The following is a 45439-nucleotide window of genomic DNA, read 5'->3' as shown; positions in this document are numbered from 1 at the left end:
CGTTGTCGCTGCGAGTGGTCGGCGGTTCATCGCTCACCTCCCACGTGCCACGCCAGCAGTTTACCCGTCAGCGGCTCCAGATGAACGGCCACCGCCGCGCCGGCCTCCGTGGCGCCGTGCGTCACCCAGACCACATGGTCACCGACGTCCTCAAGCGCGGCCGTATCAATCCGGGCGCCGGTTACGCCGTGCAGCCGGAGCAGACGCCGCGCCTCCGTCTTGACCGCCTCGTCCTGTCCGCCGCCGAACCGCGCCTGCGCGGCGGCCAGCCGTGTCGCGACCCCCTCGCGCGACGTCCCGATCACGGCACGACTCCGCTCCAGCCCCGTCCACGCCCCGCGACACACCACGTGCCGCACCCGTCCCGCCCCATCCAGCGTCACCGTCGCCGTCAGTTGCGCGGGCCGCGGCGCCGTGCGCGCCACCAGGTCCGCCACCGCCGGGCCCCGTTCCGCAAACTCCATCACCACCCCGTCCGGCGTCGGCACCGCCCGGAGTTCCAGCCCCGACGCGCGCAGTTCGGGATAACTCAGCGAAAGTAGTTCATGCACGGCCTGCAGCGCCGACGACGGGGGCGCAGGCGCGACCTCCTGGGCGCGTACGCCCGTCACGCCGAGCAGCGACGCGAGGATCAGGACGGTCCACGTCTGTCGTGCAGGCATCCGACCTCCGACGGTCCGACCCTGACCCAGGACGAGGCGCAGGCCCGTGAGCGTCAGGCCAACCAGCGCGGCCACCAGCCACCACGGCCACGCGGGCCGGTCGGGCCAGAGCGGACGCGCGCCTCCCGTCGGCCGGGCGCCGCCGCTCGGCCCCAACGCCGCCGACAGCCCGCCGCTCACCGTGACCCAGACCGTGCTGGCCCCCGTGAAGGCGCCGGTGATCGTGTCGTGCGGAAAGACGACCAGCATATACGTGCCCGGCGACAACCCCGTCGCGGTGAGTCCCCAGCCGCTGTTGGTGAACTGACTGCCAAAGTAGGCCCCAATGTCCGGCCGCACGCCGCCGGTGGGCGCCGCCCCGAGGAAGGTCGGGGTGCCGCCACCATTGAGATACGCATAAACGTGCAGCACATCCACCCCCACGCCGCTCGGTGCGTTCCGGTCGATCGCCCAGCCGGCGATCGTGAATGTCGCCCCAACCTGCGCGTTGTTGCCAGGGATGTCAATGGACATCGCTGGGTTGGTGGTCGGGATCTGAATGTCGACGGTCTGGGCCAGATTGAACGTGCCCGTGAAGGTACTGTGCGCGAAGACCACGATCTGATAGGTGTTGGGCGCCAAGCCCGTGGCCACCCGCGTGAAGCTCGAATACCGGAAGCGCGTCTCCCCAAATGCCGCCGCAATGTCAGGGCGGTCGCCGCCATACGTCGCCGCCCCGAGGAAGATCGGCGGCGTGCCCGAGCCCGGATTCGGATACGCCCAGACGTGCACCGTGTCCACGCCGGTTCCCGTCGCCGCGGCCTGGTCGATCGCCCAGCCGGCAATCGTGAGCGGCTGGACGTGCGCGCCGGCACTGGGGATGTCGACCCACATGTGGGGCACGCCGACCACCGGCTGGAACGTCGCTGTGCAGCTCCGCGCCGCACGCAGGTGGAACTGGAAGCCGCTCGGGCGCGCTATTTCGAACTGTACGATCTGGCGCCAGTCGGCTACTGCACCCTCAGCGAACAGGGGCTGATCCTGGAAGCCAACCTCATGGCCGCCACGCTGTTGGGCATGACCCGGAACGCGCTACAGAAGAAGCCGTTCAGCCGGTTTATCTTCAAAGCGGACCAGGACCTCTACTACCTGCACCACAAACAGATCCTCGAGGCTGATGAGCCACAGGCGTACGACCTGCGGATGGTGAAGATGGACGGAACCGCATTCTGGGTGCATCTGACGGCGACCAGCGCGCGGGATGCCAGCGGCGTGCGCGTGGGCCGGGTCGTGCTGAGCGACATCACCGCGCGCAAACGGGAGGAAGACGAAAAGGCCTAACTCGAGCGACAGTTCCGATTGTCGTCGTGGTTGACGTGGTCGCGTGGGACATCCTCCCTGCGGCAGAAGGGCGGCCCATATGATGCGTTGATGCGTCTTATTGGCGTGCTATGATGCCTGCATGGAACGGACCACCCTCACCCTTGAGCCCGATCTGGCCCGGGCATTGCGGCAACGGGCGCACGACAGCACCCGCTCGTTCAAGGACGTCGTCAACGAGACCCTTCGCGCCGGGCTGTCCGTCGCTCGACAGCCGCGCCGGCGTCGCTATCGCCTGAAGGCGCAGCACCTCGGAGGTGTACGTCCCGGCATCGACCTCGACAAGGCCCTGCAGCTCGCCGCTGCGCTCGAAGACGCCGAGATCGCCCGAAAGCTGGAGCTGCGCAAGTGATCCTGATCGATGCGAATCTCCTGATCTACGCCATTGATGCGGACTCGCATCACCACGGCGTGGCGAAGGCCTGGTTGGAAGAGACGCTGTCGGGCACCGATCGGGTGGGGCTCGCGTGGATCGTGCTGCTGGCGTTTCTCCGCATCACCACGCGGGAGGGCATTTTGGCCCGCACGCTGACGCTGGCAGCCGCGATCGGGTATGTGGACTCGTGGCTGGCGCAGCCGAACGTCGAACTGGTGACGCCTGGCCCGCACTTCTGGCCGCTGTTCCGCGGGCTGATCCTGGCCTCGGGCACCGCGGGCAACCTCACCTCGGACGCGCATCTGGCCGCGATGGCGATCGAACGTGGCGCGACCGTGTGCTCCACCGACAACGACTACGGACGCTTCCCTGGACTGCTGTACACCAATCCACTCACCGGGCCGTGAACGTTCCGGACGCGGCCGCAGGCGGCCCACGTCATGGGCGTTGTCCGCAGCCGTCGTGCCTGTTTCACGCTTCCCGCAAGCTCCCGGACGGTCAATAAGTCGCTTACGATGTAAGCTTCGTGATATCCTGTGCACGGTCACTCTGACGTGGGGAGGAACGTGATGGCAGCGGCGACGCTCACCGAAAAGGGTCAAGTCATCATTCCGGCTGAGATCCGGGCGCGCTACGAATTGACGCCCGGTACCCAGGTGGAGTTTGTCGATGAAGGCGGCGCCATCCGGCTGGTGATCCGGCGGCGGGTGGTCCCCTCCGAACCGGCGGCCGGGTTCGGCATGGTCAAGGTCGAGCCGAGAGCTCCCGGTCGCGAACCGCGCCGGCTGTCAACGTTCGATCCGGCTGTCCTGCTCGGCAGTAGTCGGAGCAAGGCATGATCGCCGTCGACACGAACGTCCTCGCTCGCTTCTACTGCGACGATCCAGACGACCCCGAGGCGGCGCGCCAGCGGCCGCTGGCGCGTCGCGTGATGCTCGAATCCCCGGCGGTGTTCGTGCCTCTGACGGTCGTGCTCGAGTTCGAGTGGGTGATGCGCGGGTTCTACCAGACCGGTTCATCGTCCTTCTGCCGAGTGGTCGAGCATCTGCTGGGCATGCCGCACGTCACGGTTGAACGCTGGGAAGCCGTGAAAGACGCGTTGGATCTGCACCGCCGCGGGCTCGACTTCGCCGATGCGCTGCACTGGACCTGTAGTGGCGCCTGCACACGCTTCGTGAGCTTCGACGACCGCAGGTTCGTACGCCGTGCCCGCCGCCTGGGCCTGACTCCGGAGGTGGCATTGCCCCGCGAGCGATAGTCTCAATTCGCACAGCACTAATGATATAGTTTGTTCATCATATGTAGGCTGCTCAGATGACAAACACTGAACGAACTATCATACGAGGAACTCTGGGGCGGGAAGAAGCACGATTCCTGACACAGGCCGGCCGTTTGCCAAGCTTCTCACTAGCGGATGGCCGCAGGCTGCTCGACGCGCATCGCGTGGATCAGGTTCGGCAATTCGTCGATCGCCTCCAGCGTAAAGGCTGGGTCCAGCGGATCAAGCCCGGTCGGTTCGCGGCCATTCCGTTGTCGTCTTCATCCAGGAATCCTCAGATCCACGAGTTCCTTGTCGCGATGGAATTGGTGACTCCTGCCGCCATCGCGTACTTCTCTGCGATGAGCCACCACGGCTTTACCGACCAGCTGCCTCGCACCGTGTTTGTCGCGACCGATCACCGGACCGCTCGGCCGGAACGGCGAGCACTCGGCTTCACGTTCCGAGTCGTCTCGCTCCGGAAGCCACGATTCTTCGGCCTCGTGAAGGCGTGGATCGACGAGCGGCCCTTCTTCGTCACCGATCGGGAGAAGACGATTGTCGACGCACTCGACTTGCCCAGAAATGTTGGCGGGCTCGGCATTGTGACCGAGGCTCTGCGAACGTCGTGGCATCAACTCGACGAGGCGCGCCTGCGGGAGTACGTCACACGGATTGGCAATTCGGCGGTGGCCAAACGGCTCGGGTTCCTGATGGAGACGCTGGGCGTCGGCGACGTGGAGGCGCTGCGGGAGACGGCGACACTCGCGACGGGGTACCCGTGTCTCGACCCGACGCTTCCGCCGAAGGGCATCCACAATCGACGGTGGGGACTCCTTGTCAACGTCAGGATGAACCGGTGATCACGACGGCCGAATTGCACGCGGCCGCCCAGCGTGAGGGACTGCGCTTCGACCAGGTCGAGAAGGACTACGTCATTCTATGCGTGCTGTCTGGGCTTGGAAAGGCAGGGCTTCTGAACGCGGGGTGGACGTTCAAGGGGGGAACCTGCCTGCGCCACTGCTACTACGCGGGCTACCGGTTTTCAGAGGATATCGACTTTTCGTGTCGGCCCGACGGCGATAGTCATCTCGCGGGCGCGGTGGCGCTCCTCGAAAGGACCGCCGGGCTCGTACACGATGCGACTGGCGTCGCCATTGACGTGCGGACGGCGGTGCATTCGTCCGGGCAGGAACAACTGGAGATTCCCCTCCACTATTCGCGCGGGACCGTACGCAGGCAGGCCCTGCCAGCGGTCCGGGTTCATCTCACATTCGATGAGCCGGTGCTGACGCCGCCAGAGATTCGCGCGGTGGAATCGCCGTATCCCGAGATCGATCCGTTCCGCATCATCGTGTACAGTTTGCAGGAAATCGTCGCCGAGAAACTCCGTTCGCTGCTGCAACAGCAGGACAAGTGGCCCCGCCCTCGCGACCTCTACGACCTGTGGTTCATCCTCTGTCACCGATCGGAACCCGTCGCCGGCAGGGAGTTGCGCGCTCTGTTCGAGCGGAAATGCCAGGTCAGACACATCGAGCCCGACCGGTCTCGGTTGACGTCAGAAACGCTCAGGGAGTGGAATCGTGAGGCGTGGAGCAACCAGCTCTCGCCGATGATGAGCGCCGCGCCCGACTACGAACGTGTGTGGGCGGACTGGGGCCGAGCCTGCGCGACACTGTTTTGAATGGCCTGGCCGGACACGGACGGGATTCCTGTCACAATGTCTGGAACCCCATGATTTCATTTTCGAACATCAGCAAGCAGTACGGCCGCCAGATTCTCTTTGTTGAGGCCTCGTTTCAGATCAACCCCGGCGAAAAGGTCGGCCTGGTCGGCCCGAACGGCTCCGGCAAGACGACGCTCTTTCGGATGATTGTCGGCGAAGAGGCGCCCGATGAGGGCGATCTAACGGTGCCGAAGCGGATGACGATCGGCTACTTCCGGCAGGACGTCGAGGAGATGGCCGGTCGATCCGTGCTTGACGAAACCATCGCGGGCAGCGGCCGCGCCGGCGATCTCCACCACGAACTCGAGGCGTTGCAGCACGCGATGGGCGATGCGGCGCAGGCGGACCGGATGGAAGACATCCTGTCGCGCTTCGGCGAAGTCCAGGAAGAGTACGACCACCTGGGGGGCTACGCGCTCGAGGCGCAGGCACGCGAGGTGCTTCATGGCCTGGGCTTCGAGGACGACCGCATCGACGGTGACGTCGCGGCGCTCTCCGGCGGATGGAAAATGCGCGTGGCGATGGCGCGGGTGCTGCTCGGGAACCCGGACATCCTGCTGATGGACGAGCCGACCAACCACCTGGACATCGAATCGATCATCTGGCTCGAAGCGTTCCTGAAGTCCAGGGCCGGCGCGCTGCTGATGACGTCGCACGACAGGGAATTCATGAACCGCATCGTCACGAAGATCGCGGAGATTGACGATGGGGAGATCACCGTCTACTCGGGCAACTACGACTTCTACGAGCGCGAGCGGGCCATCCGCGACGCGAACCGGGAGGCCGCGTACGCGCGCCAGCAGTCGATGCTGGCCAAGGAGCGCCGCTTCATCGAGCGGTTCTCGACGCATGCGGCCAAGGCGGCGCAGGTACAGAGCCGGGTGAAGGCCCTTGACAAGATCGAGAAGATTACGCTGCCCAAGAAGCGGAAAGTCGTGCGCTTCGACTTCCGCACACCGCCCCGCTCCGGGGAACAGGTCGTCACGCTGGAAGACGTGTCGAAGGCGTATGGCCGTCACGTGATCTACGACGGCCTCAACATGACGATTCGACGCGGTGAGCGGTGGTCGGTGATGGGCCGCAACGGCGCCGGCAAGACCACGCTCCTGAAGATGGTCGCCGGCGTGCTCGACGCGGACTCCGGCGCCGTCCGCCTGGGTGCCAGCCTGAAGATGGGCTATTTTGCGCAGGCCGCGCTCGACATCCTCGATCCGGACCTGACGATCGACGAGCAGCTGCAGAAGGACTTTCCGCAGGAGTCGATCGGCGCGCTGCGGAACCTGGCTGGCGCGTTCCAGTTCTCCGGCGATGACATCGACAAGCGGATCCGGTCGCTGTCGGGCGGGGAGAAGACCCGGCTCGTCATGGCCCGCATGCTGCTCAATCCCCCGAATTTCCTGGTCCTCGACGAGCCTACCAACCACCTGGACCTGGCGACCAAGGAGATGCTGGTAGAGGCGCTCAAGGACTTCGACGGCACGATGCTCTTCGTCTCGCACGACCGCACGTTCTTGCGGGGCCTGAGCAACCGCGTGCTCGAACTGGGCGGCGAGAGCGGTCACGACACGCACCCGCATCTCTACCCGGGTTCGTACGTCGAGTACGTGGAGCGGACGGGCCACGAAGCACCCGGCGTGCACGGGTAGAAAGAATTCCCGCGCGGCGTGCCAGACCGGGGAATAGAATGCCCGCCTGGATGATTTGACGGGGGATGAGATGAATCTACGACGGAGCGTGTGGATCCTCGCGTGTGCCCTGAGCGTCGAACTCGTGCCGGGAGCGGCCGGCGCGCAAGGGACCGCCGCCGACTATCAGCGGGCCAACGGCCTTCGCGAGCGGTACCAGGACGTCGCCGCGGGCATGCCTGATTCGGCCACCTGGATCGGCCGAACGTCCCGCTTCTGGTATCGACGGTCGGCGAAGGGGGGCTACGAGTTCGTTCTGGTCGATGCCGACACGCAGCAGAAGCGCCCGGCGTTCGACCACGAGAAGCTGGCGGCTTCGCTGTCGAAGCTGGCCGGCCGGCCGTACACGGCGCAGACACTCCCCTTCACCAGCCTCTCGTTCCGGGATGGCGAGAACGCCATCGAAGTACGTTTCGACGGATCGACGTGGACATGCAAGCTCGCCGACTATGCCTGCGCGAAAACTGATTTGACGGGCGCCTTCGAACGCCGCCAGCCTTCGCCGCCGTGCACACCGCCGCAGGCGGACGACAAGCCTCGTGTATCTCCAGACGGCAAGTGGGAGGCCTTTACCAGCAACTACAACGTTGTGATCCGGGCGCCTGGCGCAAAGACGTGGACGCTTCTCAGTACCGATGGCTCCGAAGGCAACTGCTACGAACCCGACACGATACAGTGGGCGCCGGACTCGAAGAAACTGGTCGCCATTCGGGTGATGCCGGGGTACCGCCGGATGGTGCACTACGTGGAGTCGTCGCCCGAAGACCAGCTTCAGCCGAAGCACTCATCGCGGTTCTACGCGAAGCCAGGTGACGTGCTCGATCTTGATCAGCCCGTGCTGTTCCACGTCGATCCGAAGACACAACTGATCGTCGACAACGCGCTCTTTCTCAACCCCTACGACCTCACGCGGCCGCAATGGCGGAAGGACAGCTCCGCGTTCTCGTTTGAATTCAACCAGCGTGGACATCAAGTGTACCGGGTGATCGAGGTCGACGCTGAAACGGCGAAGGCGCGCTCCGTCATCACCGAGGAGAGCCAGACGTTCTTCTGCTATTCGGGTAAGAAGTACCGCCGCGACATCGGGGACGCGGGGCACGAGATCATCTGGATGTCCGAACGGGACGGCTGGAACCATTTGTATCTGTACGACGGCATCACCGGCGCCGTGAAGAACCAGATCACGAAAGGGCCGTGGGTCGTGCGGGGCGTCTCGCGCGTCGACGAGGAGAAGCGGCAGATCTACTTCAGCGCCAGCGGTATGTATCCTGGCAAGGATCCGTACTTCGTCCATTTCTACCGAATCAACTTTGACGGCAGCGGCCTGACGGCGCTGACCGAGGCCGATGCCAATCACTCGGTGAGCTTCTCGGGCGACGCGACGTTCTACGTGGACCACTACTCGCGCGTCGATCTTCCGCCGGTGTCTGAGCTTCATCGGACCGCTGACGCATCGCTGGTCGCGGTCATCGACCGAGGTGACGCGACGGCGCTGGTGAAGGCCGGCTGGCGAGCCCCAGAGGTGTTCACGGGCGTCGCGCGCGATGGCAAGACGGATATCTGGGGCGTCATCTACCGGCCAACCACCTTCGATCCAAAGAAGAAGTATCCCGTCATCGAGAACATCTACGCCGGGCCGCAGGGCTCGTTCGTTCCCAAGTCGTTCGCCGCGTTCAACGCCATGCAGGCTCAGGCCGAGCTCGGCTTCATCGTCGTTCAGATCGACGGCATGGGCACATCGAACCGGTCAAAGGCGTTTCACGACGTGGCCTGGAAGAACCTCGGGGATGCGGGCTTCCCTGATCGCATCCTCTGGCACAAGGCCGTCGCCGCGAAGTACGCTTCGTACGACATCACCCGGGTGGGCATTTACGGCTCGTCGGCTGGCGGGCAGAACTCACTCGGGGCGCTGCTCTTCCATCCAGAGTTCTATAAAGCGGCGGTGTCGGCTGCCGGGTGCCACGACAATCGAATGGACAAGATCTGGTGGAACGAACAGTGGATGGGTTGGCCAATCGGCCCGGAGTACGGCGCCTCCTCGAACGTGGATAACGCGTACCGACTCCAGGGCGATGTCCTGCTGGTTGTCGGCGAAATGGACACCAACGTCGATCCATCGTCTACCATGCAGGTGGTCAATCAGCTTATCAAGCACAACAAGCCGTTCGATCTGCTCGTCATCCCCGGCGCGGGCCACGGGCCTGGAGGCGCCTACGGCGAGCACAAGCGCTACGATTTCTTCGTGCAGCATCTGCTGGGCGTCGTTCCGCCCGCGTGGCCGCTGACCGAGGCACCGAAGGCGCCGGCGAGCGGGAGAAGGGATTAGGGGCAATGCCATTTGCTTTTATCTGTGATGCCGTCCGGACGCCGATCGGCTCTTACGGGGGCGCCCTCGCGCAGATCCGCACTGACGATCTGGCGGCGATTCCGATTCGCGCGTTGATTCAGCGGCATCCCGACCTGGATGTCGCGCGGATCGACGATGTGATCCTCGGGTGCGCGAACCAGGCCGGGGAGGACAACCGCAATGTGGCGCGGATGGCGTTGCTGCTGGCGGGACTGCCGGCCGGCGTCCCAGGCGCGACGGTCAACAGGCTGTGCGGATCGGGCATGGACGCCATCGGAGTCGCGGCCAGGGCCATCATCGCGGGTGAACAAGACCTGATCGTCGCAGGTGGGGTGGAATCAATGTCGCGTGCGCCCTTTGCGATGGCCAAGGCCACGACGCCTTTCAGCCGGAAGGCCGAGATCTTCGACACCACGATTGGCTGGCGATTCGTCAACGAGTTGATGCACAAGCAGTACGGCACCGAGTCGATGCCCGAGACGGCCGAAAACGTGGCTGCCGAGTTTCACATTTCGCGCGAGGACCAGGACCGGTTCGCGGCGTGGAGCCAGTCCAAGACGGCCGCCGCGCAGGAAAAGGGACTCTTTCGCGACGAACTCACGCCGGTGGTCGTCGCGCGTCACAAACAGGATCCGCTGACGGTCGATCGGGATGAGCATCCCCGCCCGGGCACGACGTTCGAGAAGCTGAGTAAGCTCCCCGCGCTCTTCCGCAAGGATGGCGCCGTCACCGCGGGCAACTCGTCCGGTATCAACGACGGCGCATGCGCGATGCTTGTGGCCTCAGAGAGCGCGGCGCGGGCTCAGGGTCTTACGCCTCGAGCTCGCGTCATCGGGACTGCCACCGCCGGTGTGGCCCCGCGCCTGATGGGCATCGGGCCCGTCCCCGCTACCAGAACGCTTCTCACAAGAACGGGGCTGACGCTGGCACAGATGGACGTGATCGAGCTCAACGAGGCGTTCGCCGCCCAGGCGTTGGCGGTGACGCGCGAACTCGGGCTCGCAGACGAAGACGCGCGCGTCAATCCCAACGGAGGGGCGATTGCCATCGGTCATCCGCTTGGCATGAGCGGGGCGCGACTGGTCACGACGGCCCTGTACCAGCTGCAGCGCACCGGCGGCCGCTATGCACTGTGCAGCATGTGCATCGGCGTCGGCCAGGGCATCGCGATGATCATCGAGCGGGTGTGAGGGGTTGCTGGTGGCCGAGACGCGCCGGCGGGACAGCGGTTCCTCCGCGTCCCCTACTCCGCCAGCCGCTCCACCTTCGCCCCGAGCGCCTTCAGGTGTTCCACGACCGACGAGTAGCCGCGCTCGACGGTTTCAAGGGGTCTGACGCGGCTCTCACCATCAGCTGCCAGCGCGGCCGCGATCAACGCCATGCCAGAACGCAGATCACGCCCGTCGAGCTGTCGACCTCGCAGCCGGGTCGGTCCGGTGACGATGATGCGATGGGGATCGCAGAGGAAGAAGTCGGCTCCCATCCCGCTCAATTGCTCGAGCGCGAAGAGGCGCAATTCGTACATCCAATCGTGGATGAGCGTCCGTCCCTTCGCCTGGGTGGCCAGGACGGCAAGGAGGCTGACAAAGTCGCTGGGAAAGCCCGGCCAGAGTCCTGTCGTCAGCCGGCCAAGGCCGACCGGGGTCGATGGCAGGATGTGCAGCACGTCGCTGTCGAGCCGGCACTGCACCTGCATCCGCTCCAGCACGGACGTGACGGGCTCAAGATCGTCTGGCGTGGCCCCGGTAATCTCGGCTGCCCCGCCTGTGACAGCTGTCACCACGGCCCAACTCCCGGCCTCGAGGTAGTCGCCGCTGAGCTGATGCGCAGCGCCTCCAAGCCGCATACCGCCCTCGACGCTGATCGTTGACGTGCCGGCTCCATCGATGCCAGCGCCCAATTTCTGAAGGAAGCGGCACAACTCGACCACGTGCGGTTCGCAGGCCGCGTGCCGCAGTTGGGTGCGACCCGGGGCCGCCGCCGCCGCGAGCAGGGCCGTTTCGGTACCCGTCACCGAGGCTTCTTCGAGATACAGCGAGGCCGGTTTCAGACCGTTCGGCGCCTCGAGCGCATTCCCCGGAACGTCCACCACGTGCGCGCCCATCGCTGTCAGGGCCTGCAGGTGCGTGGACAACGTGCGGCGACTGGGGAAATCGCCGCCCGGATCCGCCAGTCGAGCCGAACCGCGCCGGGCCAGCAACGGCCCGAGCAGCAGCACAGATCCGCGGAGCCGCCCCACCAGATCCGCACCGGGCGCATCCTTGCTGACATTCCGGCACCGCACCCGCAGAGTCGACGTGCCGATACCGTTGACCTCGGCGCCGAGGTCAACGAGGAGGGCCGCCATGACCTCGACGTCGCGAATGCGGGGCATGTTGGTGAGCAGGCACTCCTGCTCGGTCAGCAGGCATGCCGCCAGCAGCGGCAACGCGGCGTTCTTGTTGCCCTCGACCGTGACCCGACCTTCGAGACGATGACCCCCTTCAACAAGCAACGTGGACACGGCGTGCACCTTCCTGACTACGCATCTTGCATGCGGTCATGCTGTCGAGCGGCTCGCAACGAGCCGTCACTGAAAATCGCCCAGATACCGAATCTCTTCCCGCAGTTGGACGCCGAACCGCGCAAAGACGGCGCGGCGGCACATCTCGATTAGCTGCCGAACATCGGCGGCAGTCGCTCCACGTTGATTGACGATGAAGTTCGCGTGCACTGGAGAGACGCAGGCGCCGCCAACCGTCCTGCCCTTGAGTCCCGCTCGATCGATCAGGGCTCCAGCCGACCACGGCATCTCTCCGGGAATGTCGTCGCGCGCCGGATCCGGGTTCTGGAACACGCATCCGGCGCTCCTCATGTGGAGCGGCTGCGTCTGCTTCCGGTGCAGGAGTGACTGCCGGGCCGCCGTGCGAAGAGCGGACGGATCGCGGTCGGGCACAACGCGAACCGCAGCTCCGAGCAGAATCTCGCCGGAGGTCTGAAGGCGACTGGTGCCGTACCCGAACATCATGTCGCCCGGTGCCACATCCGTCACCGACCCACCGAGTCCCAGCACCGACACCGAGCACACCGATTCGCTGATCACGCGGCCCGCATAGTGGGCATTTCCCCAGATGGCGCCCCCGATCGTGCCGGGCAGGCCGGCCCACGACTCGAGGCCGCCGAGGCCGCGGGCGATCGTCCATCTGACCAAGCCATTGCTCGTCACGCCGGCATCGGCCGACACGCGGCCGTCTCCAACCCGTTCGATTCGCGCAGTCCTTACGCGAATGACCAGTCCTCGAATTCCCCGGTCGGCAACCAGGATATTCGAGCCGCCCCCGACCAGCGTCACGGGCACCCCGTCTTCGCGAGCGATCGTCACGGCCAACAGGAGTTCCTCTGTCGTCTGCGCGTCGAACAGATAATCTGCCGGCCCGCCGATGCCGAAGCTGGTCAGCGCCGCGAGCATGACGTTGGCACGCACCCGGTCGGCACCTGTCGCTACGCGCAATCGATCGAGGCTTATGGTCATGGGCAAAGAGACATTTGGCCACGATTCCGCGCAAGGCGTCAACGCGCGATCGGGTTGACACCTTTCCGGATGCCCGACCACAATACGTGAATGGCTGTACAGAGAATTGCGAAGGAAGAACTCAAACAGGAAATCGAAGCGGCCGACGAGTCGGCCCGGCCCCTGCTGGTCGACGCGCGCCTGAAGTACCCGTTCGAGCACAGCACGGTGCGGCTGCCTGGCGCGGTTCGGTTCGCGCCTTCCGGCGACCGGCCGCCTGCGCTGCCGAACAATCGGAGTCTGGTGGTGTACGATTCCGACCCCGGCGAGGTCACGGCTGTCAGCGTCGCGGCGATCCTCATCAAAGCGGGGCATCGGGTCCGCGTGCTGACAGGCGGACTGGCCGAGTGGACGGGAGCCAATCTCCCGACGGAGTCGAAAGCGGCCATCCGTCCGGCACCGCCACCCGCGCCGACTCGTGCGCCAGCGGCTCCACCCGCCCCGGCGGCGAAGTCATAGCAAGGACGGACGCCATTCCGGTGCGCGCCAGACTCCTCCCCTTCCTGCTCGCCGCGACGGCGCTGGCCCCGGGGCCACAGGTCGGACCATCGGCCGACGGACTCGCCGCGGCGTTGCAGACCAAATACGCCGCGGTGACGGACTTCTCGGCGGACTTCGTCCACACCTACCGCGGGGGCCTGCTGAAGAAGGAGGCGGTCGAACGTGGGACGGTGCTTATCAAGAAGCCCGGCCGCATGCGCTGGACGTATGTCAGTCCCGAACGCAAGGTGTTCGTGGCTGATGGGCGCCGCATCTACTCGTACATTCCCGAGGACCGGCAGGTCATCATCAGCGACGTTCCATCGGCGGATGATGCGACGACGCCGGCGCTCTTCCTTACCGGCAAAGGACACTTGACACGCGATTTCGTGGTCTCGATTCCCGCTGTCGCCGACCCGACGCCCAACACGCACACGCTGAAGTTCACGCCACGGCGACAGGAGGCGGAGTACGACTGGATGATCCTCGTGGTCGATCGAGCCACGCTTCAGATCCGGACGCTGATCACCGTCGACTCGCAGGGCGGTCAGTCGACGTTCGTCTTTTCGAACATCCGTCAGAACGCCGGGATTCCCGACTCGCGGTTCCAGTTCACCGTCCCACGCGGCGTCGACGTCATCAACCGGACTCCCTGACGGCGGCCGATCGTCCTGGTGACCACCGTGACTCGCACGATGTAGGGGCACGGCATGCCGTGCCCCTACGTCAGCGCCGCCAGCAGCTTCGCGTGGATGCCGCCGAATCCCCCGTTCGACATGATGACCACGAGGTCGCCTGGGCGGGACTCGTGTGCGAGCGCGCTGACAATTCCGTCGACGGTCGGAATGCAGCGCGCCTGTTGCCCGGCCGAATGGAGATCGGCGATGAGTGCGTCGGTCGATAGCCGCTCTTCCGGTGGCAGACTCGATCGATACACACCGGCTATGATCGTCTCGTCTGCCGATCCGAACGATTGAGCGAATTCCCGTTGAAACACGCTCCGACACGAGGACGCCGATCGCGGCTCGAACACCGCCCAGATCCGGCTCGAGGGATGGGCCGCTCGCACGCCGTCAAGCGTCTCGCGTACCGCCGTCGGGTGGTGCGCGAAATCGTCGTACACCGTCACCCCTCGCGCCGATCCTACGACCTCCAGGCGTCGGCGGACTCCCTTGAACGTTGCCAGCCCCTCGCGCATGACTTCGGGATCGACGCCCACCTCGGCGGCCACCGCCATGGCTGCGAGGGCGTTTCTCACGTTGTACCAGCCGACCAGCGGCACCTCGAACGTCCCGACGCCGACACCATGGTGCTGCACGCGGAAACTGGTTCCGCCGTCGACCGGTTTCACGTCGTACCCGTGCCAGTCCGCGGACTCGCTGAGCCCGACCGTCTCGACGCGCGACCGGGCCAGGCTCTTCAGCGCCATCGCGTCGGCACTGTCGGCACCCAGCACGAGCAAACCCCGCCGCGGCACCAGGTTGACCAGGCGCCTGAAGGCCAGTCTGACGGCGTCGAGGTCGCTGTAAATGTCAGCATGATCGAACTCGATGTTGCCGATGATGGCGATGTCGGGGAGGTACTTGAGGAACTTCGCCGTCTTGTCGAAGAACGCGCTGTCGTACTCGTCGCCCTCGACGACGAATTCCCGTCCGCTGCCGAGCCGGTAGCTTGATCCGTCCGGCGCCAGGTTGCCGACGACGCCGCCCACCAGGACGCTCGGGTCACGACCGGCATGGATGAGCAGCCAGCCGGCCAGTGCGGTCGTGGTCGTCTTGCCGTGCGTGCCGGCCACCACAATCGGCCGCGCCCCCCAGAGAAAGTGCTCGCGCACCGCCTCGGGGAGCGAGCAATACCTGATCTTGCGGTCGAGCACTTCTTCGAGTTCGGGATTGCCCCTCGAAATGACGTTGCCGACGACGACCATGTCGAGATCACCGGTAATGTGTTCCGGTTTGTATCCAGCGAGGATTGGAATTCCCTCCCGCTCCAGAAACGTGGCCGCGAGTGTGGCCATGGCAGTGCCGCAGATCCCAACCAGATGTATTCGCCTCATCGCGGCAACACCGCAGCATCTGTAATGATCAACGCCGGTCGCGCCCCGCCCAGCACTCTGGCGTGCACACCCAGCGGGAGCGTGAGGGCCGGGCGAAGCGTATGGCCGGACGCCAGCCCGACGAGCACGGGACCCGCAACATCCCGCACGCACCTGGCGATCGCGTCTCTCGCCACGAGCGACCCATCCGGCTCGTCGCAACCCGCCATCTCACCGAAGACGAGAGCCGCCGCCCGCGACAACACCCCGGCCTGGCTCAACTGGGTCAGCAGGCGATCGACTCGATACGGACGCTCGTTCACGTCTTCAAGAAAGAGCACACATCGGTCGGGAGGATCAAAGGCGAAGGGCGTGCCGAGCGTGGCCGCCAGTTGCGTGAGATTGCCTCCCACCAGGACGCCTTCGGCTTCTCCGGCCCGCATCGAGTCGAGGCCGGGCGATGTGAGTTCGCCGAGCGGTTCCGCCTCGCATATCGTCCGCAGAAACGACGGCAGGTCGTACCCCTCCGCGCCTCGCGCGAACCGGCCAGTCACGGTCGGACCGTGCACGGCCGTCATTCCGCAATGCGTCGTGAGGTAGCTCAGCAGTGCCGAAATATCGCTGTAACCGACGAGCACCTTGGGAGAACCTCGCAGCATGTCGCGGGAGAGGAACGGCAGAATCTGAACGCTGCCGTACCCCCCGCGTGCCGTCAGGACCGCCCGCACGCTGGGGTCGGTCCACGCGTCGATAAAGGCACGGGCCCGCGTCTCGGCGCTCCCGGCCAGGTAGGCGTCACGCTCAAACACCCGGTCATCGTAGACAGGCTCGAAGCCAATCCGTCGCACCTCGGCGAGTCCGTCCTCGAACTCCTCGCGCGAAAAGGGACTGGCGGGCGCCAGGACGGCAACACGGTCGCCGCGCTTGAGCGCTGGTGGTTTGATCGTCTTCATGCAAACGCTCTCATCTCGCTGGCAAGGCGCTGATGCGCTTCGCATCCGACGACCTCGCGCCAACCCGCGCTTGGCCTGCGGGCCTCATCGCCCTGTCGCGCAAATGTCGCCTTCAACCGCGCGTGCCTCGCCACAGAGGCTTCCACCTGCCCATGCGGGAGCGTCCCGTCTTCGAGGGCGTGAACCAGGGCTTCGAGCGCGGCGGCCTGCTGTTCCGGATTCGGATCACACAGCAGGATCCCGTCGTGGCCGGCCGCCACCGCCTTGACCGCGGCGACCGTTGCTGAGAATCTCGCGGAGCAGGCCTTCATCCCCAGGTCGTCCGTGAGAATCAGGTTTTCAAAACCGAGCCGGGTTCGGAGTTCCGTCGTCACCACCCGTCTCGACAGGCTCGCTGGAACGTCCTCGTCAAACGCCGGCACCAGCAGGTGCGCGACCATGATCGCAGCGACTCCGGCGCTGATGGCCGCGCGGAACGGTACGAAGTCGATCTGTTCGAATCGGTCCGGCGGATGGTCGACGACTGGCAGGTCGTGGTGCGAATCGACCGACGTATCGCCATGACCGGGGAAGTGTTTGGCGCAGCCAGCCACACCTTCCCCCTGCAGCGCCTCGATGATCGCGACGCCGAGTGTGGCCACCACGTCGGGGACGCCCGAAAGCGCCCGATCCCCTATGGCGGGGTTTCTCTCTCGCGTGAGCACATCGACGACGGGAGCGAAATCGAGCGAGACGCCGACCGCGCGCATCTCTCGCGCCAGCGCCTGGCCGAAGCGCCGCGCCAGATCGGCGCTGCCGGATCGCCCGAGCGTGGCCATTGGCGGCCACTCGGTGAACGGCCGCCTCATCCGAGCGACGCGGCCCCCCTCCTGATCGACCGCCACCCACAGAGGCGTGTCCGGCACCAGCCGCGCGGCGTCAAACGCGAGTTCGGCCACCTGTTCCGGGCCCTCGACGTTTCTCGCGAACAGGACAACGCCACCGATGGCGAATTCGCGCGCAAGCGATCGCAACTCGACCGGGATGGTGGTGCCCGCGAAACCAAGGAACGCGAGCTGCCCAATCTGGCGACGGAGTCCTGAAGGCGACATCGAATCCCATTATAATGGCCGCGTGCGTCTCACATCCTCCGCTCCGACGCGAATTGACCTGGCCGGCGGCACGATCGACATCTGGCCGTTGTATCTATTTCACCCCGGCGCGGTGACGCTGAATGCCGCGATCAGCCTGCGGGCGCAGGCGATGGTTGAGGCGAGAGACGACGGGCGCGTCGCGATCCACTCGACCGACACGGGCCGCGTCACGAACGTGGCGCGCTGGTCTGAACTTGGCAAACCAGGCGAACTCGATCTGCTGGGCCGGCTGCTCCACTTCTTCCAGGCCGACAACCTCACGTTGACTACCACCGCCAAGTCGCCGGCCGGCGCCGGCATCGCCGGATCGTCGGCGCTGAATGTGGCCGTCTGCGGCCTGATGGCCCGGTGGAAGGGTGTGACCTACGAGCCCGAGGCACTGCTCAGCATCGCGCAGAACATCGAGGCCCAGGCCATCGCATGTCCAACCGGCGCTCAGGATTACCGGCCCGCCATGTATGGCGGCGTTGCCGCCGTGGAGCTTGGTGTCGAAGGTGTGCACCGGGTCGGGTTGAGCGTGGATCCGGCCGAGCTGGAACGCCGCATCGTGCTCGCGTACACGGGTGCGCCGCGCAACTCTGGCACCAACAACTGGGAGATGACCAAACGGCATCTGGACGGCGATCGCGAGGTGATCGACTGCTTCGATCGCATCCGCGACACCGCAGTGCGGATGCGGGCGGCACTCGAGCGCGAGGACTGGCCCGAGGTCGGGCGGGCCATCGCGCAGGAATGGGACAACCGCAAGCGCCTCGCGCCGGGCGTGACCACTCCCCAGATTGACGACCTGATGGCCGCAGCTGGGCGGGCGGGCGCGGCCGCCGCGAAGGTCTGCGGCGCCGGCGGAGGCGGATGCCTGTTCTGCTTCGCGGAGCCCGACGCCACCGACCGCGTGCGAGCCGCTCTCTCGGCAGGCGGCGCGCGGATCCTCGACTACCACATTGAAACGGATGGGCTGCTGATCCAGTGACCCGATCGCCGGGTCTGGCCGCTTCCGCCTAACGCTTTCTCGACTGGCCGGCTTGCATCATCTTCCTTGCCAGCGCCTTCACCGGTTCCGCGATATTGCGATCGGCGGCCAGCGCCTTCACATCCTTCTCGAGTAGCCGGTTGACCATTCCCATCGACAGGGCAATCGGCGTCTTTGGATTGGACGTCAGCGCTCGGACGATCACGTAGTTCTTTATCCACGCGCGCGTCGTGCCGATCACCCGCAGGACGTCCTCCGACATGCTGGCCATCCTGGCGTAGGTCTCCACTTCCTGCTCGGTGAGGCGGGGGCTGGCGAGCACGGCAATCGACACGAGCTTGTTGGAATCGCGGATGAGCAGCGATCGCGCCTCCCGGTTGCCGCGCATCGCGGCCTTCATCTTCTCCGTGACCGACATCGCGGACAGCCGCTGTATCGTCGAGAGCCGTTGTGCGCCCTCGCCGGTTGCGGCTTCATTTCGCTCGTCGAGAACGGGGTCTTCCTGCGGTTCGTCCCGAGCCTCAACCGCAAACAGTTCAGGCTCTTCTCGCTCATCGAGAGCCGCGTCTTTCTCCAGCTCGTACCGATCCTCAGCCGCAAATAGCTCAGGATCTTCGACGCCGCTTGCTGACTCATCCGGAACGATGCCGCGCCCGGCAAAGAAGTCCAGCAGGTCGTCGGGCATGTCCGGGTTGGTGAGAAACCTGGCCAGCATTGAGAGCGGGATGCGGCTGAGGGTTGTCTCGGCCGCGTGGCGAATGGCTGGGTCCGTGTCGCGCACGAGCCACGCCAGCAGCGCCAGTTGCTCCAGTGGCCGAGGCGCCAGCACTCCCTGCGCGGCCAGCATGCGGATGTCGGCGGCCACCTCGCCTCGCCGCACGCAATCGAGCAGAGGCGTCTGATAGAGCGCGTCCATCTCGCTGCGGCTAGAGAAAGCTGGCAAGCGTGTCGGGCGTAATCGTGGCGGTCACGACCTGGCCCGGCATGCCGAGGGGACGGGCCGGCCTGCCATTGATGGTCAGCGACAAGCTACCCGCATTGCCGGCTTTGAGGGTCACGCTGGCGTAGGCCTCGTAGAAGAGGCGTTCGCCGGCGCGCAGGATCCGTCCGAAGACGACGTCCTGGTCGACCTTCACCCACAGCCAGCACTCGTCCCGCGCGGCAATCGCAAGTTGAATAGGCGCGGCCGTCTTGTCAGCGCGTGGTGGCAGATCTGCCACGGGCAACGGGCTGACTGGCATCGACGCGGACGGGGCGGGCGTCGACGCGGGCTGGGCAGGTGTCGACGCTGTCGGCGTCGAGGCCGCCGGCCCGCGGCAGGCGCGCCACTCCACCACAGCAACCACTGCGAGGACGACGAGAACCGCGAGGACGACCAACTGAAGCACTGTGGTCGCCACGCGGCGGCCACTCGCAAACGCCTCGATGTCCTCAGCCTCTCGAGTAGAGGGCAGCCGCTCCTTGCCTGACTCGTCAGGAAATTCGGTGATCAGCCGCTCGATGGCCATGTCGGGATCGAGTCCGACTTCGCGGGCGTACGACCGCACGAACGCGCGCGAGAAGATGCCCCCAGGCAGCTTCGACACGTCGTTGCGCTCCATCGCCTCGAGTACGCGAGCCGAGATCTTCGTCACGCCGGCGATCTGCTGAAGCGACATGCCGCGTCGCTCCCGCGCCTGCCGGAACATCGTGCCGAAGTCGACGGGAGATTCCTCTGGCATGATTTGATCCCGAAAGTCCCTGCAGCAATTGCGGGGCGCCTTGGCGGCCCCCACTGGTAGGAAACGATATCACCGGTGTCAAACGACGGGGTGACCGGGCCCTGCCCCACGTCTGATCAAACCCACTACTTCGGCGCACGCGGCTCCCAGATTGATCAGGCCGAGCCCTGAAATGGCTCCTCGAACGTAGTCGTTGCCGGCGACGACGGCGACGGCCGGCCACGCCAGAATGAAGTAGTTGTGCTCCCAGAGCGCAGACCACGGCGCGAGCGTCAGGAGGACGCCGACGTCCAGAAAATACGCAATCACGATCACGCGAGAGACGACGCGCATGCCGGTCCTTTCGACTCGAGTCGTGTGACGCACCAGAGAGTGCGTTCGCCGCGGCGATTTGCGCCCCCGGCGTCGCGCCGCTGTCCACGGCCCACGTGAGCTTCGGGGAATGCGATGCTGGCGATCAGATTACCAGGCGGGCCGCCAGCGCCTGAAGCCGCGCTGCCACGTTCCGATAGCCTGGTTCGATCGCACTCAATTCCAGAAACACCGCCTGCGCACGCACGGGCTCTCCCGCCCGTTCGAGGGCGACACCCAGTTCATAGAGCAGCGACCGTTCCGCGCGGTCCGATGGTGCCGGAGACTCTGCGGCGCGCTCGAACCACGTGATCGCTTCGTCGACATGGCCGCGATCGGTCGCGATCCGCGCCAGCATCACCGTCGCTCGGAACCGCACGATCGGATCACGGCCGGCGCGACGCAGGCAGGCAATGGCCTGGTCGAACCGTCCCTGCCTGTAGTGTACGCTGGCTTCGTCGTACGCGCGCGTCGCGTCGGCTTCCGCCTGCCCGCGACCCGACTGTTCGCGCATCCGGCGAAACAGATCGTCAAGGTCGCCGGCCGCCGAGTCGGCCTCCTCGCGGGACGGCGTGGCCTGGCGCGCGGCGTCCTCGCCGCCTTTCCCGCCGGCGGCGTCCACGCCAGCCGATGCGTTGATCAGCGCGGTCCCGTTCATGTCCGCACCAGTCAGCGCGTCAAGCAGGTCGGCCAGCTCGATCTCAATCACGTCGTCGTCGGGCGAAGGCTCGCGCTTGGCGTCTGGCGCGAGGGGCGGTGCGGCCAGCGGATCTTCTTCCTCGATGTCGGCGCCGCAAGGGACCGGAGCATCGAGCGCGTCGAGCGGGCCGCCAGATTCAGTCGGGATCGGCTCGGCCACCGATGGGACGCCGTCGGACTCAGCGGGTGTCACCGGGATCGGCTCGCCCATCCCCGCCAGAGCCTCCTGCACCTGCTCGACGTGGCGAGCGACGTCGGGCCGAAGCCCGGCCAGCCGCCTGGCAACCGGGAGCGCGTCGGCGAAGCGCTGTCGCGCCAGGTACGCTTCCGTGAGCTCCCCTTCGATCCGGTACAGGGTGTCTTCGTAGCTCCCGTCCCGGCACAACTGCGCGAATCGCTCCAACGCCGGCACGTGACCTGGTTCGGCCGCCACGAACCGCTCGACCATCTTCAGAGCCACGTCGAACTCGCCGCGCCCGACGAGGTGCTCCAGCGCGCAGTCGATCGCGACAAAGGCGACGTCGGGCTGGTCGGCGGTCAGCGACGCACCGAGTGCCGCGACGTGGTCGACACTGGCGGGGTCGTGCTCCAGCACGTGCCTCAGCATGTCCGCAGCAGCGGGCAACATCCCGGATCGCAGATCTGTTTCGGCCAACGCCAATTCGACTCGGGAATCCCCGGACTGGAGACCGGGCGTCAGCAGGTCGCGCGCCGAAAGGTACTGCTGGCGCGCCATCAGCATCCTGGCCAACTGGAGCCTCGTGTCCAGATGGTCTGGCTCGGCATCGAGCACCTGCTCGAGCACGCGCATCCCGTCCTCGTCGCGGCCAGCCTTGATCATGGCGTGCGCGACGACCCGTCGCTCGGTCACCGACTGCGCGGATGCCATCGCTTCGTCCAGCTCGCCCTGCCGGACCAGGCCGCTGGTCACGCGTTTCTGCAGGGCCGCGTTGCCTGGATCCAGCCGCATGGCTTCGCGCCAGGCTCGCAGCGCTTCGGCGTCGCGCCCCTGCTCAACCAGCGTGTCGCCGGCCTGCCGCAGTTGGTCGGCGGCCCCTGACGGGTCGCCGATCTCGGCGAACATCCGCGAGGCGTCCAACCGGCCCACCACGTCTCCCGGATCGAGCGCCGCCAGCCGACCCGCGATACCCGCAGCGCCTGCGCGGTCGCCTGCGCTCAAGCGGCGCTGGAACAGCGTATGGAGCACGTGGCGTGCATCCGCGAACAGGCCCTGCTGGGAGGCCATCTCGGCCGTGCGCAGGAGCGCCTCCTCGTCATCGGGTGTGATCTTGACGATCTTCTTGTAGAGCGCCGCGGCCTTCGACAGGAATCCTTCGGCCGCCAGCCGATCGGCAATCCGGCTGTACTGCGCGACCGCCCGGTCGGTGCGGCCGGCCCTGATGTACAGGTCGCCCAGCAGATTGGCGGTGGCCCAGTCCTTTGGATGCGCCTCGACCACCGCGGCATATGCCTCGATCGCCGCGTCGAGCCGCCCCTGACGCAGCAGTTTCTCGGCCCTTCTGAGCGTGTCGTCGCGGTCCATCTAGTGGGACTGGTCCATGGTGGCGGGGTCCATGTTATCAAACAGACTGCGCGGACGGAATGAGCGCCGATGGGTGGATGAATATCCGTGGCGCGCGACGGCCGCCAGGTGCTGCGGCGTCGCGTAGCCTTTGTGCCGATCGTATCCGTACCGCGGGTCCGCGGCGTGCAGGTCGTTCATGAGGCCATCGCGATAGACCTTCGCGATGATGGAGGCCGCGGCAATCGAGGCCACCAGCCGGTCGCCGTGAATGACGCCGCGCTGGGCCATCTCCAGACCGGGCACGCGGAAGCCGTCCACCAGGACGACGTCGGGCTGCGGCACGAGCCCCGCGATGGCACGCCTCATCGCCTCAAACGAGGCGCGCCGAATATTCAGGCGATCGATGTCGGCAGGCCCCACTTCGCCAAGCGCCCAACCGATCGCGTCCCGCTTGACGCGGACGGCCAGCCGTTCGCGCTCGGCAGGGGGCACCAGCTTCGAATCGGCCAGATCGGCAATGTGCCGGGCGGGATCGAGCAGAACCGCGGCCGCGACGACCGGGCCTGCCAGACAGCCGCGCCCGACCTCATCGACTCCGGCCACGTGCACGAAGCCGACCCGCCTCAGCGCGTTCTCGAGAGTCCGTCTGGCCCGAGTCCGCCGCATCACCTGCTCCTGCCGATGACGATCTCAGGACGACCGCTTGGCCTCTTTCATCCGGGCAGCCTTGCCCTTCAACTGGCGGAGGAAGTACAGCTTCGACCGCCTGACCTTAGCGGAGCGGACGACGTCGACTCGGTCGATGATCGGGGAGTGGATCGGGAAGATCCGCTCGACGCCCTGGCTGAACGACACCTTGCGCACCGTGAAGGTCGCACGTGTGCCGCCGCGATGTTGCCCAATCACGAGCCCCTCGAAGATCTGGATACGTTCCTTGTCGCCTTCACGCACCTTGACGTGCACGCGCACCGTATCGCCGGTCCGCAGCTTCGGCCGCTCCACCAGCTGCTTCTGTTCCACCGTTTCAATCGCGCCCATACTCGGCTCCTCTCTCTTCCATCAACGCGCGCAGCATCTCGCGCTCTTCGCTGTCCAACTCGGCGCCCGCCAGCAGCTCTGGCCGCGACACCAGCGTCCGTCGCAGCGCCTCGCGCTTGCGCCAACGCTTGATCTCGGCATGATGACCCGACATCAGCACGTCGGGCACCGCCATCCCTCGACACTCCGCCGGCCGCGTAAACACGGGAAAATCCAGCAGTCCCCGCGTAAACGAATCGGCCTCGACAGACTCCTCGTCGCCCACCGCACCCGGCAGCAGCCGCACCACCGCATCGACGATCACCAGGGCGGGCAGTTCGCCACCCGAGAGCACGTAATCGCCGATCGACAACTCCTCGGTGGCCAGGCCCTCGCGCACCCGATCGTCGACGCCCTCGTACCTCCCGCACAACAGCACCACGTGGCGCATCCCCGCCAGCCTCGCCGCCTCGGCCTGGGTGAACGTCTTCCCCTGGGGCGAGGTCAGAATCACCGCGTCGGGTTCGCCGCCCTGCGCCCGGATGGCGTCGACGGCGGCAAACAACGGTTCGGGCTTGAACACCATCCCCGGACCGCCGCCGTACGGCACATCGTCCACGCTCCGATGCCGATCAGTCGTGTGATCGCGCAGATCGTGCACCCGCACATCGACCAGGCCCCGCTCGATCGCGCGTCCAACGATCCCCGCACCGAGCGGCCCGTCGCACAGGCGCGGGAAGATCGTGACGAGGTCGAATCTCACGTCCGGCCGCCCCGCCGCGCCCGCCGGTGCCCGCGGACCCGGTTGAGGTCCAGCAGTCCCTCGGGCGGCGCAATCACGATCCGTCTGGCCTCAGGATCGATCTGCCTGCAGATCGCATCGACCAGCGGAACCAGTTGCTCCCCCGCCGGTCCCTCCACGGTCAGCCGGCTCGCGCCACCCGCGCCATCGACCCGAGTCACCGTGCCAACCTCGTTTCCCTCGACCGTCTCGACGCGGCATCCCACCAGATCGTGATGGTAGAAACACCCCGGTGGAAGCGCCACCATGTCGCCTGGCTCGATTCGCAATTCGTGTCCGACAAGCGTCTCCACCGCTTCGATCGAGTCGATTCCCTCGAACCCGACAATCGGACGTCCCTTGTAGAACCTCGCCGAACGAACCGTCAACGTCCGGACACCGCCGCCATCCTCCACCAGCACGTGCCCGCCCCGCCGAAACCGCTCCTCCGGGAAGTCGGTTTCAGAGAACAGGACCACCTCGCCGCGGAGGCCATGGGGACGGGCCACACGGGCGACGACGACCAGGCTGTCCCATCCGGCGGCAGCCATCCCGGCCTACCGGCGACCGTGCGGGTCGCGAAACTCCACCGAGACGCGCTGCGCGTCGCGATCGGCCGTCGCGGTCACGAGCGTGCGGATGGCGGTCGCGGTCCGGCCCTGCCGGCCGATGACGCGCCCCATGTCGCCGTCGGCCACGAACACCTCGACGACGGCGGTGCCCCGCTGGTCGGTTTCGGTGACACGCACCTGGTCAGGCTCATCGACGAGCGCCTTGAGCAGGACTTCGGCGACGTCGCGCGCGTGGCTCACAGCGCGGTCGGCGCGGCCGCGGCCTTCGCCTCGACCGGCGGCTCCTGGTACTTCTTCATCAGGCTCTTGACCGTGCTGCTTGGCTGCGCGCCGACGGTCAGCCAGTGCGTCAGCCGCTCACGATCCACCTTGAGCGTGGCGGGCTTGGTCTTGGGGTTGTAGAACCCCAGGGTCTCCACCACCCGGCCGTCGCGGGGCGAACGCGCCTCAGTGACGACCACGCGGAACGTCGGTCGTTTGTTCGAGCCAATTCTGGTCATACGAATCGCTAACATGTCTCTCCTTCACCCGGAGCCGGATCGGCCCCTCTCAGTTCACGCTCTCAGGCTTCGTCCCTTGAGCATCGCCATGGTCTGTCGCATCCGCTTGCGGTTGCCGGTGCCCCCGCCCATTCCGCCGACCGCCTTCAACATCTTCCGCATCTGGGTAAACTGGCGAAGCAGCCGGTTGACGTCCTCCACGCTGGTCCCGCTCCCCCGACTGATGCGCCGACGCCGGCTGCCGTCAATTACCTTGTAGTTCCGGCGCTCGCCTGTCGTCATCGATCCGATGATCGCCTCGACGCGATTCATTTCCTTCTCGTCGGGCTGTGCGGCCCCGAGTTGCTTCAGGTTGCCCAGGCCGGGGATCATCCCGAGCACCTGCTCGAGCGGGCCCATCTTCTTGAGCATCCGCAACTGAGCCCGGAAGTCCTCGAGCGTAAAGTCCTCGCCGCGCACCTGCTGTTCCATGCGCGCGGCATCGTCGTGGTCGATCACCGATTCGACCCGTTCGATCAGCGACAGCACATCGCCCATCCCGAGCAGCCGCGACACGAGCCGCTCGGCCTGGAACAATTCGAGATCGTCGAGCCGCTCACCCAGACCGACGAACGCGATCGGCACACCCACCACGGCCACCACCGACAGCGCCGCGCCTCCGCGAGCGTCACCGTCGAGCTTGGTCAGCACGACCCCGCTCACGCCGATCTGCCGGTTGAACTCGCCGGCGCTCTTAATCGCGTCCTGCCCGGTCATCGCGTCGGCGACATAGAGCGCGTCGGTTGGTCCGACCGCGTCCCGGATCGCCGTCAACTCCCCCATCAGCTCGTCGTCGATATGCAGCCGACCCGCAGTGTCGACGATCACGACATCAAACCCGAGATTCCGCGCCTCGGTCAGCGAGTCGGCCGCGCGCCTCACGGGATCGATTTCCCCGGCTGGGTCGTACACTCTCAACTCGGCCTGACGACCCAGCACATTCAACTGCTGGATGGCGGCCGGACGACGAACGTCGGTCGACACCAGCAACGGGTGGCGACCCTGCCTGGTCAGCCAGCGGCCCAGCTTGGCCGCCGTGGTCGTCTTGCCCGATCCCTGCAGCCCCAGCAGCAGGATGACTCTCGGCGATCCGCCCTGATCGGGGCCCAGCCCGCCTGGCCTGTCGCCAAAGAGCGCGACCAGTTCGTCGCGCACGATCTTGACGACCTGCTGTGACGGCGTGAGGCTGCGGAGCACGTCCTGCCCCACGGCCCGTACGCGGACGCGGTCGACGAAGGCCTTGACCACCTTGAAATTGACGTCGGCTTCGAGCAGTGCGATGCGGATTTCGCGCAGCGCCGTTTCGACAATGGATTCTGACAGCCGCGCTTCACCGCGCAGCGTGCGGAATACATCCTGGAGTCGATGGCTGAGAGCGTCGAGCATGCGTACAGTCGATTCGCGTGACGTCAGGTCCGACAACCCGGGCGCCGACATGGCACCCGCAGGATCGCGTAACATCCTGTGGCGCAAACCCTTATCGTAGCGTCAGTTGTCAGAAACTGTCAACGCGTCGTCGGGGGCCCGACCCCCTGTCAGACCGACGTCAGACGGTGACCCAGCTTCTCCTTCTTCGTCTTGAGATAGCGACGGGTCGAATCGGAGGCGGGGATTTCGAGCGGCAGCGTCTCGGACACCGAGAGGCCGTACCCTTCGAGTCCGACGAATTTCCGCGGATTGTTGGTCAGCAGGCGCATCGAGGTCACGCCCAGATCGCGCAAGATCTGCGCGCCGATGCCGTAGTCGCGCTGGTCAGGCATGAACCCGAGCCGTTCGTTCGCCTCGACCGTGTCAAGACCCTGGTCTTGCAGCGCGTATGCCTTGATTTTGTTGGCGAGGCCAATCCCGCGCCCTTCCTGATTCAGATACAGGAACACGCCCCGCTTTTCGGTGGAAATGCGCCGAAGGGCCTTCTCGAGCTGCTCGCCGCAGTCGCAGCGCGCGGAATGGAACACGTCACCGGTGAGGCAGCGGGAGTGCACGCGCACGAGCACGTCATGGCCATCGCCAAGGTCTCCCAGCACCAGGGCGACGTGCGTTTCCTTGTCGAGCACACTCTCGTACGCAAACACCCGGAACTGACCGTAGCGGGTCGGCAGGTCGGCATCGGCCACCTTCCTGACCAAGCGTTCGGTCCGCATGCGGTACTTGATCAGATCGGCGATCGTAATCATCAGCAGCCCGTGCCGCCGGGCGAACCGGGTCAGCTGCGTCACTCGCGCCATCGATCCGTCGGCGTTCATGATCTCGCAGATGACACCGGCCGGGTAGAGCCCGGCGATGCGAGCCAGATCGCCCGCCGCCTCGGTCTGCCCCGCGCGTACCAGGACGCCGCCGTCGCGCGCCCGAAGCGGAAACATGTGGCCCGGCCGCGCCAGGTCCGCGGGCACCGTCGACGGGTCGATCGCGGCCATCACGGTGTTCGCCCGGTCAGCGGCGGAAATCCCCGTACTTGTCCGGTGACGCGCCTCGATGGTGACGCAAAAGGCCGTATTGAACAGGGCCGTGTTCTGCGTGACCATCAACGGAATCTCGAGTTCGTCGAGACGTTGCCCGGTCATGGACATGCAGATCAGTCCGCGCCCGTGCGTCGCCATGAAGTTGATCAGATCGGGCGTGACGGCCGACGCGGCAATCGTCAAGTCGCCTTCGTTTTCGCGGTCCTTGTCATCGACCACGATGATCATCTGGCCGGCGCGGATGGCGGCAACCGCCTCTTCAATCGGCGCGAACGGACCGAGCGGCGCCCGGCGCCCTGGTCGCTGTCGATTGGCCCGCCCCGGTTGTGTCTTCATAACGGCATCGGCGGCAGCGCCACGGCGTCTGACCAGGCGCCTGACAGTTGGGCCACCCGAACGACATACTTGCCGATCACGTCGACCTCGAGATTCACGCGGTCGCCCGGGTGAAGCGCTCGAAGGTTCGTGTGTTCCCACGTGAATGGAATGATCTGCACCGTGAAGTCGTGCTCCTCCAAGCTGGCCACCGTCAGGCTGATGCCGTCAACCGCCACGGACCCTTTCGGAATGAAGTACGGACTGAACGCGGCATCGAAAGCGACCCGAATCCAGAAGAACTCGCCATCGGGCGTCACCTCCGTCAGCACGCCGGTCGCATCCACGTGGCCCAGGACGAAATGTCCGCCCATGTGGCCGTCCGGGCGCATGGGCCGCGCCAGATTGACGAGCGTGCCCGGCCTGCAGGCGCCGAGCGTCGTCACGCGCGCGGTCTCCGGACCGATCTCGGTCGACACGCGGCGTCCGAATCGGCTGGTCACCGTCAGGCACACCCCATTGACGGCGACACTGTCGCCCGCTTTGAGGTCGGCCGCGAGATCGGAATCGACGACGAGCCGAAATCCGCTCTCGATCGGCTCGAGCGCGGCGACCACGCCGACCTGTTCAATCAAACCTGTGAACATCGCCCTCCATGATGACATCAGCGCCGCACGGTCGCACGCGGAGATTGAATAACGATGAGATCGAGAGCCGCGACCAGCCCACCCATGGTAGTCCGGACGGCCCCAGCGCGCTAGGGGTCACCACGACCCGCACGGCATCGACCACGTCGTCGGCGAGGGCGGCTTCGTGCAGTGTTGTTCCCCCCTCAACGAGCAGGGACTGGACGCTGAACGGCAGCAGAGCGGCGACGGCTGCCCCGATCGAGGCCGTCTGCACGCGAACCAGTGTGGCGCCCGCGCGTTCCAGATCCCGCACTCGCGATGATCGGGCGTCGGCCATCGCAGTGGTGGTGACGATCAAGACGGGTCCTGACGACAGCGTGCCGAACAGCCGCGCCGTCACGGGCGTCCGGAGCCGCCGGTCGAAGACGACCCGCGTCAGCGGCCGGCCACGATACACGTCGCGGGCCGTCAGCAGCGGATCGTCCGCCAGCACGGTTCCAGAACCAACGCCGACTGCGTCCACTTCCGCTCGCAGCAGCTGGCTGCGGCGGTCGGCGGCCGCACCCGTCATGTGCGTGCGCGCGCCCGGGCCGGAAGCCACCCGGCCATCCAGGCTCGTGGCGATCTTCGCCGTCACAAACGGGCGCTGCCGCAGCATTGCGCAGAAGAACGGCTGATTCAGCCGCACGGCCTGATCGCGGCCGACGCCGGTGTGCACCTGTACGCCGCGCTCCTGCAGCCGTCGTCTTCCGCCGCCAGCCACCTGCGGATTCGGATCGTCGACCGCGATGACGACGCGCGCGATCCCGGCCTCGAGAATCGCATCGACGCACGGGGGCGTCCTGCCGGTGTGGCAACACGGCTCCAGCGTGCAGTAGAGCGTCGCTCCCCGCGCGGCCTTTCCCGCCGCGCGGAGCGCGTGCACTTCTGCGTGCGGCTCGCCCGCCCGAGCGTGGCATCCAGCCCCGACCACCACCCCATCATGGGACACGACGACCGCGCCAACCAGCGGATTCGGCGTCGTGCACCCCCGGGCACGTGCGGCCAGTGTCAGGGCGCGGTCCATGTACTCCGCGTCGCGTGGCCTCACGGCTACCAACTCTCGCTGAACAACGCGTCGACGTACTCCCGTGCCGAAAACGGCACCAGGTCGCCGATGCCTTCGCCGACGCCAATGTACCGAATGGGCAGCTTCAGGTCGTGCGCGATGCCGACCGCGACGCCGCCTCGCGCCGTTCCGTCGAGCTTGGCCAGCACGATGCCGCTGACGCCGGCGGCGGCCATGAACTCGCGGGCCTGTACGAGCCCGTTCTGGCCCACCGTCGCGTCGAGGACGAGCAGCACCTCGTGGGGGGCTCCCTCGACCTCGCGCGCAGCAATACGACGGATCTTTTCCAACTCCTGCATGAGGTTGGCCCTGGTGTGGAGCCTCCCGGCCGTATCGACAATGATCGGATTCCGGTGCCTCGCCTTGCCGGCCGCGAGCGCGTCGAACACGACCGAGGCCGGGTCCGCCCCCTCCCTGGCCCGCACGACATCGACGCCGGCGCGGGCCGCCCAGATTTCCAGCTGCTCGACCGCCGCCGCGCGAAACGTATCGGCTGCGCACACCAGAGGATCGGCGCCTTGCGTCTTGTACAGGCTGGCCAGTTTGGCGACCGTCGTCGTCTTGCCCGTACCGTTCACGCCCACCATCAGGATGACCGTCGGCGTCCCGGATCTGGCGGCAGCGGCATCGGCGCCGGAAAGAATGGCAAGCAGTTCGTTCTTGACCAGGGTCTGGAGTGATTCGCCGTGTCGAGCGCGGGCGGTGACGGCGCCGACGATCCGCGCGGCCGCGGCCGCGCCGACATCGGCCCCGATCAGGACCTCCTCGAGCGCTTCGGCTGTCTCGGCATCCACCGGCGCAAAGCGTCGCTCGGGAGCATCTGCCCGGGTGGCGATTTCGTCGAAACGTCCGAGAAGCTGTTGCGCCGTGCGGCGCAGGCCGTCACGGACGCGGCTGAGAAATCCCATCCGCGCATTCTATCATTCGGTTTCGACCTCGATTCGCTGCGGACGGAGCATCAGACCGGCGACCGCGTGGTCCGGCGTCGTGCGCCCGGCCAGCAGTTCGGCCATCTGCGCAGTGATCGGCAGCTCGACGCCGCAGCGAGCGCCAAGCGCCAGAGCCGCTTCGGTGGTCTTCACGCCTTCGGCCACCATCTTCATGCCCGCCAGGATTTCGGCGAGGCGACGCCCCTTCGCCAGTTCCATCCCGACGTGCCGATTGCGGCTGTAGGAGCCCATGCACGTCAGGACCAGATCGCCCAGCCCGGACAATCCAGCCAGCGTCTCACGCCGCCCCCCCTGAGCAATCGCCAGACGAGAGATCTCCGCCAGACCGCGTGTCATCAGCGCGGCGCTGGCATTGTGACCAAGACCCTGGCCCTCGACCACTCCGGCGGCAATCGCGATGACGTTCTTGAGGGCCCCGCCGATCTCGACGCCTGGAACATCCGGCGTCGTGTAGATCCGGAAGAACTTCCCTCGGAACTCCCGCTGCACACGCTCCGCCGCCTGCATGTCCGCACTCGCCACCGACACTGCCGTGGGCAACTCGCGCGCGACCTCGAGGGCGAAGCTGGGTCCCGAGAGCACGACAACCGGGTGGCCGACCGGCAGCTCCTGCTCGACCACCTGGGACATGCGAAGCAGCGTGCCGATTTCGAGGCCTTTCACTACGCTGACGATCACGGCGTCGGGCCTGAGCAGGCCCTTCGCGTCGACCAGGACGGCACGCAGCGCGTGTGACGGCACGGCGGCCACGACGACGCCGACCCCGTGAACCGCCTCCGCAAGCGAAAGCGTGGCGTCGATACCCGGGGGCAACGAGATGTCGGGCAGATACACCGCGTTCGAGCGTCGGACTGTCACCGCCTCCACGACATCAGGCTCAATCGACCACAGGCGAACCTGGTGCCCGATCCGTGCCAGATGGACCGCAAGCGCAGTGCCCCAACTTCCCGCTCCGAGAATGGCGACATCCGTCATGATCGGTCTCCCGACTTCGCGTCCTGCCCTTCGGCCTGACGTTCGACGCCGCCGACCAGCCGGCTGAGATTGCTACGGTGATTGAACAGCACAAGGCACCCTGCAAAGAAGGCCGCGCGCACCACCTGGACCGGCGCGCCAACGGCGTACGCGACAGGCCCGAGACAGACCGCGGCGGTCATCGATCCCAGAGAGATCGTCCGGGTGAGGCCCGCGACGATGCCAAACACTGCCGCCGCCAGCGCGGTCGCCACGGGAGCGAGCACGGCAAACGCCCCGCATGTGGCTGCGACGCCTTTTCCGCCGCGAAAGCCCAGCCACACCGGATAGATATGACCGGCAACGGCCGCCACGCCCGCAACGGCCGAGAGGCTCTGGCCAGCACCGAGGCGCTGCGCCGCCACGACGGCGGTCGCCCCCTTCGCGATGTCGAACAGCACCGTCAGCAGACCTGCCCCCGACCCAGCGACGCGGAACGCGTTGGTCGCTCCGACGTTGCCGCTGCCGACGAGCCGGAGATCACGATAGCCTTTGCGCTTCGCAAACAGGAACGCGAACGGCACCGACCCGATCAGGTAGGCAAGCGCGACGAACAGGACGGTCTCCGGCATCTGCATCTTGAGAGTTAATCACTCCGGGAGTGATGATGTCGACGTGATCACTCCGGGAGTGATTGGAGACCGGGCGTGACGACGAAGCCCGCGACGCTGTCGGCGCCGATCAACACCCGGCGGATCAGATCGAGCGCCATCTGGGCGGCGAATTGCTTCACGCGCATCCTGTCCCCTGGGAACCGGAACGCCCGCACGATGCGGGCATCCGGCGTCACGACTGCGATCACTACCGTCCCCACCGGTTTGCGATCGCTGCCTCCGGTCGGACCGGCAATCCCGGTGACGCCGACGCCGACCTCGACACGGGCCCTCTCGCCGATGCCATCCGCCATAGCCAGGGCCACTTCTTCGCTGACCGCGCCGTGCGCCTGAATCAGGGCTGCCGGCACCCCGAGCCACGAGGTCTTCGCGTCGTTGTTGTAGCACACGGCGTTCACGAGCACATAGTCTGAGCTGCCGGGCACGTCGGTCAGTCGCGAGGAGATCAGTCCTCCCGTACAGGATTCTGCTACCGCGATCCGCCAGCCCCTCTGGCGCAGCGCCTCGCCGACCACCTGTTCGAGCGTCCTGTTATCGGCGCTGAAGACATCGGCACCCGCGATCGCCGCGATCTGCCCGGCGGCCTCGTCGAGCCTCTCGCGGCCGATGGCTTCCGTGGCGGCGCGCACCGACAGGTGCAGTTCGATTTGCGCCTGCGCGGTCAGCACCGTGGTCTCGATGGGCAGCGCCTCGCTCGCCCAGCGGGAGTATGTCGGGAAGACCAGTTCCTCGACCTCCGACTCGGTGCGGCCGCACATCTTCAGAACCTTCCGGCACAGCTTCCAGCCGCCGGTCCGCGGCGCGAGCCGCTCCTCGGCCACCCGCGCGAACATCGGCTCGAGCTCAGCGGGAGGTCCCGGCAGCAGAATCAGGATTCGTCCATCGCGTTCGATCCAGAGTCCCGGGGCCGTCCCGTTCGCATTGGGCAGCACCTCTGCCCCGACGGGCACGAGGGCCTGCCGTTGATTGATCTCAGGCATGCGCGCGCCGCGCGCCGCGAAGCGCTGGCGGATACGATCGAGCACCGCCTCGTCTTCGACCAGCGTCATGTCCAGCAGTCGGGCTGCCGCATCGCGCGTCAGGTCGTCGTCTGTCGGCCCGAGTCCGCCGCACATCACGACGAGGCCGACCCGATCCAGAGCCCCGCGCAGCGCAGCGGCCACGTCGTCGATCCGGTCACCGACCACCGTCTTGGCGCGCACCTCGATGCCCAGCTGGTTGAGACGTTCGGTGATGAAGAGGGAGTTCGTATCGAGGCGCGGGGGCACCAGCAATTCGGATCCGACGGCAATGATCTCCGCCCATCGGCGATCCGTCGTACGCGCGGCTCGTGTCATCGCATCCACTGGGGAAGCCACCAGACGAGGACCTGCACGACCAGGTTTGCGTACACTCCGGCCATCGCATCGTCGGCCATGATGCCGAGGCCGCCTCCAAGATGCTCGAACCGGCCGGCAGGCCACGGCTTGATGATGTCGAACACCCGGAACACCAGAAACGCGGCCAGCACCACCGGCCAGGACATCGGCAGCCACAGCAGGCTGACGAGCGTGCCGAGCACTTCGTCGATCACGACCAGACCGGGATCCTCGACGCCCAGGTGGCGCTCGACGAGCGTCGCACTCCACACGCCGATCGCAAACAGACTGAAGGCGACCGCGAGGTCGAGCCAGGGGAATCCGAGCAGCCGCAGCGGTACGATCAGGAACAACGCTGCGGCTGACCCGGCCGTACCCGGCGCGATCGGCGCGTACCCGGCATATCCGAACGTGGCCACAGTCAGGGCGATGCGGGAACCAAGGGTGTGTGGCTTCATGCGATCAGGTCAGCCGCGTCACGACGAAGCCGTGTGCTGAATCACGCGCGTCCCCGCGAGCCGATCGTGCAGGGTGCGAAAATCGCCGAACACGGCCGGCAGGAATCCGAGACCGGCGGGGCCAATTGAGAGCAGCATCGCGATGGTGCGCCAGACCGCCCGCTGCAGATCCATGGCCTCCCGTCTGACGGGAACGACGCGAATGTCGACCGCCATCTTCCCGGGAGTCTGACCGAGTGTCCCGGTAAACAGGACGAGATAGCCGCCGTTGAGCAGGGCGAAGAACGCCAGGAGTGGCACCAGCGGCAGCACGGCGAGTTCCGACGGCGTCAATCCGCACAACCGGAGCGTGAATGACAGCACCACGGCGTCGATGACGCCCACCAGCGACGCGTCAATGGCCGCGGCCGCGAGGCGTCGCCGCGGCGACGCGAGAGGGGCGACGGCGTCGGCCCCTCCAGTGGTGACCGAGTCTGGCGCCGGGGACACATCTCGGGTCTGTGCCTGGGACGCGGGCGCGGGCGCTTCAAGATCCAATTCCAGTGGAACGGGCCTGCGGCCTTCGGTTCGCACGCGCACGCGGGACGGCGTGGGTGTGGATCGCCTCACGGCGAGCGGCGCGCGAGGAGGGGGAAGGAAACCCTCGCCAAAGAGCGGCAAATCCATCGGCGTGCCTTCGGGAAGCGACGCCAGCCGGCGATCGACGCCCGAAGCAGGCGGAGTGCCCTCTGGTGTCTTTCGGAACCGCGCTCCTCGCGTCAGGTGGGCATCCGGCACAGCCGACGCCACCGTGTCCTGGTTGATCAGGGAAAATTCGTAGCCACAGTTCCTGCAGCGCTCACCGCTGTCGAATCCGATGTAGCCGCACTTGGGACACTTCATTCCCGGCGCTCGCTCGTGGACCCTGGCGGTTCCGCGGTCACCGCGGCGTCTGTTCCCTGGCCAGGCGACTGCGGCAGTCCGAGCAACACCCGTTGGACCGTGGCACGCAGGCGGTCGGCCTCACCCGAGAGCGGATCGGCGTCCGCAATCAGATCGAGTTCTGCCAGCGCGGCCTTCAACTGACCGGACCCGAACATCGATCGGGCCCGTGAAAGGGCCAGTTCGGCCGCCCGCGGCACCGGCAGCGGTTCTGGCGGCCGGGCCACTGGGCTCAGGCCGGCAGGACGGGAGAGCTCCAGATCCAGAAAAGGCTTGAGCGGGTCCTTCGAGGTGGCAAACAGGATGATCGCCGCCGCCGCCAGAGCCAGCCCGATGATTGGCAGAGCCCTCACCGGGCGCCGCGATACGGTCAGCAACTCTGTGGCAGAGGCCGCCGTGCCCGAGGCCCGCAGGCGTTTCGTGCGCGATTCACGCACCTGCGCGGCCCGCTCGGCCGAGAGACGCTCGATCCGGTCGAGGTACGCCTGCGCTGTCTCGTGTGCGTCACCGTGATCGACCGCCGAACTGAGCAACTCCCGGGCGACGCCCTCGTCGCCTCGGCTGAGCGCTTCCACGCCTTCCTGCACGAGCTGTTCCGATTTTCGCTGGCGCTCGGCGATCGCGCCGCGGGCACGCTCGATATACGCCCGGGCCCTCGCGTGACTCCGATCGAGAAACAGCACTCGTTCCCAGACGTTGATGGCGTCCTGATATCGCCCGGCGAAATAGTGATCGAGGCCGGCGAGCAGCAACTCGTCGATCCGGGCATCGCGATCAGCGATGGCGTCAGGGCCACCGGGGAGCGCGGTTGATGTGGATCGCGGATCGGTCATGGGTGCACGAACATCGGTGTCGTGATTATACGACAAGCGGGATGCTCCGATTCCCGCCTCCGCCCGTCCATTCCGGGCGGAGCCCTTACGCGCCCTCTCCATCGCGATCACCCAGCCTGGCTGGCGCGATCCCGAGTCCGCGCATCTTGCGGTAGAGATTGCTGCGTTCGACGCGGAGCACGTCGGCGGTGCGCGAGATGTTTCCCTGCTGCGACGCCAGCGTCTTCAGGATGTAGTCGCGCTCGAACTCGTCCCGCGCTTCGTGGAGCGCCCGCAGCGGCGCGGCGGCGTCGCCAGGGGAACCCGCAGACGTCGGGCCGAGAAACGTGAGGTGCTCGGCCGTGATGACCTCGCCCGGCACCATGATCATCAGCCGCTCGACCACGTTCCGGAGTTCGCGGATATTGCCGGGCCAGGCGTAGTGCGCCAGCACCGTCAGCGCGCCTTCATCGAGCGTCTTGGGGCGCCGCCCGTACTCGCGTGCAAACAAACGCGTGAAGTGGGTAGCCAGCAGCGGGATGTCCTCGCGCCGATCCCGGAGCGGCGGCACGAAGATGGGGATGACGTGGAGCCGGAAGTAGAGATCCTCGCGGAAGCGGCCGTTCTTGATCTCGGCGAGCAGGTCCTTGTTGGTGGCCGCCAGCACGCGGGTGTCCACCTTGATCCGGGTGGTGCTGCCGACTGGTTCGATCACCTGTTCCTGCAGCACGCGGAGCACCTTGGCCTGGATCTTCACGCTCATGTCGGCGATCTCGTCGAGGAAGATCGTGCCGCCGTCGGCGGTTTCGAACTTGCCGCGCCGGTCCGCGACCGCGCCGGTAAACGATCCCCGCATGTGGCCGAACAGCTCCGACTCGATCAGTTCTTCCGGGATCGCGGCACAGTTCACTTCGACGAACGGACCGCCGCGGCGACGGCTCAACCCGTGAATCGACCGCGCCACCAACTCCTTGCCCGTGCCGTTGTCGCCGAAGATGAGCACGCGCCCGTTGGTCGGCGCCGCCATCGCCACCTGCTCGCGCAGTTGCGTCATCGCGTAGCTCTCGCCGACCATGGCCAGCTCTTCGTCGACCCTGGCGCGGAGCGCGCGGTTCTCGGTCTCGAGGTGCCGCTGTCTGAGCGCGTTGGCCACAACGAGCACGGTCTTCTCGAGCGAGAGCGGCTTCTCGATGAAATCGAACGCCCCCATCTTGATCGCGCGGACGGCCGACTCGATGTTGCCATGCCCGGAGATCATGACGACGGCGGCATCGACCTGCCGGTCCCGGAGGCGTTCAAGTGTCGTCAGCCCGTCGATCCCCGGCAACCAGATATCCAGCAGGATGACGTCGAAGCTGGCCCGAAGCAGCCGGTCCAGACAGCCTTCGCCGCTGTCCACGGTCTCCACGTCGTAGCCCTCGTCCCGCAGCACGCCGGTGAGCGCGGTGCGGACGCCCGGTTCGTCGTCGACGACCAGCAGGCGAGCCTTCATGCGGCTCCCGTCCCGATCACGCCTTCGGGTTCACACGGCAACTCGATGGTGAAGCGCGTGCCCCGAGGCTGATTCTCCCCCACCTCAATGGTGCCCCCGTGCTCGGCGACGATGCGACGCACGATGGCAAGCCCGAGCCCGCTGCCCCGCTTCTTGGTCGAGTAGTACGGCATGAACAGCTTCTCCCGATCCGCCGGCGCGATGCCCGGACCATCGTCGGCCAGCACGATTCGCACGAGGTGGGTCCCCGGATCGTGATGCGTTTCGATGACGACGTGCCCCTGCTGATTGATCGCCTCGATGGCATTGTCGATCAGGTTGATGATCACCCGACGAATCTGGTCCGGGTCAAGCCTGACGCGCGGCAGATCGACGGCGAACAGCGTGTCGAGGCGCACGTGCTCGAACAACCCGTCATAGAGGATCAGAATGCGGCGCAGCAAGTCGTGCACGTCGGTGGACTCCCGACGTGGAGCCGGCATCCGCGCAAATTGCGAGAACTCGTCGACCAGAGCCTTGAGCGACTCGACTTCGCCGACGATCGTGGTGGTGCACTCGTCGACGAGGGCCTTGACGTGATCGGGCGCGGTGGAAAATTGCCGCTGCAGACGCTGCGCGCAGAGTTGGATCGGCGTCAGCGGGTTCTTGATCTCGTGCGCGAGTCGGCGCGCCACTTCCCGCCACGCCGCCACCTTCTGAGCGCGGATGAGCGGCGTGATGTCGTCCACCACCAGAACGCGGCCATCCGATCCGCTGTCGTCACCGTGCAACCGGGTGGAGGCGACGGCGAGCACCGTCTCCCTGCCGTCGCGCGTCAGCGAGAGTTCCTGGGCTGGAGGGTCCTTGACACCGACGCCACGGGGCTGCGCGAACACGGCGAGCGGCTGCAGGTCGGGATCGTTGAACGCGACGGCGGCCGCCTGACCGACCACCGAGGCCCCTAGGCCCAGCAGTCGACACGCCGCCGGATTGATGGTCGTGATGAATCCGGTCTCGTCGACGGTCACCACGCCGGTGGCCACCCGTTCGAGGATGGCTTCCGTAAAGCACCGCCGTTCCTCGACCTCCGTGTGCTTCTGCTGGAGATCGACCGTGGAGCGCTCCAGCCGGCGCCGGTTGATGGCCAGTTCGTCGGCCATGCTGTTGAACGCGTCGACCAGCGAGCCGAACTCGTCGGCGGTCTCCCGCTCCACGTGGTGTTCGAAATGACCCGCGCCGATCTCTCGGGCCGCCGCGGCGAGGGCCTGGACGGGCCGCGTGATCCGCTTGGCCAGGTAGAGTCCCATCCACGTCGCCCCGACCAGAATCATCAAAGTGACCAGAAGAAAGAACGAGAGGTACACGCCGGTCAGAGGCTGCTTGAGCACGCGCAACTGGCTGTAGGACTCGTACGCCTTGGTCATCCGGCGCGCCCGGACCGCCATGTCGCCGGTCAAGTGAACGCTGGCAACGACCACGCCGGAGATCGTGCCGTCTGGCTTGCGCACGGGCGAGGCGGCGCGGATCAGTTCACCTCCGCTCTCGAGCGGCTCACGCAGCCACACGTCGGGCGGGTCCGATGTGGCGCGCACCGCCAGCCGGTCCGACGACACCCGCGTCGCTCCAATCGGCATCGTGGGCGAGGCGACGTCGACCACCGCCACCACCGTGCCAGCTGGCTCGGTCGCACGCGGCAGCCGATAGACCTCGATCAGGCCCGCGCGCTGCTCGTTGACCACCGGGGCCACCACATCGCGCACCGGCCGCACGTCGGGCTGGGCAAGATCAAGAGTGGCCAGAGAGCGGGCGACGCGGGCGGCCTCATCGCTCACCTGTCGCTGGCGTTCATGGTAGTAGTCGCTGGCGATCCGCTGCGCCGACGAGAGCGTCTCGTCCATCTGCGCCGTGAACCAGCGGTCCACGTTGTTCCGGATGAGTTCGCTGCCCACCAGCAGCACGAGCACGGCCGGAACGAGCGTCATCGCCAGCAGGACGGTGACCAGCTTCGCGCGGAATCTGGCGAACGGCAGCGCGCGGCGGCGTTCGACCAGCAGCTTGATCACGCTGCGGGCGAGCACGAACCCGAGCGCCACCAGCATGGTGAGGTCCACCACGGACAGCGCATAGAGGACGAATTCGCTGAGGAAGTCCGGGGCGAGGCGACTCGACCGGTTGGCCAGCGTCATCGTGCCGGCCAGCAGCGCGATCAGGCCTGCGATGCCCAGCAGCACCAGCCACGGGTTATCACGCATCGGGCGCCGCCGTCCAGGCTGCGCCGGCGGCGGCACCGGCGGCACCGTCAGGCGAAGCGACGTGTGAGACCGGCGGGCCTCGGCCATGCAGTCTCTCGGCTCCTCAGGGGTCAAGGAATGTACGTGAACCGCGCGGTTCCGGTTGCGGTGCTCGTTTCCCACGGCCAGACGAACCACGTCACACGGGGTCGTGTGCGGACCCGGAGGCGAACCACGTACTCCACGTTGGCCTCGAGCTCCGCGCTGCTGAACAGCGGCAGTCTGGCGAACGCGGTCATGAACTTTTTGACCGCGTTCTGATCGTCGGTGACCAGCGTGTCCTCGTTGCGGCCATCGATGGTGCGGGTCAGCTGGTAGCGGCCCGTAAGCGTGTCGTGCTGCACCGAGGCGACCACCGTGGCGGAGGCCAGCGTCCGACTGAACCACCAGAGCGGACGCCGAAGATCGACGTCATACGTAATCGAGGTCGTGAGTCCGGCATGAATGGCCTCGCCGAGTTCGTCCAGGGTGCCGGCCGCAAAAGTGCACGATACGTAGACGCGGCCGTCGCGTGCGACGACCGACACCTCGCTGCTGCGCGGGGCATCAGCCGGCTCCAGCACGAGCAGAGCCAGCACGAAGGCAAGCAGCCGTACGGGTGTCATTCCTTGGCGCTGACCAGATCCTTGAGTTCGGCCATGAACTCACCGATGTCGCGGAAGTCGCGGTAGACCGAGGCGAATCGGACGTAGGCGACCTTGTCGAGCTGCTTGAGTTCCAGCATCAGCAACGTCCCGATTTCGTCGGTCGAGATTTCCTTTTCCGGGCGGTCCTGCAGCGTGGCCTCGACGCGGTCGGCAATCGCCTCGAGCGCCGACACCGTGACCGGTCGCTTCTCGCACGCTTTGAGCAGGCCGGCAATCAGCTTCTGACGCTCGAACCGCTCGCGCCGCCCATCCTTCTTGATCACCATGTACGGCACTTCGTCGACGCGCTCGTAGCTGGTAAACCGGCGCCCGCACTCCAGGCACTCGCGGCGGCGGCGGATCACGTCGCCTTCGCGGCTCTCGCGCGAATCCACGACCTTGTCACCCATGTGGCCGCAGTACGCGCACTTCACGGGACCTCCTCGGCGGCACGCTCGGCGGCGATGCCGCTGGCCCCGCTCAGGCTGAGGCCCTCCCGCGCCATCAGGATCGCGCCGGCAATCGTCACCGGCACAAACGACATCGCGTGCAGCACGATGGCCGCCCCGACCGCGCGATCGTTGGGCGTCGCAAAAAAAGCGGTCGCGCCAATGCGAAACGCCTCGTGGAAGCCGCCGACCGCTCCCGGTGTCGGCACCGCCACACCAACGACGAGAATGGTCATCATGAGAAACGCGCCTGGGTACGACATCTCGATGTGGAACGCCCGGCTGGTTGCCCAGATGCCAAGCGCGATCGACAGCCACAGCGGAAACGACAGCACCAGAGCCACGGCCATCCGGCCCGGTTGACGGACGACCGCCAGGCCCTCGACGAAGGCCCGGACAAAACCCGCCACCGCTCGGGCCAGGCGCGCCGGCAGGATCCGTTCGATCTTGAGCGCCCACCGTTCGAGACGATCCGGGTGCCCCGCGACCACCATCATGACCACCAAGCCCACCAACGTCGCCGCGAACGCAGCCAGGCCACCCACCTTCAGAGTCGAGTAGACCGCGGGGGCGGTCGGACGCAATCCGGACGAGAAGAAGACGACGAACGTCGCGAACAGGAACAAGACGGCCACCATGTCGAGCATCCGCTCGATCACGATCGAGGCGAACGTCGCCGTCGGGCTGAAGCCCTCGTGCTTGGCAAGCAGATAGGGGCGGATCACTTCCCCGGCTCGCGCCGGCAACAGCGTCGACGCGGCAAATCCAATCACGGTGGTCTTCAGGCACTCGGCAAAGTGCGGCCGGCCGAGCGGGAGGAGCAGATACTGCCATCGGAACGCACGCAGGACGTAGGTCGATCCGGTGGCCAGCAGCGCGAGCAGGAGCAAGTCGACCCGCCCGTGCTGGACTTCGCCCCACACCGAAGACAGGTTAGCGTGTCGAAGAAACCACACCAGCAGAGCCAGGGCCAGCCCTACAACGAACACGGTACGGAGATGGGCGCGCATCCGCCCCGCATTCTACTACAAGCACGGCGGCAAGCCTCTGGTCCGCAGTAAGTTACGCCTCTCTTGCGCCCGGCGGAAGACGCCGGTAACATGACGCGTGGTTAGTCACTCCCGGAGTAATTAGCGACAACTCAATCGCTCCCGGAGTAATTAGCGGGGAGTCAATTACTCCGGGAGTAATTAGCTCTGCGGTTTGCCAGTCCGGCGAGGTCCACCGATGTCCACCGTCATGATTGAGTCCGCGCTCGAAGGCCTGACCCCATTTCGCCGCGGCAAGGTGCGGGACCTGTATGAACTGGGTGATGACCTCCTGATTGTGGTCACGGATCGAATTTCGGCGTTTGACTATGTCCTCGGGTCTGGCATCCCCGACAAAGGCAAGGTCCTCAACCAGCTCTCGGCCTTCTGGTTCAACCTGATGACCGATATCGTCCCCAATCACGTCATCACGACGGACCCGCTGCGGTTCCCTGAGCCGGCGCGCCGCCACGCCGACGTACTGCGCGGGCGATCGATGCTGGTGAGGCGCACCAGGCCTCTGCCGATTGAGTGTGTGGTCCGCGGGTATCTCTCGGGGTCGGGCTTGAAGGAATACGAAAAGACGGGGGCCGTGTGCGGCATTTCCCTGCCCAAGGGCCTGCTGGCATCCAGCCGGCTGCCGGCCCCGATGTTCACGCCGTCGACGAAGGCGGACAGCGGGCACGACATCAACATCACAGAAGCGGAGACGATCGCGCTGATCGGTCGCGAGCATTTCACGCAAGTGCGCGATCTGTCGCTGCGGGTCTACAGCCGCGGCGCGCAGCACGCCGAGACATGCGGGATCCTGATCGCGGATACGAAGTTCGAATTTGGCACGATCAACACTCCCGACGGCCGCGAACACCTGATTCTGATTGACGAGGTCCTGACGCCCGATTCGTCCCGGTTCTGGCCGTTGAACGCGTACCGGCCCGGGGGCCCCCAGCCAAGCTACGACAAGCAGTTCGTCCGGGACTACCTCGAGGCGATCGGCTGGAACAAACAGCCGCCGGCGCCAGCCCTCCCGGCCGACGTCGTCTCGAACACGCGCGCGAAGTACGTCGAAGCCTACCAGCGGCTCTCGGGGCGGGAACTGGAGTAGCAGTTTCTCTGTGCGTCATCTTGCCGGATGAAGCAAATCCCCGTTACCCCGGCGGAAGCCGGATCTCATATCGAGATCGTCATGCCGGCGGAAGCCGGCATCCAGAGAGGTGCACGGCTGTCCGCCTCCGCGCGAAGCGCTACGGCGAGACCTCGACCGTAGCTCAAGGAGCGAAGTCGGGGATTCCGGCATTCCGCCTTCGCCGCGACCTCCGCGTCAAGGATACGGCGGGACAAGTCGCCGGAATGATGAACACCCACCTTCATCCCTGTCCCGTCTAGCACTCAATAAATGTGAGTGCCAATCCTGCTGATTTGACAGGTCCCGGGGTTCCAGCGATAATTAGCAGTCCATGAGTCTGAGTGCCAGCGCGCAGAGGACCTGCGCGCAGGACATGGATCATTCTCGCAGGAGGAGTTGAAACATTATGAAGGTCAAGCCACTTCACGACCGCATCATCGTCAAGCGCATCGAGGAAGGCGAACAGGTTGTCGGCGGAATCATCATTCCCGACAGCGCCAAGGAAAAGCCCCAGCAGGGCAAAGTGATTGCCGTCGGCGCCGGCAAGATCGACGACAAGGGCAAGCGGACGCCTCTCGACGTCAAGGACGGCGACCGGATCCTGTTCGGCAAGTACTCGGGACAGGAAATCAAGCTGGATGGCGAGGAGTTCCTCATCATGCGTGAGGATGAGGTTCTCGGGGTGATTGAGTAGGCGACGGCTGAGCGAGCATTATCAACCGGGTCGCTTCGCCCCTCGCCGCAACGGCGAGTCGAAGCACTAAGGAGTTTTAGAATGGCGAAACAGATTCAGTACGGAGAACAGTCGCGCCAGGCCATCCTGCGCGGCGTGAACAAGCTGGCGGATGCCGTCAAGGTGACGCTTGGTCCCAAGGGTCGTAACGTCGTGCTCGACAAGAAGTTCGGATCGCCGCTCATTACCAAGGACGGCGTGACGGTGGCGAAGGAAATCGAGCTGCCTGATCCGCTCGAGAACATGGGTGCGCAGATGGTGCGCGAGGTCGCGAGCAAGACGTCGGATGTGGCCGGTGACGGCACGACGACGGCCACGGTGCTCGCGCAGGCGTTCTACCGCGAAGGCGCGAAGATGGTGGCGGCCGGCGCGAACCCGATGGACCTCAAGCGGGGCATCGAGCGAGCGGTCGAGACGATCATCGCCGACCTCAAGAAACGGTCGAAGCCCGTCAAGGGCCACATGATCGCGCAGGTCGGGACCATTTCGGCGAACAACGACGAGACCATCGGCAAGATCATCGCCGAGGCCATGGAGAAGGTCGGCAAAGACGGCGTCATCACCGTCGAAGAGGCGAAGACGCTCGAAACCTCGCTCGAGGTCGTCGAAGGCATGCAGTTCGACCGCGGGTACCTGTCGCCCTATTTCGTGACCGATCCGGAGCGCATGGAAGTCGTGCTCGAGAATCCGATGATTCTCATCCACGAGAAAAAGATCAGCTCGATGAAGGACCTGCTGCCGATCCTGGAACAGGTGGCGCGGCTGGGCCATCCGCTGCTCATCATCGCCGAGGACATCGAGGGTGAGGCGCTTGCCACGCTGGTGGTCAACAAGCTGCGCGGCACCCTGCACGTGGCCGCGGTCAAGGCGCCCGGCTTCGGCGATCGCCGCAAGGCCATGCTCGAGGACATCGCGATCCTCACCGGCGGCAAGGCTGTCACCGAGGATCTCGGCATCAAGCTCGAGAACGTGAAGCTCGAGGACATGGGCAAGGCGAAGAAGGTCACGATCGACAAGGACAACACGACCATTGTCGAGGGCGGTGGCGAGTCGTCCAAGATCCAGGGACGCGTCAAGCAGATCCGCGCTCAGGTCGAGGAGACCACGTCTGACTACGACCGCGAGAAGCTGCAGGAACGGCTGGCCAAGCTGGTTGGCGGCGTCGCGGTGATCAAGGTCGGCGCGGCCACCGAGACCGAGATGAAGGAAAAGAAGGCCCGCGTCGAGGACGCCCTGAACGCAACCCGCGCCGCTGTTGAAGAAGGTATTGTTCCCGGTGGTGGCGTCGCCTACAGCCGCGCCCTGCCCGCCCTGGACAAGCTGAAGCTGGAAGGGGAT

Annotated in this window: 48 protein-coding genes; 16 read left to right on the top strand and 32 right to left on the bottom strand. The window is 66.2% G+C overall.

Going from position 1 to position 45439, the window contains the following annotated elements; all coding sequences use genetic code 11:
* Nucleotides 1–26 precede the first annotated feature (26 nt).
* A complete protein-coding gene (locus NTV05_05000; protein MCX6543755.1) occupies nt 27–1544 on the bottom strand; it encodes a hypothetical protein in 1518 nt (505 codons plus the stop codon).
* Here NTV05_05000 and NTV05_04995 point away from each other — a divergent pair.
* The 10 genes from NTV05_04995 (at nt 1536) to pcaF (ending at nt 10603) form a co-directional block, all read left to right on the top strand.
* Entirely contained in the window at nt 1536–1982 is a 447-nt protein-coding gene (locus NTV05_04995) for a PAS domain-containing protein (protein ID MCX6543754.1), read from the top strand. The genes NTV05_05000 and NTV05_04995 overlap by 9 nt on opposite strands.
* Nucleotides 1983–2103: 121 nt before the next feature.
* Entirely contained in the window at nt 2104–2373 is a 270-nt protein-coding gene (locus NTV05_04990) for a DUF2191 domain-containing protein (GenBank protein MCX6543753.1), read from the top strand.
* Nucleotides 2370–2804: a type II toxin-antitoxin system VapC family toxin gene (locus NTV05_04985; protein ID MCX6543752.1), complete on the top strand. Its 435-nt coding sequence runs from the start codon at nt 2370–2372 to the stop codon at nt 2802–2804. The genes NTV05_04990 and NTV05_04985 overlap by 4 nt, the downstream gene beginning before the upstream one ends.
* Nucleotides 2805–2966: 162 nt before the next feature.
* On the top strand, nt 2967–3236 hold the full coding sequence (locus tag NTV05_04980) for an AbrB/MazE/SpoVT family DNA-binding domain-containing protein (GenBank protein ID MCX6543751.1): 270 nt from the start codon (nt 2967–2969) through the stop codon (nt 3234–3236).
* Nucleotides 3233–3655 (top strand): type II toxin-antitoxin system VapC family toxin, encoded by a 423-nt coding sequence (locus NTV05_04975; GenBank protein MCX6543750.1) that lies wholly within the window; start codon nt 3233–3235, stop codon nt 3653–3655. Before NTV05_04980 ends, NTV05_04975 begins: the two co-directional genes overlap by 4 nt.
* A 185-nt stretch (nt 3656–3840) precedes the next feature.
* Entirely contained in the window at nt 3841–4518 is a 678-nt protein-coding gene (locus tag NTV05_04970) for a hypothetical protein (GenBank protein MCX6543749.1), read from the top strand.
* The gene (locus tag NTV05_04965; GenBank protein ID MCX6543748.1) at nt 4515–5339 is read left to right on the top strand and encodes a nucleotidyl transferase AbiEii/AbiGii toxin family protein; all 825 of its coding nucleotides are present in this window, start codon (nt 4515–4517) and stop codon (nt 5337–5339) included. The genes NTV05_04970 and NTV05_04965 overlap by 4 nt, the downstream gene beginning before the upstream one ends.
* A 50-nt stretch (nt 5340–5389) precedes the next feature.
* The gene (locus NTV05_04960) at nt 5390–7027 is read left to right on the top strand and encodes an ABC-F family ATP-binding cassette domain-containing protein (GenBank protein MCX6543747.1); all 1638 of its coding nucleotides are present in this window, start codon (nt 5390–5392) and stop codon (nt 7025–7027) included.
* A gap of 70 nt (nt 7028–7097) precedes the next feature.
* Nucleotides 7098–9392 (top strand): DPP IV N-terminal domain-containing protein, encoded by a 2295-nt coding sequence (locus tag NTV05_04955; protein MCX6543746.1) that lies wholly within the window; start codon nt 7098–7100, stop codon nt 9390–9392.
* Between the two features lie 5 nt (nt 9393–9397).
* Nucleotides 9398–10603, top strand: coding sequence for a 3-oxoadipyl-CoA thiolase (pcaF, locus tag NTV05_04950; protein ID MCX6543745.1), 1206 nt, complete (start codon nt 9398–9400; stop codon nt 10601–10603).
* 53 nt (nt 10604–10656) lie between these two features.
* Here the strand turns inward: pcaF and murA are convergent, their stop codons facing one another.
* Both murA and murB read right to left on the bottom strand, forming a co-directional pair.
* Nucleotides 10657–11916: a UDP-N-acetylglucosamine 1-carboxyvinyltransferase gene (gene murA, locus NTV05_04945; GenBank protein MCX6543744.1), complete on the bottom strand. Its 1260-nt coding sequence runs from the start codon at nt 11914–11916 to the stop codon at nt 10657–10659.
* Nucleotides 11917–11982: 66 nt separating this feature from the next.
* Nucleotides 11983–12924 carry a UDP-N-acetylmuramate dehydrogenase gene (gene murB / locus NTV05_04940; GenBank protein ID MCX6543743.1) on the bottom strand — a complete coding sequence of 314 codons (942 nt, stop codon included), beginning with the start codon at nt 12922–12924 and terminating at the stop codon, nt 11983–11985.
* Nucleotides 12925–13014: 90 nt separating this feature from the next.
* On the opposite strand from murB, the gene NTV05_04935 reads away from it, so the two are divergent.
* Both NTV05_04935 and lolA read left to right on the top strand, forming a co-directional pair.
* Nucleotides 13015–13422 carry a rhodanese-like domain-containing protein gene (locus NTV05_04935; GenBank protein ID MCX6543742.1) on the top strand — a complete coding sequence of 136 codons (408 nt, stop codon included), beginning with the start codon at nt 13015–13017 and terminating at the stop codon, nt 13420–13422.
* A 20-nt stretch (nt 13423–13442) separates the two neighbouring features.
* Nucleotides 13443–14099 (top strand): outer membrane lipoprotein chaperone LolA, encoded by a 657-nt coding sequence (gene lolA, locus NTV05_04930; GenBank protein ID MCX6543741.1) that lies wholly within the window; start codon nt 13443–13445, stop codon nt 14097–14099.
* 65 nt (nt 14100–14164) lie between these two features.
* Here lolA and NTV05_04925 read toward each other — a convergent pair whose 3' ends face one another.
* The 3 genes from NTV05_04925 to nagZ are packed head-to-tail and all read right to left on the bottom strand — an operon-like array spanning nt 14165 to nt 17522.
* A complete protein-coding gene (locus tag NTV05_04925) occupies nt 14165–15460 on the bottom strand; it encodes a Mur ligase family protein (protein ID MCX6543740.1) in 1296 nt (431 codons plus the stop codon).
* A gap of 35 nt (nt 15461–15495) precedes the next feature.
* Nucleotides 15496–16431 carry an LD-carboxypeptidase gene (locus NTV05_04920; GenBank protein MCX6543739.1) on the bottom strand — a complete coding sequence of 312 codons (936 nt, stop codon included), beginning with the start codon at nt 16429–16431 and terminating at the stop codon, nt 15496–15498.
* A complete protein-coding gene (gene nagZ / locus NTV05_04915) occupies nt 16428–17522 on the bottom strand; it encodes a beta-N-acetylhexosaminidase (GenBank protein MCX6543738.1) in 1095 nt (364 codons plus the stop codon). Before nagZ ends, NTV05_04920 begins: the two co-directional genes overlap by 4 nt.
* Before the next feature lie 22 nt (nt 17523–17544).
* Between nagZ and NTV05_04910 the strand changes: the two genes are divergently transcribed.
* Nucleotides 17545–18534: a GHMP kinase gene (locus NTV05_04910; GenBank protein MCX6543737.1), complete on the top strand. Its 990-nt coding sequence runs from the start codon at nt 17545–17547 to the stop codon at nt 18532–18534.
* A 28-nt stretch (nt 18535–18562) separates the two neighbouring features.
* Here NTV05_04910 and NTV05_04905 read toward each other — a convergent pair whose 3' ends face one another.
* The 26 genes from NTV05_04905 to NTV05_04780 form a co-directional block, all read right to left on the bottom strand.
* Nucleotides 18563–19477, bottom strand: a complete 915-nt coding sequence (locus tag NTV05_04905) for a hypothetical protein (GenBank protein MCX6543736.1) — start codon at nt 19475–19477, stop codon at nt 18563–18565.
* Nucleotides 19461–20255, bottom strand: coding sequence for a DUF4115 domain-containing protein (locus NTV05_04900; GenBank protein ID MCX6543735.1), 795 nt, complete (start codon nt 20253–20255; stop codon nt 19461–19463). Before NTV05_04900 ends, NTV05_04905 begins: the two co-directional genes overlap by 17 nt.
* 78 nt (nt 20256–20333) lie before the next feature.
* Entirely contained in the window at nt 20334–20588 is a 255-nt protein-coding gene (locus NTV05_04895) for a hypothetical protein (protein ID MCX6543734.1), read from the bottom strand.
* Between the two features lie 124 nt (nt 20589–20712).
* Nucleotides 20713–22848 (bottom strand): tetratricopeptide repeat protein, encoded by a 2136-nt coding sequence (locus NTV05_04890; GenBank protein ID MCX6543733.1) that lies wholly within the window; start codon nt 22846–22848, stop codon nt 20713–20715.
* Nucleotides 22849–23496, bottom strand: a complete 648-nt coding sequence (locus NTV05_04885; GenBank protein MCX6543732.1) for a ribonuclease HII — start codon at nt 23494–23496, stop codon at nt 22849–22851.
* A gap of 24 nt (nt 23497–23520) precedes the next feature.
* Nucleotides 23521–23868 (bottom strand): 50S ribosomal protein L19, encoded by a 348-nt coding sequence (gene rplS / locus NTV05_04880; GenBank protein ID MCX6543731.1) that lies wholly within the window; start codon nt 23866–23868, stop codon nt 23521–23523.
* Complete coding sequence (trmD, locus tag NTV05_04875; GenBank protein ID MCX6543730.1) at nt 23855–24610, bottom strand: tRNA (guanosine(37)-N1)-methyltransferase TrmD; 756 nt, start codon at nt 24608–24610, stop codon at nt 23855–23857. The genes rplS and trmD overlap by 14 nt, the downstream gene beginning before the upstream one ends.
* A complete protein-coding gene (rimM, locus tag NTV05_04870; protein MCX6543729.1) occupies nt 24607–25179 on the bottom strand; it encodes a ribosome maturation factor RimM in 573 nt (190 codons plus the stop codon). Before rimM ends, trmD begins: the two co-directional genes overlap by 4 nt.
* 6 nt (nt 25180–25185) lie before the next feature.
* Entirely contained in the window at nt 25186–25440 is a 255-nt protein-coding gene (locus NTV05_04865; protein MCX6543728.1) for a KH domain-containing protein, read from the bottom strand.
* Nucleotides 25437–25715 carry a 30S ribosomal protein S16 gene (gene rpsP / locus NTV05_04860; protein MCX6543727.1) on the bottom strand — a complete coding sequence of 93 codons (279 nt, stop codon included), beginning with the start codon at nt 25713–25715 and terminating at the stop codon, nt 25437–25439. The genes NTV05_04865 and rpsP overlap by 4 nt, the downstream gene beginning before the upstream one ends.
* A 39-nt stretch (nt 25716–25754) precedes the next feature.
* A complete protein-coding gene (gene ffh, locus NTV05_04855; GenBank protein ID MCX6543726.1) occupies nt 25755–27125 on the bottom strand; it encodes a signal recognition particle protein in 1371 nt (456 codons plus the stop codon).
* Nucleotides 27126–27274: 149 nt separating this feature from the next.
* Nucleotides 27275–28426 carry a bifunctional 3,4-dihydroxy-2-butanone-4-phosphate synthase/GTP cyclohydrolase II gene (locus tag NTV05_04850; GenBank protein MCX6543725.1) on the bottom strand — a complete coding sequence of 384 codons (1152 nt, stop codon included), beginning with the start codon at nt 28424–28426 and terminating at the stop codon, nt 27275–27277.
* 104 nt (nt 28427–28530) lie between these two features.
* Nucleotides 28531–29160: a riboflavin synthase gene (locus NTV05_04845; GenBank protein ID MCX6543724.1), complete on the bottom strand. Its 630-nt coding sequence runs from the start codon at nt 29158–29160 to the stop codon at nt 28531–28533.
* Nucleotides 29141–30232 (bottom strand): bifunctional diaminohydroxyphosphoribosylaminopyrimidine deaminase/5-amino-6-(5-phosphoribosylamino)uracil reductase RibD, encoded by a 1092-nt coding sequence (gene ribD, locus NTV05_04840; GenBank protein MCX6543723.1) that lies wholly within the window; start codon nt 30230–30232, stop codon nt 29141–29143. Before ribD ends, NTV05_04845 begins: the two co-directional genes overlap by 20 nt.
* Nucleotides 30233–30234: 2 nt before the next feature.
* On the bottom strand, nt 30235–31158 hold the full coding sequence (ftsY, locus tag NTV05_04835) for a signal recognition particle-docking protein FtsY (GenBank protein MCX6543722.1): 924 nt from the start codon (nt 31156–31158) through the stop codon (nt 30235–30237).
* 12 nt (nt 31159–31170) lie between these two features.
* A complete protein-coding gene (locus NTV05_04830) occupies nt 31171–32175 on the bottom strand; it encodes an NAD(P)-dependent glycerol-3-phosphate dehydrogenase (GenBank protein ID MCX6543721.1) in 1005 nt (334 codons plus the stop codon).
* Nucleotides 32172–32786 (bottom strand): glycerol-3-phosphate 1-O-acyltransferase PlsY, encoded by a 615-nt coding sequence (gene plsY / locus NTV05_04825; GenBank protein ID MCX6543720.1) that lies wholly within the window; start codon nt 32784–32786, stop codon nt 32172–32174. The genes NTV05_04830 and plsY overlap by 4 nt, the downstream gene beginning before the upstream one ends.
* Before the next feature lie 47 nt (nt 32787–32833).
* Nucleotides 32834–34165, bottom strand: coding sequence for a competence/damage-inducible protein A (locus NTV05_04820; protein MCX6543719.1), 1332 nt, complete (start codon nt 34163–34165; stop codon nt 32834–32836).
* Complete coding sequence (locus NTV05_04815; protein MCX6543718.1) at nt 34162–34644, bottom strand: phosphatidylglycerophosphatase A; 483 nt, start codon at nt 34642–34644, stop codon at nt 34162–34164. The genes NTV05_04820 and NTV05_04815 overlap by 4 nt, the downstream gene beginning before the upstream one ends.
* A gap of 18 nt (nt 34645–34662) precedes the next feature.
* Nucleotides 34663–35526, bottom strand: a complete 864-nt coding sequence (locus NTV05_04810) for an RDD family protein (GenBank protein MCX6543717.1) — start codon at nt 35524–35526, stop codon at nt 34663–34665.
* Nucleotides 35523–36398, bottom strand: coding sequence for a hypothetical protein (locus tag NTV05_04805; GenBank protein MCX6543716.1), 876 nt, complete (start codon nt 36396–36398; stop codon nt 35523–35525). The genes NTV05_04810 and NTV05_04805 overlap by 4 nt, the downstream gene beginning before the upstream one ends.
* Nucleotides 36399–36483: 85 nt before the next feature.
* Nucleotides 36484–37869, bottom strand: coding sequence for a sigma-54 dependent transcriptional regulator (locus NTV05_04800; protein MCX6543715.1), 1386 nt, complete (start codon nt 37867–37869; stop codon nt 36484–36486).
* Nucleotides 37866–40187, bottom strand: coding sequence for an ATP-binding protein (locus tag NTV05_04795; protein ID MCX6543714.1), 2322 nt, complete (start codon nt 40185–40187; stop codon nt 37866–37868). The genes NTV05_04800 and NTV05_04795 overlap by 4 nt, the downstream gene beginning before the upstream one ends.
* 23 nt (nt 40188–40210) lie before the next feature.
* Nucleotides 40211–40744 (bottom strand): DUF4390 domain-containing protein, encoded by a 534-nt coding sequence (locus tag NTV05_04790; protein MCX6543713.1) that lies wholly within the window; start codon nt 40742–40744, stop codon nt 40211–40213.
* Nucleotides 40741–41199 carry a transcriptional regulator NrdR gene (gene nrdR, locus NTV05_04785; GenBank protein ID MCX6543712.1) on the bottom strand — a complete coding sequence of 153 codons (459 nt, stop codon included), beginning with the start codon at nt 41197–41199 and terminating at the stop codon, nt 40741–40743. The genes NTV05_04790 and nrdR overlap by 4 nt, the downstream gene beginning before the upstream one ends.
* Nucleotides 41196–42224, bottom strand: coding sequence for a lysylphosphatidylglycerol synthase transmembrane domain-containing protein (locus NTV05_04780; GenBank protein ID MCX6543711.1), 1029 nt, complete (start codon nt 42222–42224; stop codon nt 41196–41198). The genes nrdR and NTV05_04780 overlap by 4 nt, the downstream gene beginning before the upstream one ends.
* A gap of 217 nt (nt 42225–42441) precedes the next feature.
* On the opposite strand from NTV05_04780, the gene NTV05_04775 reads away from it, so the two are divergent.
* From NTV05_04775 to groL, 3 genes are all read left to right on the top strand, one after another.
* Nucleotides 42442–43347 (top strand): phosphoribosylaminoimidazolesuccinocarboxamide synthase, encoded by a 906-nt coding sequence (locus NTV05_04775; GenBank protein MCX6543710.1) that lies wholly within the window; start codon nt 42442–42444, stop codon nt 43345–43347.
* A gap of 427 nt (nt 43348–43774) precedes the next feature.
* Nucleotides 43775–44062 (top strand): co-chaperone GroES, encoded by a 288-nt coding sequence (gene groES / locus NTV05_04770; GenBank protein MCX6543709.1) that lies wholly within the window; start codon nt 43775–43777, stop codon nt 44060–44062.
* 81 nt (nt 44063–44143) lie between these two features.
* Nucleotides 44144–45439 (top strand): chaperonin GroEL (gene groL, locus NTV05_04765; GenBank protein MCX6543708.1); only part of this gene is annotated, 1296 nt, incomplete at its 3' end.

The organism is Acidobacteriota bacterium (genome assembly GCA_026393755.1).
Taxonomy (GTDB): Bacteria; Acidobacteriota; Vicinamibacteria; order Vicinamibacterales; family JAKQTR01; genus JBAXOX01.
This window is presented reverse-complemented; position numbering and strand designations above follow the sequence as displayed.

Bases quoted from the DNA above. Each gene is read 5' to 3' on its own strand.
- NTV05_04990 (MCX6543753.1), top strand. From the start codon at position 2,104: ATGGAACGGACCACCCTCACCCTTGAGCCCGATCTGGCCCGGGCATTG.
- NTV05_04845 (MCX6543724.1), bottom strand. From the start codon at position 29,160: ATGTTCACAGGTTTGATTGAACAGGTCGGCGTGGTCGCCGCGCTCGAG.
- NTV05_04790 (MCX6543713.1), bottom strand. From the start codon at position 40,744: ATGACACCCGTACGGCTGCTTGCCTTCGTGCTGGCTCTGCTCGTGCTG.
- nagZ (MCX6543738.1), bottom strand. From the start codon at position 17,522: ATGTCGCCTTCAGGACTCCGTCGCCAGATTGGGCAGCTCGCGTTCCTT.
- NTV05_04815 (MCX6543718.1), bottom strand. From the start codon at position 34,644: ATGAAGCCACACACCCTTGGTTCCCGCATCGCCCTGACTGTGGCCACG.
- NTV05_04935 (MCX6543742.1), top strand. From the start codon at position 13,015: ATGGCTGTACAGAGAATTGCGAAGGAAGAACTCAAACAGGAAATCGAA.
- ftsY (MCX6543722.1), bottom strand. From the start codon at position 31,158: ATGGGATTTCTCAGCCGCGTCCGTGACGGCCTGCGCCGCACGGCGCAA.
- NTV05_04850 (MCX6543725.1), bottom strand. From the start codon at position 28,426: ATGATCATCGTGGTCGATGACAAGGACCGCGAAAACGAAGGCGACTTG.
- rplS (MCX6543731.1), bottom strand. From the start codon at position 23,868: ATGGGCGCGATTGAAACGGTGGAACAGAAGCAGCTGGTGGAGCGGCCG.
- NTV05_04830 (MCX6543721.1), bottom strand. From the start codon at position 32,175: ATGACGGATGTCGCCATTCTCGGAGCGGGAAGTTGGGGCACTGCGCTT.
- murB (MCX6543743.1), bottom strand. From the start codon at position 12,924: ATGACCATAAGCCTCGATCGATTGCGCGTAGCGACAGGTGCCGACCGG.
- groES (MCX6543709.1), top strand. From the start codon at position 43,775: ATGAAGGTCAAGCCACTTCACGACCGCATCATCGTCAAGCGCATCGAG.
- NTV05_04895 (MCX6543734.1), bottom strand. From the start codon at position 20,588: ATGCGCGTCGTCTCTCGCGTGATCGTGATTGCGTATTTTCTGGACGTC.
- NTV05_04810 (MCX6543717.1), bottom strand. From the start codon at position 35,526: ATGAAGTGTCCCAAGTGCGGCTACATCGGATTCGACAGCGGTGAGCGC.
- NTV05_04980 (MCX6543751.1), top strand. From the start codon at position 2,967: ATGGCAGCGGCGACGCTCACCGAAAAGGGTCAAGTCATCATTCCGGCT.
- NTV05_04775 (MCX6543710.1), top strand. From the start codon at position 42,442: ATGTCCACCGTCATGATTGAGTCCGCGCTCGAAGGCCTGACCCCATTT.
- NTV05_04975 (MCX6543750.1), top strand. From the start codon at position 3,233: ATGATCGCCGTCGACACGAACGTCCTCGCTCGCTTCTACTGCGACGAT.
- NTV05_04885 (MCX6543732.1), bottom strand. From the start codon at position 23,496: ATGCGGCGGACTCGGGCCAGACGGACTCTCGAGAACGCGCTGAGGCGG.
- NTV05_04900 (MCX6543735.1), bottom strand. From the start codon at position 20,255: ATGCCAGAGGAATCTCCCGTCGACTTCGGCACGATGTTCCGGCAGGCG.
- rpsP (MCX6543727.1), bottom strand. From the start codon at position 25,715: ATGTTAGCGATTCGTATGACCAGAATTGGCTCGAACAAACGACCGACG.
- NTV05_04920 (MCX6543739.1), bottom strand. From the start codon at position 16,431: ATGAAGACGATCAAACCACCAGCGCTCAAGCGCGGCGACCGTGTTGCC.
- NTV05_04795 (MCX6543714.1), bottom strand. From the start codon at position 40,187: ATGGCCGAGGCCCGCCGGTCTCACACGTCGCTTCGCCTGACGGTGCCG.
- NTV05_04955 (MCX6543746.1), top strand. From the start codon at position 7,098: ATGAATCTACGACGGAGCGTGTGGATCCTCGCGTGTGCCCTGAGCGTC.
- NTV05_04960 (MCX6543747.1), top strand. From the start codon at position 5,390: ATGATTTCATTTTCGAACATCAGCAAGCAGTACGGCCGCCAGATTCTC.
- NTV05_04805 (MCX6543716.1), bottom strand. From the start codon at position 36,398: ATGACCGATCCGCGATCCACATCAACCGCGCTCCCCGGTGGCCCTGAC.
- NTV05_04890 (MCX6543733.1), bottom strand. From the start codon at position 22,848: ATGGACCGCGACGACACGCTCAGAAGGGCCGAGAAACTGCTGCGTCAG.
- NTV05_04820 (MCX6543719.1), bottom strand. From the start codon at position 34,165: ATGACACGAGCCGCGCGTACGACGGATCGCCGATGGGCGGAGATCATT.
- plsY (MCX6543720.1), bottom strand. From the start codon at position 32,786: ATGCCGGAGACCGTCCTGTTCGTCGCGCTTGCCTACCTGATCGGGTCG.
- pcaF (MCX6543745.1), top strand. From the start codon at position 9,398: ATGCCATTTGCTTTTATCTGTGATGCCGTCCGGACGCCGATCGGCTCT.
- NTV05_04925 (MCX6543740.1), bottom strand. From the start codon at position 15,460: ATGGCCACACTCGCGGCCACGTTTCTGGAGCGGGAGGGAATTCCAATC.
- NTV05_04780 (MCX6543711.1), bottom strand. From the start codon at position 42,224: ATGCGCGCCCATCTCCGTACCGTGTTCGTTGTAGGGCTGGCCCTGGCT.
- rimM (MCX6543729.1), bottom strand. From the start codon at position 25,179: ATGGCTGCCGCCGGATGGGACAGCCTGGTCGTCGTCGCCCGTGTGGCC.
- ffh (MCX6543726.1), bottom strand. From the start codon at position 27,125: ATGCTCGACGCTCTCAGCCATCGACTCCAGGATGTATTCCGCACGCTG.
- NTV05_04800 (MCX6543715.1), bottom strand. From the start codon at position 37,869: ATGAAGGCTCGCCTGCTGGTCGTCGACGACGAACCGGGCGTCCGCACC.